The sequence below is a fragment of the Gammaproteobacteria bacterium genome, from assembly GCA_028817225.1.
GTDB lineage: Bacteria > Pseudomonadota > Gammaproteobacteria > Poriferisulfidales > Oxydemutatoraceae > Oxydemutator.
Map to the genome: position 1 here is coordinate 1 of JAPPQC010000045.1, position 57487 is coordinate 57487.

Annotated in this window: 51 protein-coding genes and 1 tRNA gene (1 of these 52 cut by a window edge); 38 read left to right on the plus strand and 14 right to left on the minus strand. The window is 64.8% G+C overall.

Features of this window, described 5'->3' with window-relative positions:
• Positions 1-128: 128 nt before the first annotated feature.
• The 5 genes from purE (at position 129) to OXU50_06180 (ending at position 10396) form a co-directional block, all read left to right on the plus strand.
• On the plus strand, positions 129-608 hold the full coding sequence (gene purE / locus OXU50_06160) for a 5-(carboxyamino)imidazole ribonucleotide mutase (GenBank protein MDD9869459.1): 480 nt from the start codon (positions 129-131) through the stop codon (positions 606-608).
• Positions 609-663: 55 nt separating this feature from the next.
• Positions 664-1665 (plus strand): aspartate carbamoyltransferase catalytic subunit, encoded by a 1002-nt coding sequence (locus tag OXU50_06165; protein ID MDD9869460.1) that lies wholly within the window; start codon positions 664-666, stop codon positions 1663-1665.
• Positions 1662-2948, plus strand: coding sequence for a dihydroorotase (locus tag OXU50_06170; GenBank protein MDD9869461.1), 1287 nt, complete (start codon positions 1662-1664; stop codon positions 2946-2948). The genes OXU50_06165 and OXU50_06170 overlap by 4 nt, the downstream gene beginning before the upstream one ends.
• Positions 2935-3807: a dihydroorotate dehydrogenase electron transfer subunit gene (locus tag OXU50_06175; GenBank protein ID MDD9869462.1), complete on the plus strand. Its 873-nt coding sequence runs from the start codon at positions 2935-2937 to the stop codon at positions 3805-3807. The genes OXU50_06170 and OXU50_06175 overlap by 14 nt, the downstream gene beginning before the upstream one ends.
• Before the next feature lie 145 nt (positions 3808-3952).
• Positions 3953-10396 carry a hypothetical protein gene (locus tag OXU50_06180; protein MDD9869463.1) on the plus strand — a complete coding sequence of 2148 codons (6444 nt, stop codon included), beginning with the start codon at positions 3953-3955 and terminating at the stop codon, positions 10394-10396.
• 13 nt (positions 10397-10409) lie between these two features.
• Here the strand turns inward: OXU50_06180 and pyrR are convergent, their stop codons facing one another.
• The 3 genes from pyrR to gshB all read right to left on the minus strand — a co-directional run bounded on the left by pyrR (position 10410) and on the right by gshB (position 12418).
• Positions 10410-10916, minus strand: a complete 507-nt coding sequence (pyrR, locus tag OXU50_06185) for a bifunctional pyr operon transcriptional regulator/uracil phosphoribosyltransferase PyrR (GenBank protein MDD9869464.1) — start codon at positions 10914-10916, stop codon at positions 10410-10412.
• Positions 10917-10992: 76 nt separating this feature from the next.
• Positions 10993-11436 carry a Holliday junction resolvase RuvX gene (gene ruvX, locus OXU50_06190; GenBank protein ID MDD9869465.1) on the minus strand — a complete coding sequence of 148 codons (444 nt, stop codon included), beginning with the start codon at positions 11434-11436 and terminating at the stop codon, positions 10993-10995.
• Positions 11426-12418 carry a glutathione synthase gene (gshB, locus tag OXU50_06195; protein MDD9869466.1) on the minus strand — a complete coding sequence of 331 codons (993 nt, stop codon included), beginning with the start codon at positions 12416-12418 and terminating at the stop codon, positions 11426-11428. Before gshB ends, ruvX begins: the two co-directional genes overlap by 11 nt.
• Positions 12419-12513: 95 nt before the next feature.
• Between gshB and lepA the strand changes: the two genes are divergently transcribed.
• The 4 genes from lepA (at position 12514) to OXU50_06215 (ending at position 17055) form a co-directional block, all read left to right on the plus strand.
• A complete protein-coding gene (gene lepA / locus OXU50_06200) occupies positions 12514-14304 on the plus strand; it encodes a translation elongation factor 4 (GenBank protein MDD9869467.1) in 1791 nt (596 codons plus the stop codon).
• A 77-nt stretch (positions 14305-14381) separates the two neighbouring features.
• Positions 14382-15392 (plus strand): MBL fold metallo-hydrolase, encoded by a 1011-nt coding sequence (locus OXU50_06205; GenBank protein ID MDD9869468.1) that lies wholly within the window; start codon positions 14382-14384, stop codon positions 15390-15392.
• On the plus strand, positions 15389-16216 hold the full coding sequence (folP, locus tag OXU50_06210; GenBank protein MDD9869469.1) for a dihydropteroate synthase: 828 nt from the start codon (positions 15389-15391) through the stop codon (positions 16214-16216). The genes OXU50_06205 and folP overlap by 4 nt, the downstream gene beginning before the upstream one ends.
• Complete coding sequence (locus tag OXU50_06215; protein ID MDD9869470.1) at positions 16213-17055, plus strand: PD-(D/E)XK nuclease family protein; 843 nt, start codon at positions 16213-16215, stop codon at positions 17053-17055. Before folP ends, OXU50_06215 begins: the two co-directional genes overlap by 4 nt.
• A gap of 1 nt (position 17056) precedes the next feature.
• Here OXU50_06215 and thiE read toward each other — a convergent pair whose 3' ends face one another.
• Positions 17057-17821 carry a thiamine phosphate synthase gene (gene thiE / locus OXU50_06220; protein MDD9869471.1) on the minus strand — a complete coding sequence of 255 codons (765 nt, stop codon included), beginning with the start codon at positions 17819-17821 and terminating at the stop codon, positions 17057-17059.
• The gene (locus OXU50_06225; GenBank protein ID MDD9869472.1) at positions 17821-18603 is read right to left on the minus strand and encodes a bifunctional hydroxymethylpyrimidine kinase/phosphomethylpyrimidine kinase; all 783 of its coding nucleotides are present in this window, start codon (positions 18601-18603) and stop codon (positions 17821-17823) included. Before OXU50_06225 ends, thiE begins: the two co-directional genes overlap by 1 nt.
• Positions 18604-18652: 49 nt before the next feature.
• Between OXU50_06225 and OXU50_06230 the strand changes: the two genes are divergently transcribed.
• The 3 genes from OXU50_06230 (at position 18653) to OXU50_06240 (ending at position 20934) form a co-directional block, all read left to right on the plus strand.
• Complete coding sequence (locus OXU50_06230; GenBank protein ID MDD9869473.1) at positions 18653-18823, plus strand: rubredoxin; 171 nt, start codon at positions 18653-18655, stop codon at positions 18821-18823.
• A gap of 6 nt (positions 18824-18829) precedes the next feature.
• A complete protein-coding gene (locus tag OXU50_06235) occupies positions 18830-19768 on the plus strand; it encodes a carbohydrate kinase family protein (GenBank protein ID MDD9869474.1) in 939 nt (312 codons plus the stop codon).
• A gap of 119 nt (positions 19769-19887) precedes the next feature.
• Positions 19888-20934: a hypothetical protein gene (locus OXU50_06240; protein MDD9869475.1), complete on the plus strand. Its 1047-nt coding sequence runs from the start codon at positions 19888-19890 to the stop codon at positions 20932-20934.
• 69 nt (positions 20935-21003) lie between these two features.
• Here the strand turns inward: OXU50_06240 and OXU50_06245 are convergent, their stop codons facing one another.
• The gene (locus tag OXU50_06245) at positions 21004-21690 is read right to left on the minus strand and encodes an HAD-IB family hydrolase (GenBank protein MDD9869476.1); all 687 of its coding nucleotides are present in this window, start codon (positions 21688-21690) and stop codon (positions 21004-21006) included.
• Between the two features lie 81 nt (positions 21691-21771).
• Between OXU50_06245 and OXU50_06250 the strand changes: the two genes are divergently transcribed.
• The 10 genes from OXU50_06250 to OXU50_06295 all read left to right on the plus strand — a co-directional run bounded on the left by OXU50_06250 (position 21772) and on the right by OXU50_06295 (position 31727).
• Entirely contained in the window at positions 21772-22767 is a 996-nt protein-coding gene (locus OXU50_06250) for a hypothetical protein (GenBank protein ID MDD9869477.1), read from the plus strand.
• On the plus strand, positions 22764-23297 hold the full coding sequence (locus tag OXU50_06255; GenBank protein MDD9869478.1) for a low molecular weight phosphotyrosine protein phosphatase: 534 nt from the start codon (positions 22764-22766) through the stop codon (positions 23295-23297). The genes OXU50_06250 and OXU50_06255 overlap by 4 nt, the downstream gene beginning before the upstream one ends.
• Positions 23294-24430 carry a histidinol-phosphate transaminase gene (gene hisC / locus OXU50_06260; protein ID MDD9869479.1) on the plus strand — a complete coding sequence of 379 codons (1137 nt, stop codon included), beginning with the start codon at positions 23294-23296 and terminating at the stop codon, positions 24428-24430. Before OXU50_06255 ends, hisC begins: the two co-directional genes overlap by 4 nt.
• Before the next feature lie 80 nt (positions 24431-24510).
• A complete protein-coding gene (locus OXU50_06265; GenBank protein ID MDD9869480.1) occupies positions 24511-25353 on the plus strand; it encodes a prephenate dehydrogenase/arogenate dehydrogenase family protein in 843 nt (280 codons plus the stop codon).
• Positions 25346-26650, plus strand: coding sequence for a 3-phosphoshikimate 1-carboxyvinyltransferase (aroA, locus tag OXU50_06270; GenBank protein ID MDD9869481.1), 1305 nt, complete (start codon positions 25346-25348; stop codon positions 26648-26650). Before OXU50_06265 ends, aroA begins: the two co-directional genes overlap by 8 nt.
• A complete protein-coding gene (gene cmk / locus OXU50_06275) occupies positions 26647-27330 on the plus strand; it encodes a (d)CMP kinase (GenBank protein ID MDD9869482.1) in 684 nt (227 codons plus the stop codon). The genes aroA and cmk overlap by 4 nt, the downstream gene beginning before the upstream one ends.
• Entirely contained in the window at positions 27331-29022 is a 1692-nt protein-coding gene (gene rpsA, locus OXU50_06280; GenBank protein MDD9869483.1) for a 30S ribosomal protein S1, read from the plus strand.
• Positions 29023-29044: 22 nt separating this feature from the next.
• Positions 29045-29881 (plus strand): HU family DNA-binding protein, encoded by an 837-nt coding sequence (locus OXU50_06285; GenBank protein ID MDD9869484.1) that lies wholly within the window; start codon positions 29045-29047, stop codon positions 29879-29881.
• A gap of 12 nt (positions 29882-29893) precedes the next feature.
• Positions 29894-31093 (plus strand): hypothetical protein, encoded by a 1200-nt coding sequence (locus OXU50_06290; GenBank protein ID MDD9869485.1) that lies wholly within the window; start codon positions 29894-29896, stop codon positions 31091-31093.
• 142 nt (positions 31094-31235) lie between these two features.
• Positions 31236-31727 carry a ComEA family DNA-binding protein gene (locus OXU50_06295; protein MDD9869486.1) on the plus strand — a complete coding sequence of 164 codons (492 nt, stop codon included), beginning with the start codon at positions 31236-31238 and terminating at the stop codon, positions 31725-31727.
• A 125-nt stretch (positions 31728-31852) separates the two neighbouring features.
• Here the strand turns inward: OXU50_06295 and cfa are convergent, their stop codons facing one another.
• Positions 31853-32968, minus strand: coding sequence for a cyclopropane fatty acyl phospholipid synthase (cfa, locus tag OXU50_06300; protein ID MDD9869487.1), 1116 nt, complete (start codon positions 32966-32968; stop codon positions 31853-31855).
• Between the two features lie 129 nt (positions 32969-33097).
• Here cfa and galU point away from each other — a divergent pair, with 129 nt between their 5' ends.
• Positions 33098-33985 (plus strand): UTP--glucose-1-phosphate uridylyltransferase GalU, encoded by an 888-nt coding sequence (galU, locus tag OXU50_06305; GenBank protein ID MDD9869488.1) that lies wholly within the window; start codon positions 33098-33100, stop codon positions 33983-33985.
• Positions 33986-33992: 7 nt separating this feature from the next.
• On the opposite strand, the gene dxs is transcribed toward galU, so the two are convergent.
• Genes dxs through OXU50_06320 form a run of 3 tightly spaced genes read right to left on the minus strand, consistent with a single transcriptional unit; the run spans position 33993 to position 37087 of the window.
• Positions 33993-35891, minus strand: coding sequence for a 1-deoxy-D-xylulose-5-phosphate synthase (gene dxs, locus OXU50_06310; GenBank protein MDD9869489.1), 1899 nt, complete (start codon positions 35889-35891; stop codon positions 33993-33995).
• A gap of 43 nt (positions 35892-35934) precedes the next feature.
• Positions 35935-36852 (minus strand): polyprenyl synthetase family protein, encoded by a 918-nt coding sequence (locus OXU50_06315; GenBank protein ID MDD9869490.1) that lies wholly within the window; start codon positions 36850-36852, stop codon positions 35935-35937.
• Entirely contained in the window at positions 36818-37087 is a 270-nt protein-coding gene (locus tag OXU50_06320) for an exodeoxyribonuclease VII small subunit (GenBank protein MDD9869491.1), read from the minus strand. Before OXU50_06320 ends, OXU50_06315 begins: the two co-directional genes overlap by 35 nt.
• Before the next feature lie 169 nt (positions 37088-37256).
• Here OXU50_06320 and OXU50_06325 point away from each other — a divergent pair, with 169 nt between their 5' ends.
• The 3 genes from OXU50_06325 to OXU50_06335 all read left to right on the plus strand — a co-directional run bounded on the left by OXU50_06325 (position 37257) and on the right by OXU50_06335 (position 39713).
• On the plus strand, positions 37257-37676 hold the full coding sequence (locus OXU50_06325; protein MDD9869492.1) for a rubrerythrin family protein: 420 nt from the start codon (positions 37257-37259) through the stop codon (positions 37674-37676).
• A 109-nt stretch (positions 37677-37785) separates the two neighbouring features.
• Complete coding sequence (locus OXU50_06330) at positions 37786-39126, plus strand: heterodisulfide reductase-related iron-sulfur binding cluster (protein ID MDD9869493.1); 1341 nt, start codon at positions 37786-37788, stop codon at positions 39124-39126.
• Entirely contained in the window at positions 39123-39713 is a 591-nt protein-coding gene (locus OXU50_06335) for a DUF3501 family protein (GenBank protein MDD9869494.1), read from the plus strand. Before OXU50_06330 ends, OXU50_06335 begins: the two co-directional genes overlap by 4 nt.
• A gap of 4 nt (positions 39714-39717) precedes the next feature.
• On the opposite strand, the gene OXU50_06340 is transcribed toward OXU50_06335, so the two are convergent.
• From OXU50_06340 to ccsA, 4 genes are all read right to left on the minus strand, one after another.
• Complete coding sequence (locus OXU50_06340; GenBank protein ID MDD9869495.1) at positions 39718-40584, minus strand: formate dehydrogenase accessory sulfurtransferase FdhD; 867 nt, start codon at positions 40582-40584, stop codon at positions 39718-39720.
• Entirely contained in the window at positions 40581-43172 is a 2592-nt protein-coding gene (locus OXU50_06345; protein ID MDD9869496.1) for an MMPL family transporter, read from the minus strand. Before OXU50_06345 ends, OXU50_06340 begins: the two co-directional genes overlap by 4 nt.
• Positions 43169-44497, minus strand: coding sequence for an HlyC/CorC family transporter (locus OXU50_06350; GenBank protein ID MDD9869497.1), 1329 nt, complete (start codon positions 44495-44497; stop codon positions 43169-43171). The genes OXU50_06345 and OXU50_06350 overlap by 4 nt, the downstream gene beginning before the upstream one ends.
• An 83-nt stretch (positions 44498-44580) precedes the next feature.
• The gene (gene ccsA / locus OXU50_06355; protein MDD9869498.1) at positions 44581-45420 is read right to left on the minus strand and encodes a cytochrome c biogenesis protein CcsA; all 840 of its coding nucleotides are present in this window, start codon (positions 45418-45420) and stop codon (positions 44581-44583) included.
• A 102-nt stretch (positions 45421-45522) separates the two neighbouring features.
• Between ccsA and ffh the strand changes: the two genes are divergently transcribed.
• The 12 genes from ffh to moaA all read left to right on the plus strand — a co-directional run.
• Positions 45523-46878, plus strand: a complete 1356-nt coding sequence (gene ffh / locus OXU50_06360; protein ID MDD9869499.1) for a signal recognition particle protein — start codon at positions 45523-45525, stop codon at positions 46876-46878.
• A gap of 50 nt (positions 46879-46928) precedes the next feature.
• Entirely contained in the window at positions 46929-48980 is a 2052-nt protein-coding gene (locus tag OXU50_06365; GenBank protein ID MDD9869500.1) for an AAA family ATPase, read from the plus strand.
• Positions 48973-50274 carry an McrC family protein gene (locus OXU50_06370; GenBank protein ID MDD9869501.1) on the plus strand — a complete coding sequence of 434 codons (1302 nt, stop codon included), beginning with the start codon at positions 48973-48975 and terminating at the stop codon, positions 50272-50274. Before OXU50_06365 ends, OXU50_06370 begins: the two co-directional genes overlap by 8 nt.
• Positions 50271-51359, plus strand: a complete 1089-nt coding sequence (locus tag OXU50_06375; GenBank protein ID MDD9869502.1) for a retropepsin-like aspartic protease — start codon at positions 50271-50273, stop codon at positions 51357-51359. The genes OXU50_06370 and OXU50_06375 overlap by 4 nt, the downstream gene beginning before the upstream one ends.
• A 218-nt stretch (positions 51360-51577) precedes the next feature.
• Entirely contained in the window at positions 51578-53455 is a 1878-nt protein-coding gene (locus tag OXU50_06380) for a DUF262 domain-containing protein (protein MDD9869503.1), read from the plus strand.
• Positions 53456-53500: 45 nt separating this feature from the next.
• Positions 53501-53725 (plus strand): DUF4926 domain-containing protein, encoded by a 225-nt coding sequence (locus OXU50_06385; GenBank protein ID MDD9869504.1) that lies wholly within the window; start codon positions 53501-53503, stop codon positions 53723-53725.
• A gap of 143 nt (positions 53726-53868) precedes the next feature.
• Positions 53869-54540, plus strand: coding sequence for a 30S ribosomal protein S16 (gene rpsP, locus OXU50_06390; protein ID MDD9869505.1), 672 nt, complete (start codon positions 53869-53871; stop codon positions 54538-54540).
• A 41-nt stretch (positions 54541-54581) separates the two neighbouring features.
• Complete coding sequence (rimM, locus tag OXU50_06395; GenBank protein MDD9869506.1) at positions 54582-55310, plus strand: ribosome maturation factor RimM; 729 nt, start codon at positions 54582-54584, stop codon at positions 55308-55310.
• 56 nt (positions 55311-55366) lie between these two features.
• Positions 55367-56155 carry a tRNA (guanosine(37)-N1)-methyltransferase TrmD gene (gene trmD, locus OXU50_06400; GenBank protein ID MDD9869507.1) on the plus strand — a complete coding sequence of 263 codons (789 nt, stop codon included), beginning with the start codon at positions 55367-55369 and terminating at the stop codon, positions 56153-56155.
• On the plus strand, positions 56148-56501 hold the full coding sequence (gene rplS / locus OXU50_06405; GenBank protein MDD9869508.1) for a 50S ribosomal protein L19: 354 nt from the start codon (positions 56148-56150) through the stop codon (positions 56499-56501). Before trmD ends, rplS begins: the two co-directional genes overlap by 8 nt.
• A gap of 52 nt (positions 56502-56553) precedes the next feature.
• A tRNA-Gly gene (locus OXU50_06410) sits at positions 56554-56627 on the plus strand.
• Between the two features lie 41 nt (positions 56628-56668).
• Positions 56669-57487, plus strand: partial view of a GTP 3',8-cyclase MoaA gene (moaA, locus tag OXU50_06415; protein ID MDD9869509.1) — the 5' portion only. Its footprint extends 192 nt past the window's final position; the window shows 819 of its 1011 coding nt (coding positions 1-819); its start codon is at positions 56669-56671; its stop codon lies off the right edge, out of view.

The window sequence follows — 57487 nt, forward strand, 5'->3', positions numbered from 1 at the left end:
CAGCGGCGCCTTCGGCCCGGTTGCGCTGGCGGCGTTGTCCGCGCTGCTGCTGCTGATGCTGGCGTATCTGCTGAAATCGCCCCACCGCGCGTCTGCGCGCCGTCGCCGCACCGCATAGAGCGGCGGCGATGTCCGTCGGCCTGATCATGGGCAGCGCCGGCGACTGGCCGGTGCTGAAACACGCCGCAGGCCAACTCCAACGCTTCTCCATTCCGTTTGAGAAAAAAGTCGTCTCGGCGCACCGCACGCCGGAGTGGATGTTTGACTACGCGCGCGGCGCCGAAGAGCGCGGCCTGCAATGCATCATCGCCGGCGCCGGCGGCGCCGCGCACTTGCCGGGCATGGTCGCGGCGCTGACGACCTTGCCGGTGCTCGGCGTGCCGGTGCCCGGACGCCACCTGTCGGGGCACGATTCACTGCTTTCCATTGTGCAGATGCCGCAGGGCGTGCCGGTGGCGACCTTCGCCGTCGGCGAGGCCGGCGCCGCCAACGCCGGCCTGTTCGCCTGCGCGCTGCTGGCGCTGCACTCCCCGCCGCTGCGCGAGGCGCTGAAGAAATTCCGCGAAGACCAGCGCCAATCGGTGCTGCAATCCGCACTGCCCGACTGAACGCCCGCCGCCGGCCTTGACGCGGCGCGCGGCGGCGTCTTACAATGGCGTTTTAGTGGCTACTCCTGTTCGACCGGACCCTCTTTCCCCTTCCCGCCTGCAACTCGACGAGCACGGGCGGCTGCGCCATTTTCTGTGCATCGCCGGCCTCGCCCGCGAACACCTTGTCGAGATACTTGACACCGCCGAATCCTTCGCCGGCGCCGGCGACCGCGCCGCCGGCAAGGTGCCGCTGCTGCGCGGCAAGACCGTCGTCAACCTGTTCTTTGAGGCCAGCACGCGCACGCGCTCGACCTTTGAACTGGCGGCCAAGCGCCTGTCGGCGGATGTGCTGAACCTGGACATGGACACCGCCGCGGTGCAGAAGGGCGAGTCGCTGATTGACACGCTTCGCAACATGCGCGCGATGGATGTGGACATGTTCATCGTCCGCCACGGCGACAGCGGCGCCGCGCAATTCATCGCCCGCAATGTCGGCGAGGGCGTCGCCGTCGTCAACGCCGGCGACGGCGGCCACGCCCACCCGACGCAGGCGATGCTGGACATGTTCACGATACGCCGCTGCGGCAAGGACTTTGCGGCGCTGCGCGTCGCCATCGTCGGCGACATCCGCCATTCGCGCGTGGCGCGCTCGCAAATCGCCGCGCTCAACCTGCTCGGCGCGCGCGACATCCGCCTGGCCGGCCCGCAAACGCTGATGCCGGCGGGCGTGGAGCAACTCGGCGCGCGCGTTTTCAGCCGCATTGAAGACGCGCTGGCGGGCGCCGATGTCGTCATCATCCTGCGCTTGCAGCGCGAGCGGATGCGCGGCGGCTTCCTGCCGAGCGAGGGCGAATACTACCGGCGCTACGGCCTCACCTCGGCGCGTCTCGCGCTGGCCGACGCCGGCGCCATCGTCATGCATCCGGGGCCGATCAACCGCGGCGTGGAAATCAGTTCGCTGGTCGCCGACGGCGCCCGCTCCGTCATCCTGCGCCAGGTCGCCTACGGCATCGCCGTGCGCATGGCCGTCATGTCGCTGACCGTCAGCGGCCAGATCGGCGGACGCCCGCGATGAACAAGACGAACCTGCTGATACGCGGCGCGCAGATATTGAACCCCGCCGACGGCGGCGCCGGGCGCGTCGGCGACATTGCCGTTGAAGACGGCATCATCCGCGCCGTCGGCGCCGCGCCGCCGGCGTTTGAGCCGCACCAGATTATTGAGGCCGGCGGCCTTGTCGCGGCGCCGGGCTTTGTGGACCTGGCCGTGTCATTGCGCGAGCCGGGCCTGGAATACAAGGGCACGGTGTTCTCGGAAACCCGCGCCGCCGCCGCCGCCGGCGTGACGACGCTGTGCTGCACGCCGTGCACGCGCCCGGCGGTGGACTCGCCCGCCACCGTTGAATTGATAGAGCAGCGCGCCGCCGCCGCCGGTTTCTGCCGCGTGCTGATAGTCGGCGCGCTGAGCCGCGGCCTCGCCGGCGACGAACTGAGCGAGATGGCGGCGCTGCAAGAGGCCGGCTGCATCGCGCTCGGCAACGACCTGAACCCGTTCGCCGACCTGCGCGTGCTGCGCCGCGCGATGGAATACGCGGCGGGGCTGGAAATGCCGCTGTTTCTGCACGCCTGTGACGGCGCGCTCGCCGCCGGCGGCTGCGCCCACGAAGGCGCGGTGGCGACGCGCCTGGGGCTGGCCGGCATTCCGGCGTCGGCGGAGATTGCGGCGCTCGGCCAGTGCCTTGCGCTGGCCGCCGAAACCGGCGCGCGCGTGCATTTTTGCCGGCTGTCGTGCGCGCGCTCGGTTGAATTGCTGGCCGACGCGCGCGCGCGCGGCCTGCCGGTGTCCGCCGATGTCGCCGCGCACCAGTTGTTCCTGACCGAAGACGACATCAGCGACTTCAATTCCGACTGCCGCGTGCTGCCGCCGCTGCGCGCCGGGGAAGACCGCGCGGCGCTGCGCGACGGGCTGCGAAGCGGCGTCATTGACGCGGTCTGCTCCGACCACCAGCCGCACGACATCAACGCCAAACTGGCGCCGTTCCCGTCCAGCGAGCCGGGGATTTCGGCGCTTGAGACGCTGCTGCCGCTGGTGCTCGCCCTCGCCGAAGACGGTTTCGGCCTTGCCGCCGCGCTGGCGCTGGTTACATCGCGTCCGGGCGCGCTGCTGCCGGGCGCCGCCGGCCAACTGCGCGAAGGCGCCGCCGCCGACCTCTGCCTGTTCAACCCCGCCGCCGAATGGCGGGCAACCCCCGAAACCCTGCACAGCAGCGGCAAAAACACCCCGTTCCTCGGCGCCACGCTGACAGGCCGCGTTCACCGCACGCTGTATCAGGGGCGCGTTGTCCATGAGCCGGAGTAGCATTTTTTCCGAGCGCGCGCATGTTGTCGGGCAGCAGGCGTTTGACGCCGGGCAATATGTGTTGAAACTTCATGCGCCGCGCTGCGCCGCCGCCGCCGCGCCCGGCCAGTTCATGCATTTGCGCTGCGCCGGTGATTTGCCGCTGCGCCGCCCGTATTCCATTCTGTCCGCCGACGCCGGCAGCGGCGAGGTGGAGATGCTGTACAAGATCGTCGGCGCGGGCAGCCGCCGTCTTGCGGCGTGTTGCGCCGGTGATGTGCTGGACAGTCTCGGGCCGATTGGCCGTGCGTTCGCGCCGTCGCCCGAACGCCCCAATCTGCTGCTGGTCGGCGGCGGCGTCGGCATTCCGCCGATTCTGTTCCTGGCGGCGCGCGCGCACGAAGACGCTGCGGCCAACTACACGCCGCGGGTGCTGATGGGTTCGGAGATTCCGTTTCCTTTTGATGTGACGGATTCGGCATTGCCGTTCGCAGGCGTCGGCGACGAGGCCCGCGCAACAATGGCCGCGCTTGAACAGCGCGGCATCGCCGCGCGTCTTGCCAGCGGGCGCGGCTTTGCGAATTGTTATCGCGGCCCTGTCGGCGACCTTGCGCGGCAATGGCTGGACGCGGCGCCGCCCGATGAACTGGCGGCGACGGCAATGTTCGCCTGCGGCCCGTTACCGATGCTGCAACACATCGCGCGCATCGCCGCGCACTTCAATCTGCCGTGCCAGGTCGCGCTGGAAGAGACCATGGCCTGCGGCGTCGGCGGCTGCGCCGGCTGCACCGTCGCCGTGCGCGACGACAACGGCGGCATCGCAATGAAACGGGTCTGCGTGGACGGCCCGGTCTTCAATGCCCACCGCGTCTTCGGCTGAAGCGCGCCCGGCACGCCCGGCACGGCGCAGGCGTCCGGCGGCGCAGGCCGCAAAGGGCTTGCAGGGGCTTGCAGGGGCTTGCGGAGGGGTTGTATAATACGCCCCGCGCAGAGGGGACAAGAAATCTGCCGGTGTCGAACAAACCATGATGACTGTACATGCTCAACACGCGCGCAAAAAGCGCCGCGCAACCGCCGCGCCGTTGTTCCTGCGCGCCGCCATGGTCGTGGCGCTGCTGGCGGCGCCGGCGTTTCATTCGCAGGTGTTCGGCCAGACAGCGGCGGCGGTCAGCGGCGGCGGCGACCAGCGGGTGGATGAGAACAGCGCGGTCACCCTCAACGGCATTGTCAGCGGCGGCGGCGTGTTGACCTACGAGTGGGCGCAGGTGGCCTCCGACGATGCCGGAGCCGCCCTGGTTGTCGGCGGCTTCGAACTGACCGGCTCCACCGGCACGCCGGCTGCGAACGGCGCCGCCATGGTGACCTTCAATGTGTCAACGGCCACCGACAGGCGCGGGAACGGCGTACGGGATCTGGCGAGCGACCGGTATTTCTTCCGCCTGACCGGCCGCTCCACGACATCCGGCGAGACCACCGTGGCCACCGACACCGTGGCGGTTACCGTGTATCCGCCGCGCGCCCTCTATGTGACGGGCGGTTACCCGAGCATTGACGCCCGTGAGGGAGATACATTTTCCGTGGTGCTGTACCGCAGGGACGGCGTGCACCCGGCCGCCGGCATCCGGCTTCCCTTTGGCGCGGGCGCCGGCCCCAGCCGGGGACCAGACTGCCTCGCGCCGAAAGAGGGCGGTTCGGCGCCTCAGGATTTTCGCTTTGCCGGCGGGCACAGTCAGCTTGACGGAGTCATTCAACCTGAAGATGACTCCATTACACGGAACTACGAGGTTGTGGACGACAACATTCCCGAAAATACAGAGTGCCTCGGTTTTGGCTTCGCTCTGCACAACAACGCGGATCGTAGCTCCTGCTGCGCCAACAACTGGATAGTGGAGAATGAAGAAGGCTTTATCCAGAACGCGAGAATAAACGACAACGACACGATCACGGTCGGCTGGCAGGAGACGGCGGTTACGGTGGGCGAAGGCGCCGGCACGGTAACGCTGACCGCCGTCATCACCGACCCCGCGGCGGGCGGCGCCATTGAGCGCGACAACTTCATGCTGCAATATGACACCGCCGACGGCAGCGCCGCCAGCCCCGGCGACTACACGGCGGTGGTGTCGGGCATGGTCGAGTTGGGCGCCGACAGGCGCAGCGTCGCCGTCACCGTGCCCATCATTGACGACAGCGTGATGCGTGAATTCGGCGAGACTTTCACTGTCCGGATCAGCACGGCGAGCGTCACGCCGATGTTGACGGCAATCGGCTCGGCAACGGTGACCGTAACGATAGACGACAACGACTTCCCGACGCCGGTGGTCGGCGTCACGCCCAACCGCGCCAATTTCAGCGAGGGCGACACCGACGCCGAATTCACCATCACGCTGACGGGCGGCGCCTTCAACTCGGCGGTGGCGGTGCATTTTCAGGTGACGGGCACCGCCATCACCACCGGCGATTACGACATCACGCTGCCGGCCGGCATCGGCGCGATGAACTCGATGGGCACGCTGACGCTGATGACCCACAGCACCGACACCGAGGCCAACCCCGTCAGCGACACGATCAGGCTGACCATCACCGACGACGACAACACCGTGCGTGAGGACGCCGAAACGCTGGAGATTGCGGTGTGGACGGACGGCAGCGAGGTCAGCAGGACTTCGGTTACCATCGCCGCCGACCCCGTCGCGGATCGTTTCCTGTCGTTCGGCGCGGCAACGGCGGACGGCGCGGAAGGCGCCGAGATGGTCATTCCGGTTGAACTGACCGGCCTTGCGCCGTCGGGGAGTGTGCGGGTGGCCATCACCGCCGCCGCCGGCGCCGGCGCCAACCCGGCGGAGACCGGCGACTACACGCTGCTGACGCCGACGCTGACTTTCAACGCCACCGGCACGCAGAATGTCCGCCTGCGGATTGAGCAGGACAATGTCAATGAAAGCACTGAAACCGTGCTGGTTTCGCTCGGCGCGATAGAGGCCGATGGCGGCGGCGGCGGCACGGTGTCGCGGTCGCCGGATTCGGTGACTGTGTCCATCGCGCGGAACGACGCGATCACTTATTCCATTGCGGCCACGCCGGATCCGGCGGTGGAAGACGGCGAAGTGCGGTTCACTCTCAGTTTGAGCGCCCCGTCGGAAGGCGATGTGAGCGTGGCGCTTGGCGCAAGCGGCGGCGGCATGCTGAACGGCCGGCCATCGCTGGTGTCGGCGGAGTTCAGCGGCGTTCCGGCCAGTGTAACGGTGCCTGCCGGCGCCTCCAGCACCGAGTTCAGGGTTAGCCTGGTGGATGACAGTCTGGTGGAGGCGGAAGAGTCCCTCGGGCTGCTCCCCGGCGACATCACCCGGACGGCGCAGGCGGGCATGGTGAGCGCGGCGGGCGGCGCCCCCATCATTCGCATCACCGACAACGACGACGCCTACTACACCATCGCGGCGGCTGAAAACACGGCGGTTGAGGGCGGCGACGCGCGATTCACCGTCAACCTGGTGCGGCAGTCGGACGGCGGCGTGGTAACGGCGCCGGGCGCTGTCGTCGTGCCGTGGACGGCGCAGGTGGGCGCGCAGGGCAACACCGGCGACGCCAACACGCAGGCGATGCCCGACCTCACCGGCGGCACCGGCGCGGCGGGCGCGGCCCTCAGCGGCGAGGTGACGATTGCGGCGGGCCAGAGCACGGCGACGATTACGCTGTCCATCAACAGCGACAGCCTGGAGGAAACCGCCGAGACACTGACGGTGACGCTGGGCGCCTCCCCGACGCTGACGGCGGAAACCGGCGTGGTTGCCAGAAGCCCCGACGACAACGCCGCGCAGGTAACGATACCGGAGAACACGGCGGCGTCGCGGGTGTTGTCGGTCGCCCGCGCGTCCGGCGCCATGCGCAGCGAGCCGCTGTATGAACAGGATGCGTCGCGCGACGACACCGGCGCCGACCTGTATGAATTGACGATGAGCATCCCCGGCGGCGGCACCTCAAGCGAGGCCGTGATGGTGGAGTGGCGCGTTGTCACGGGCGCGGCGACCGCAAACGCCAACCCGGCGGAGCCTGCGGAAGACTTTAATGTGGTCAGCGGCACGGCGACCTTCGCCGCCGGCGCCGCCGACGGCGCGACGGCGACCGTGGAGCTGCAACTGGCGGAAGACACGCTGAACGAGGGCGCGGAGCGGTTCTCCATTGAGTGGGAGTTGAACCCGGCCAACCCGGATGTGGCGTTGCCGCAGCGCACCAACGGCACCATCGCGCGCAGCACATCCGACACGATTGCGCTGTCTCTCAGGACGAGGATTCCCGCGAATACGGCATGCACCGTGGAATCCAGTGGCGGCTGCGCTTCGCTGACGATTGGCGGGCCTGCGGGAATTCTGGTTACCGACGACATCACGCTTTCCGTCACTTTTGACACAACCGGAGGCGTCGGCGGCGACAATTCCTGGAGCGTCGTGAATCCCTCCGATACGGTGGGCATGGCCGAGCAGACGGACGGCATGGTGACCGTGACCTCTTTCGGGGATGTTTATAACAGCGCCGGACAGACACTGCAATTTCAGGTTGGCCCGGTGGCTGACATGTTCAACGAGTCCACGCAGACCATTGTCGTCCGCTTCACCGGAGGCGAGAGCGCGGGCGATGTCAGCGTGGACGGCATTGGCGACATCAGTTTCATCCATGTTGACGACGACGCGACGACGGTGTCGGTCGGCGACGCGCCGGCGGCCAACGAGGGCGAGAATGCCATGTTCCCGGTGGAGTTCACCGGCGGCATTCCGACGCGCGATGTCGAGATTGACTGGGAAGTGGTGCACGGCACCACGGTGGATGCCGACTTTGTGTCGCTGACGGGCACCGAGAGAATCAGAATCGCCTTTCCGACCGGTCTGGCGGACGCGGTGACAACCGGCATTGTCCGCGTCGCGATTGCGAGGGATGACGATGACGAGGAAGACACCTTCACGCTGCGGCTGACCGGTGCGCGCGGCGCCGGCGGCAGCATCAGCGTGGCCGCCGCCACATCGGGGACGGCGGTGATCAACCGCCTTGATCTGGCGGCGCCGCGCTTCGCCGACCCGGATGAACAGCCCGGCTGGACCGGCGGCCAGCAGGTGCTGTGGGTGAAGATGAACGAGAACATCAAGGTGCTGGCGTCGCCGTCGGGGGCGACGGCTTCGACCGACGCGGCCAGCCTGACGACGCTGAACGCCGGCGACTTCACGGTAACCGAAAACTGCTGCGCGCCGGCGATGTCGGCGGCGGCGGGCATTGCGGTGAGCGCGGTTGCGGCGTTCCCGGACGCGACCAACCCGGCGTTGAGGCTGACGCTTGCGCGCGCGATCACGGGCGGCGCCGCCAATGTGATGGTTGACTACGCGCATTCCGGCGGCAACGCGATTTACGACACGGCGCTGGAGCGCGGCCTGTCGGGGCCGGGCGGGCGCAACATGACCACGGGCACCAGCGTGCTGCTGCCGGGTCTCAATGAGCACCTGACGGCCGACGCCGACGGCGACGGCATACCGGACGCGGTGGAGGCGAGAATCAGCGGCGACGCCGGCAACCCGTTTGTGGCGGTTACCGATGCGCAGCAGCCGGTGCTGGACATCAGGCGCACGGCTTCGCGCAACCCGGTGGCGTATTCCGGCATTCGCGCACACGGCGTGCGCGCGCACCTGGGCGTTTCGACGGTGGGCGTTTCGACGACGCGGACGGCGGCACAGACCATCACCGCATATTACAGCAGCGACACCTTCGGCTACGACGGCGCCTATGCGTGCGCCAGCGGCCAGTTTCCGGTGAATTACGCCGCGCCGCTGGCGGACGGCGGCTGCGCGGCGGTGGATTGGGGCGACATCCGTCCGGGCGTGAATCACACGATTGCATGGCTTGCGCGGTCGGCGGACGGTGTGTGGGCGGTGAGGACGAACACCGACAGCAACCTGCCGGAGATGGTCATCCAGCGGATACCGGAACTGAACATGGACGCGCAAAGCCGCTACACGACGGGCATGGTCGTGGTGAGCGCCTCGTTTGACAGCACGCCCAACGAGCCGCTGACGCTGGCACTGTCGAGAACGGAGCAAATCGAAACCGGAACGAGGGTGACGATGTTCACGGCGACCTGGAACAGCGGTGAGGACCTGACGCTGATGGTGACCGACACATCGGCGGTGTCGGCGGTGTGGGAGATTGCCGGATTGACGGCGGGTGTCGCAGGAGGCGGCGCATCGCTGCTGTATGTCCCGGCCGCGGACGCCGTCAACTTCCCGTCAGTCAGCCGGCACTCGCTGGGCCTGGTGCCGCGGACGCAGGTAACGCGCATCAACGCGCCGGTGCCGCCGATACTGGGCCGGTCGTGGCTGGTGTTTTCCAACAACCCCGGTGAAACGACCCATGTGCTGAGGGAAACCAATGTGCAAAGCCTGTATGTTGTGGTGGAAAACCTCGACGACATCGGCGCCGGAGTGTCGGTTGCGGTGACTCATGACGGCGCGCTGAGTTCGGCGGCGGCGGCCGGGACGCAGAGATTCCTGGACAGTTTGAATGCCTACGAGATTATCCTCACTGTGGGCGGCAATCTTTTGCCGACGACGAACACGGCGGTGATTCAGGTGGCGGTAACGGGCGGCTTCGGCGGCGTTACGACGGCGACCTACCGCTTCCCGATAACGGCGCCGACCGCGCCGCTGGCGGCGACGGCTGCGAGAGGCAATGACGAGGACAACGACGGGATCATTGACGCGATAGACGCCTTTGACGACAGCGACCACCTGCCGGTGGTGGTGGACGAGACGGCGGGCGCGAGTGCGTGGCACCACATCCGCCCGGCGCTGCCGCTGCACGACCTGCGCCTTGGCGAGATGACATTCCGTCGGCTGGCGATGGCGACGGCGAACGACCAGGTGGACGACTACGCCGAATACTCTGCGTCGGAGACGCCGCCGAGCACCAGCAACCTGGCGGTGGTGTATGACTTTGAAATCGGCGGCGTGGATTACGCCGATGTGACATCGGACAGCCGCACCGGCGGCGCGGCGGGCGTGATTATTCCGCTGCCGCGCGACCTGTATGACAGCGGCGCGAGCCTGGTGAAATACCCGTCGGATGTGGCGTTCAGCGTGGAAGGCGACAACGACTACGGCTTTGCGCAACTGCAAGAGGACGGCGCGTGCCCGGACGACACGATGACGGCGGGCAGCCCGTACCGCGAAGGCGAGACGCTGCGGCGCGCCAAGCGCGGCGGTGACGCCTGCCTGGTGGTGTATATCGTGGACGGCGGCCCGAACGACGAGGACGGCGCGGCCAACGGCATCATCAAGGACCCGCTCGGCGTTCGCGCCGGCAATGCCGCCGCCGGCAGCGGCAGCCGCAGCCACAGCGGCGCCTTCGGCCCGGTTGCGCTGGCGGCGTTGTCCGCGCTGCTGCTGCTGCTGGCGCTGAAATCGCCGCGCCGCGCGCGCCGCCGCACCGCATAGAGCCGCCGCCCCGTCAGGGCTTCGGCGACAGCGTTTCCACCCGCAGCGGGTCGGGGCCGCGCAGTTTGATCTGGCGGCCAGGTTCGGGCGTGACGGCGGCGCCGCAGACATCGGCGCAGACCGGCATTTCGCGGCCACCGCGGTCTATCAGCACCGCGAGCACGACGGCGGCGGCGCGGCCATAGTCAAACAGTTCGTTCAGCGCGGCGCAGACGGTGCGCCCGGTGTGCAGCACATCGTCCACGAGAATGACATGCCGGTCGGTCAGGTCGGTGTGAATCGCCGACGGCCTGACCCGCGGATACAGCCCGATGCGGCTGAAATCGTCGCGGTAGAAGTTGATGTCGAGCGTGCTGAGCCGCTCGCGCGCGCCGAGCAGGCGGTGCAGGCGTTCGGCGACCCAGACGCCGCCGGTGTGCACGCCGGCGATGACCGGGTCGTCCAGGCCGCGCTCGGCTATCAGCGCCCGCAAATCGCGCGCCATTTGTTCTATCAACGCTTCCGGTTGTATGTCGTTCATCGGTTGTTGTCCTCATGCACACCGGCGGCGGCGCTGCCGTTGCCGGGGTTGTCTGCGTTCATCACGGTTGTCTTCCTTATAATACGCCGTCCGCCGGCTCCATCCGCGACAGCCACCCCTCCAATATCAGCGCGGCGGCGGTTTTGTCAATCTCTTCCTTGCGGATTCGGGCGCCGCCGGCGCTGCGGCGCTGTTTCAGCAGGCGGTAGGCGTCGTTTGATGTCCACGCCTCGTCCGCCGTCTCCACCGGCCCGTTGAAACGGCGGCGCAGGCCCGACACAAAGCGGTTCAGCGCGTGCAGCAGTTCCGGCGGCGAGGTGTCGCCCGGTTTGCCGACGACGACGCGGCACGGCAGCCAGGTTTGCAGCAGCGCCTCAATGCGGCGCCATTCGGGGCTGCCCTTCCTGCACGCCAGCGTCGTCAGCGGCTGCACGATGCGCGTGTGCACATCACCGACGGCGACGCCGATGCGCGCAAGCCCGTAGTCAAAGCCCAGCACCTTGTCGCTGTCACTTGCCATGGTTCTTTCTTGCCGCCTCCACCTTGCCCTCAATCGCTTCAATCACCTGCCCGGTGATGTCCAGGCCGGTGGCGCGTTCCAGTTCGCGCGCGCAGGTCGGGCTGGTTACATTGATTTCGGTCAGGCGCCCGCCGATGACATCCAGGCCGACGAACAGCAGTTGCAGTTCGTTCAGGCGCGGCGCGATGCGTTCGCACAGCCGCACATCGCCCGGCTCCAGTTCCGCCACCTCGGCGCTGCCGCCGGCGGCGATGTTGGCGCGCAGTTCGCCCGCCGCCGGCACGCGCCGGATCGTCTTCGGCACCGGGCGCCCGCCGATGACGAGGATGCGCTTGTCGCCGTCGCGGTACTGCGGTATCAGCGCTTGCAGCATCACCGTGCGCGTGGAGTCGCGCGTCATCGTCTCCAGCAGCGTCGAGGCGTTGACATCGTCGCTGCGAACGCGAAACACCGACGCGCCGCCCATGTTGTCGAGCGGCTTGACGACGGTGTCGCGGTGGCGCTCGACAAACGCGGCGAGGCGGCGCGCGTCGCGACTCACCAGCGTTTCCGGGAAGGCGCCGGGAAACTCCTGCGCGAGGATTTTCTCGTTGACGGTGCAGATGCCGCGCGGGCGGTTGACGACGACGACGCCGGCGCGCGCCGCGTGCTCGAGTATCTGGCAGGTGTAGAAGTATTCCATGTCAAGCGGCGGGTCTTTTCGCATCAGCACCGCGTCGAGCGACGCCAGTTCCATGTCGCGCGCGGCGCCGGTGAATTCGTGCCAGCGTTCGTTGTCGAGCGACACGCGCACTTCGCGCGCGCGCGCGCAGGCGTTGCCGTTGTGCAGAAACAGGCCGCGCTGCTCAACATAAAACAGCCGCCAGTTGCGCCGCTGCGCCGCCTCCATCAGCCCCAATGTGGTGTCCTTGGCGGGGTGGATGCCGCCGATGTCGTCCATGACGACGCCGAGCGCGCGCGCGCCGCCTGTGTTGTCCGTCATGCCGTTCAATCCCGCCGTTGTGTGCCGCCTTTTGTGCCGTTCTGCGGGCCGGAGGTTACACCGGGCCGCCTGTGCGATTATAATCGTCTTTTGACATGAACCACATCCGCAATTTTTCCATCATCGCGCACATTGACCACGGCAAATCCACCCTCGCCGACCGCTTCATCCAGTTGTGCGGCAGTCTCAGCGAGCGCAAAATGGAGCACCAGGTGCTTGACTCAATGGACATCGAGCGCGAACGCGGCATCACCATCAAGGCGCAGGCGGTGTCGCTGCACTACCGCGCCGGCGACGGCGGCGCCTACCAGTTGAACCTGATTGATACGCCCGGCCATGTGGACTTCGGCTACGAGGTGTCGCGCTCGCTGTCGGCGTGCGAGGGCGCGCTGCTGGTCGTGGACGCGACGCAGGGCGTTGAGGCGCAGAGCATCGCCAACTGCTACGCCGCCATCGGCCAGGGCCTGGAGGTGCTGCCGGTGCTGAACAAGATGGACCTGGCGGTGGCCGACGCCGAGCGCGCCGCGCGCGAAATCGGCGACCTCATCGGCCTGGAAGCCGGCGGCGCCAGCCGCGTCAGCGCCAAGACCGGCGACGGCGTAGCCGAACTGCTGGAACGCATCGTGCGCGAGATTCCGCCGCCGCGCGGCGACCCGGACAAGCCGCTGAAGGCGCTGGTGATTGACTCGTGGTTTGACCCGTATCTTGGCGTGGTCGCGCTGGTGCGCGTGATGGACGGGAAACTGGCGCCGCGCCGCCGCATCATGGCGATGGCGAGCGGCGCCGTGCACCAGGTGGAGGCCGTCGGCGTGTTCACGCCGGAGCGCGTCGAGAAGGCGGCGCTTGAGGCCGGCGAGGTCGGCTTTGTGACCGCCGGCATCAAGGACACCGGCGCGGCGCGCGTCGGCGACACGCTGACCGACGCCGGCGCGCCGGCGGCGCAGCCGCTGCCCGGCTTTGAGAAGATACAGCCGCGCGTGTTCGCCGGCCTCTACCCGGCGGACTCCGACGACTACAAGGACTTGCGCGACGCCCTGGATAAACTGGGCCTGAACGACGCCGCGCTGCACTGCGAGCCGGAGACTTCGCAGGCGCTCGGCTTCGGTTTCCGCTGCGGTTTTCTCGGCCTGCTGCACATGGAAGTCGTGCAGGAACGCCTGGAGCGCGAATACGGGCGCGACCTGGTGACGACGGCGCCGACGGTGACCTACCGCGTCCGTCTCACCGACGGCGGCGTCGCCGAGGTGCACAACCCCGACATGCTGCCGCCGCCCAACCGCATCGCCCATATTGAAGAGCCGGTCATCGGCGCGACGATACTGGCGCCGAAGGAATACATCGGCGCCGTCATCGGCCTGTGCATGGAAAAGCGCGGCGAGCAGAAGTCCATCCACTACACCGGCGCGCAGGCGGCGCTGGAATTCCGCCTGCCGCTGAACGAGATAGTCTTTGACTTCTTCGATCGCCTGAAGTCGCTGACGCGCGGCTATGCGTCGTTTGACTACCAGTTGGCGGGCTTCCGCGAGGCGCCGCTGGTGCGCCTTGACATCCTGATCAACGGCGAGCGCGTGGACGCGCTTTCAATGATTGTGCACAAGGACAACGCGGCGCCGCTGGGGCGCGCGCTGGTCAACAAGATGCGCGACTTGATACCGCGCCAGATGTTTGACATCGCGATTCAGGCCGCCGTCGGCTCGCGCATCATCGCGCGCTCGACGACGAAGGCGCTGCGAAAGAATGTGACGGCCAAGTGCTACGGCGGCGATGTGACGCGCAAGCGCAAACTGCTCGAGAAACAAAAGGCCGGCAAAAAACGCATGAAACGCATCGGCAAGGTCGCGCTGCCGCAAGAGGCTTTTCTGGCGATTCTGAAGGTGGAGAGGTGAGTGTGCGGTGTGCAGGGGCTGGCGGTGGCGCCGATGTTGCCGAAGGTGCGGCGGTGAGTGCGCGGCGCGTGCGGGCTGTGTCGCGGACGCTATTGGCGCTGCTGTTGTGCGCGGCGTGCGCGCGCGCCGCCGCCGATGTGATGGTGGTTACGCTGCTCGGCACCGGCACGCCGCGCCCGGAGGTGTCGCGTTTCGGCCAGGCGGTGCTGGTTGAAGCCGGCAATGACAAACTGCTGTTTGACGCCGGGCGCGGCGTCGCCCAGCGCGTGATGGAACTGGGGCTGGATTTCAGCGACCTGCACACGGTGTTCATCACGCACCTGCATTATGACCACATCATCGGCCTGCCCGACCTGCTGCTGTCGGGCTGGATTTACGGGCGCGCGCAGCCGCTGGAGGTGCGCGGCCCGGCGGGCATCGCCGCGCACCTGCGCCATCTGGAGCAGGCCTACAAGCGCGACATTGAACTGCGCCTGTCGTACACGAAACTGCCGCCCGCCGGCGCCGCTTTCCGCGCCGCCGAAATCATCGTCGGCGCGGACGGCGGCGAGGGCGGCGGCAAGGGCGACGGCGCGGGCGGTGGCGAGGGCGGTGGCGAGGGCGACGGCAAGGGCGGTGGCGCGGACGGCGGCGCAGTGTGGCGGCGCGGCGACCTGAAGGTGACGGCGTTCACCGTCAATCACGGCGTCGTGAAGCCGTCGTTCGGCTACCGCGTGGATTACCGCGGGCGCTCGGTGGTCATCTCCGGCGACACCGGTTATTCGCGGCAACTGGTCGCGCATGCGCGCGGCGCCGACCTGCTGGTGCATGAAATCGCCGCCGCCTCCGACGCGCTGCAACGCGCCAACCCGCGGCTTGTGCGCGTGCTGGACTATCACTCAACGCCGGAGGAAGTGGCGCGCGTCGTGCGCGAAACCAAACCGCGCATGACGGCGCTGGTGCACCCGCTGGTCTTCGGCGTTTCCGAAGACGACATCCTGGCGCGCATCGGCGGCGAACCGGGCAAAGTCGTCTTCGGCGAAGACCGGATGGCGTTTGATATCGGCGACCGCCTGCGCGTGTACGCGCGCCCCGGAGCGTCGCCATGAAGCGCGGCAATGGCGCGCCGCGGCTGATGGGCATATTGAACCTGACGCCGGACAGTTTCTCGGACGGGGGCCTGTACAACGACACCGGCAAGGCGCGCCGCCGCGCCGCGCAGATGCTGGAAGAGGGCGCCGACATCATTGACATCGGCGGCGAATCCACGCGCCCCGGCGCCGCGCGCGTTGCCGCCGCCGAGCAGAAGGCGCGGGTGCTGGACGCCGTCGCCGCGGTTTGCGAACGCAGCCCGCGCCCGCTGGTCAGCATTGACACGACGCTGGCGGAAGTCGCCGAGGCCGCGCTGGATGCCGGCGCCGGCATGATCAACGATGTGTCGGCGGGGCGCGAAGACCCGGAAATTCTTGAACTGGCGGCGGCGCGGCGCGTGCCGATTTGCCTGATGCACATGCAGAACGGCCCGCAGACGATGCAGGATAACCCGCGCTACGATGATGTTGTCGCCGAAGTCGGCGCGTTTCTGGCCGCGCGCGCCGAACACGCAATCGCGCGCGGCGTCGGGCGCGACAACATTCTGCTGGACCCGGGCATCGGTTTCGGCAAGACGACGGCGCACAACCTTGCGCTGATCAACAACCTGCAAACCTTCACCGGCCTCGGCTTTCCGGTGCTGCTGGGCGCCAGCCGCAAGCGCTTCATGGGCCAGTTCTGCCGCGCCACCGACGCCGCCGCGCGCGTCGCCGCCGGCGTCGCGGTCACAGTGCTTGGCGCGCAGGCCGGCATCGCCGTTTTCCGCGTGCACGATGTGTGGCAGCACCGCCAGGCGCTCGACCTGATGAACGCACTGGCAAACCGGGCCGCGCCGCAATGAAAGTGCTGTCGGTTGCCGACCGCTTTGACAGCGTGGCCGAGGAGCGCGTGATTACGATTTCGCGGGTCAAGGACGCCTCGTGCCTGCACCGCTATTTCAAGAATTATGTGGAACGCCCGAAGGACGAGGCGGCGTTTGTCAGCATTGAGACCGCCGTCGGCAGTTTCTTTCATTCGTGCGCCGAGGACTGGCTGAAGGAAATCGCCGCGCGCGGCGGCGTCATCGGCGACGACGACCGGATGGATGTCGCCGGCCTGCTTCGCAAGTTCCGGTTGTCGTTCCAGTGGCAGGGGCGGCTGCGCGAGCCGTACCGGATTGTGCGCCGCGGCGCCGTGTTTGACGACTTTGTCACGCGCCTCGAGCGCATCGCCGCCAACTTCAACGAGTTTGTGTCGCAGCGTCTCGCCGGCAGCGAGGTGGCGGCGGTGGAGGGCGCGCTGCAAATCAGCACCGACGAGATGCTGATACGCGGGCGCTACGACCTGGTGTCGCGCGACGCCGGCGGGCGGCTGATGCTGTGGGACTGGAAGAGCGGGCGCATGCCGAAACCCGAATACCACGACGACTTCCTGAACCAGAAGGTGCAACTGGGCATTTACGCAATCTGGATGCGTTACCGCTACGACACGCCCGATGTGGAAGGCGCCGCGGTTTTCCTGCGCGACCGCCCGCAATGCCTGTCGGAAACCTTCACGCCCGACATTGAACGCATGGTGCTCGATTACCTCGCCGACAACCGCCGCCGCCTGAACCGCCTGAACCAATGGCCCCCGTCCCCCGGCCCGCTGTGCGACTGGTGCGGCTGGAAACCAATGTGCCCGGCCTTTAAAGGCGATTGATTTATTGGCCGGGCCGCGCCGCGAGGCAGGCGGCGACGGCGGCGCGCGGGTCGGCGGCGGCCAGCACGCCGGACGCCGCCGCAATCAGTTGCACACCGCATTCCCACACCGCGCGCGCGTTGTCCGGGCCGATGCCGCCGATTGCACAAACCGGCAGCGCGCAACCCTGCACGCATTTTCTCAGCGTATCAAGCGAGATGCGCGCGGCCTGCGGCTTCGTCGGCGACGCAAACACCGAGCCGAACGCGACATAATCGGCGCCGTCGTCCCGCGCCCGCGCCGCGCGCGCCGCCGAGTCGTAGCATGACACGCCGACAATGGCGCCGCCGCCCAGTCGCCGCCGCGCCGCCGCCACGCTGCCGTCGCCGTCGCCAAGATGCACGCCGTCGGCGCCGAGTTCGGCGGCGAGGGCAATGTCATCATTGACAATCAACGGCACACCAAACCGGCGGCAAACGGCTTGCAAAGACGCCGCCTGCCGCCGCCGCACATCACCGCCGCCGCGCACATCGCGGCTACTACGCGCACCGCCGCCGCGCGCATCAATGCGGCTATTACGCGCACCGTCGCCACCGCGCACATCGCCGCCGCTGCCGCGCGCATTACTGCCGCTATCGCCGCGTCCATGCTTGCAGCGATACTGCACCAGCACAACACCGGCCTCAAGCAACGGCGCAATCACATCACCGCCGCCACCCGCCGGCAACAACCCCGCATCGGCAATCAGATAAACCCCCGACGGCACTTTGGACACGGCGTTCGGCATCACGCTTCAGACCGCTGCGGCGCCGGATTGCCGTGCTGCGGAATGGGCGCGCGCAGCAAACAGCGGTAAGTGTAATCGTGCGCGCGCCGCGCCGCCTCCGCGACGGACGCGCCGCGCGCCAGTTCAACGGCGAGCGCGCTTGACAGCGTGCAGCCGCTGCCGTGATAGCGGTGCGGCAGGCGTTGGCAGGTGATGTCGCACGGCGGCGCGCCGTTGCGGTAGAGGCGGTGGCGCAGTTGCCCGTTGCTTTCGGATTCGCCGGTAATCAGCACCGCGCCACATCCGCTTTCAAGGATTTTTGCGGCCATCGCCGCGGCGTCGCCAACAACCGCCGCCAGCCGCGCCGCCTCGTCCAGGTTCGGTGTTGCGACTGTCGCAAGCGGCAACAGCCGTGCAACGATCCGCGCCGTCGTCGCATCGTCGCAGAACAGGTAACCGCCGCCGGCGGCCAGCACCGGATCCAGCACGACGGGCGTGTTTGGCAGCGCCGCCAGCGCGTCGGCGACGGCGTCAACGACGGGCGCCGACGGCGTCAGGCCGATTTTGACGGCGGCAATGGGTTCATTCGCCGCCAGTTCGCCAATCCGGCGGCGCACGGCGTCGGCGTCGGCGGGCGCGCACGACTGCGCGTTAACGCTGTCCTGCCGCGTGCGGCAGGTGATGACGGCCAGCGCACGCGCGCCGAGGGCGGCGGCGGTTTCGGCGTCGGCGCGGGCGCCGGCGCCGCCGCCGGGGTCGAGGCCGGAGACGGCGAGTATCGTCAACTTTGCGCGGCTGTTCATCGTCTTCGCGCTATAATAGCAAGGCGGGCGCCCGCCGCCCGCGGCACCGATGGAATACAGAAAATACATGTGCGTTGTTTGCGGCCATCTCTACGACGAGGAAAAGGGCGAGCCGGAAGACGGCATCGCGCCCGGCACGCGCTGGGAGGACATTCCGTGGAACTGGGTCTGCCCGGAATGCGGCGCCGCCAAGTCCGACTTTGAGTTGGTCGAGGACTGAACGGCGATGTCGGTTCTGGTCTGCGGCTCGGTCGCGTTCGACAACATCATGGTCTTTGAGGACCGCTTTCGCAACCACATCCTGCCCGACCGCCTGCACATCCTGAACATCTCCTTCCTGGTGCCGAAGATGCGCCAGCAATTCGGCGGCTGCGCCGGCAACATCGCCTACAGCCTGTCGCTGCTCGGTTGCGACGCGCACCCGATGGCCACCGTCGGCAGGGACTTCGGCGAATACGCCGCGTGGATGGACAAGCACGGCGTCAGCCGCCGCCACCTGCTGGCGGTGGAGGATGAATTCACCGCGCGCGCCTTCATCATCACCGACCTTGATGACAACCAGATTACCGCCTTCCACCCGGGCGCGATGAACGAATGCCACCGCAACCGCGTGCCGGCGGGCGACGGCATCCGCCTCGGCCTGATCTCGCCGGAAGGGCGCGACGGCATGATTCAGCACGCGCGCCAGTTTTCCGACGCCGGCATTCCGTTTCTGTTTGATCCGGGGCAGGGCACGGCGATGTTCACGGCGGAGGAACTGAACGACTTCATCGAGCGCGCCGACTACCTCGCGTGCAACGATTACGAGGCGCGCATCATCACCGAGCGCACCGGCTGGACGACGGCGCAACTGGCGTCGCGGGTGCGCGCGCTGGTCGTCACGCGCGGCGGCGACGGCTCCAGCATCCACGCCGGCGGCAAGGTGCATGAAATTCCGGTGGCACGCCCCGAGGCCGTCAAGGACCCGACCGGCTGCGGCGACGCCTACCGCGCCGGCCTGATTCACGGCCTCGTCAACGACATGGACTGGGAAACCACGGGCCGCGTCGCATCGCTGATGGGCGCCGTCAAGGTGGAATGCTCCGGCGGCCAGGGCCACCGCTTCTCAAAGGACGAACTGGAAACGCGCTTTCAGGAAAACTTCAACTACCGCACGGGGCTGTAACCGGCGGTTTGGCACGGCGGGCTTGTGCAGCCGCAAACCGGGCAACGCTTTGGCGCTCGCGCACGGCGGCGTTGTGCAGTGATGAAAACCCCCGGCGTTTGCATGCAGCGGAGTTGCCAATGACAGCCGCGAGCGACAGCGCCGATGAGACCGCCCCGGCCTTCCATTTTGACCCGCAAACGCTGAACCCGGCGAACCGCGGCGACGGCGTCAGCGCGATGCTGCGCGTGCGCGACGGCGCCGAATTCCTGCAAGCCGGGCTGGAGTCGTGCCTCGATATCTTTGACGAAGTCGTCGCCGTCCATCACCAGTGCAGCGACGCCACGCCGCAAATCCTGCACGACCTGGCCAAACGCCACCCCGACCGGCTGAAGGTGTATGAATACCCGCACGAAGTGGTGCCGCCGAACACCGCGCAGCACGCCGCAGAGGGCGCCGACTCGCTGCACACCATCGCCGCGCTGTGCAACTACGCGCTGTCGAAGACGACGCGGCGCGTTGTCATCAAGCACGACGCCGACCACATTTACATCCGCCCCAATCTGGCGCGGGCCGTCGCCGCCGTGCGCCGCCGCTGCGACGGTTTTGTGCCCGCCGCCGGCGTCAATCTGGCGCGCGCTCCGGACGGCGCGTTCGGCGTGTCATTGCACGACCCGCTGTGCGGCGCCGGCGGCGACTACGGGTTTTTTCCGGTGTCGGAGGACACCCGGTTTGTCCACAACGACCGTCATGAAACCGCGCGTTACGGGCCTGTCTCGCGCTCGCTGCCCGCCGCCGGCACTTTGTTCTGGCACATGAAACAACTGCAGAAACACTGCGGGCTGCGTGAATACCGCTGGCGCCACGAAAACAACCTGGCCGAACTGCACCGCCGGGCCGCGGCCATCAGGGACGGCATGGAAGTGCTGCCGCTTGACGGGTTCATTGACCGCTTCGGCGGCGCCAACGGCCTGCTGGCCGCGCGCACGGGCCACCCGCTGTTCCGCAACCGCCTGACGAGGCCGCTCGCATGGCACGGCGTGCGCCTGTTGAACCGCGCCGGAGTTGTCAGGAATCTGCCGCTGTATTTGTCGCTGTCGTACACGCTGGAGCGCGACCTGCGCGGCGCATCATTGCCGCAAGCGGCGGCGTCCGGCGGGCACAACAATCCGCCGGCAACCCGCTGATTGTCCGCCGGGGTGTTCTTTCCGCGACAGCGTTGGCCGGCGGCAGCCCGCACAACCGCCGTCAACCCGCTAACTTTCCGCCGGGATTTCCCCGCCGGCGTCCCCCTTCAACGACAGCGTAGGCCAGCCGCGCTGCGCCGCGAGTTGCAGCAGCGCATCGTCGCCGTGGACGACGACCGGCCTGTCGGCCCACTCAAGCATCGGCAGGTCGTTGATGGAATCGCTGTAAAACCAGGTTTGCCGGTGGCCGGGCCGGTGTCGTTCAAGCCAGCGTTGCAGGCACGCCAGTTTGCCTTCGCGAAAGCACGGCACGCCCTCGATCTCGCCGCTGAAACGCGCGCCGCTGATGGCCGGGCGCGTCGCGATGATGTCGTCGGCGCCGAGCATCCGCGCGATCGGCTCGGTGATGAACAGGTTGGTCGCGGTGACAATCAGCGCGAGGTCGCCGCGCTTTTTGTGCTTTTCAATCAGCGCGCGCGCGCGCGGCGCGACGATGGGCCGGATGCGCTCATCTATAAAACGGCGGCGCCATTCCAGCAATGTGCTCAGGTCGTTGTCGGCCAGCGGTTTCAGCGCAAAGCGCAGGTATTCGCGGATGTCGAGCCGCCCGGCCTGATAGTCGCGGTAGAACGCCAGGTTGCGCTCTTCAAAGCGCGCGCGCTCGACGGCGCCGATGTCGCACAGAAACCGCCCCCACAGGTAGTCGCTGTCGCCTTCCAGCAGCGTGTGGTCAAGATCAAACAGTGCAAGTTCCATCGGCTTCCATCGGGGGCGGCGGCGCGCGGCGGCGCGGGCGAAACAGGACGGCATTATACCGGCGGTATATAATTCCGGGGCATGGCCGTCCCCCCCTTCCATTTTGACCCGCAAACGCTGGACCCGGCGAACCGCGGCGACGGCGTCAGCGCGATGCTGCGGGTGCGCGACGGCGCCGACTTCCTGCAGGCCGGGCTGGAGTCGTGCCTCGATATCTTTGACGAGGTGGTCGCCGTCCATCACCAGTGCAGCGACGCCACGCCGCAAATCCTGCACGACCTGGCCAAACGCCACCCCGACCGGCTGAAGGTGTATGAATACCCGCACGAAGTGGTGCCGCCGAACACCGCGCAGCACGCCGCAGAGGGCGCCGACTCGCTGCACACCATCGCCGCGCTGTGCAACTACGCGCTGTCGAAGACGACGCGGCGCGTTGCCATCAAGCACGACGCCGACCACATTTACATCCGCCCCAATCTGGCGCGGGCGGTCGCCGCCGCGCGCCGCCGCTGCGACCGCTTCATAATCGCCGCCGGCGTCAATCTGGCGCGCTCGCCGGACGGCGCGTTCGGCGTGTCGCTGCACGACCCGTTTTGCGGCGCGCACGGCGACCACGGATTTTTCCCGGTGTCGAAGGACACTTATTTTTACCACAGCGGCGTCATTGAACGCTTCAACCACAGCCCCCTGCCGAGGTTTCACCACCACGCCGGCATCCTGTTCTGGCACATGAAACTGCTGCAGAAGCACTACGGGGTGCGCGAATACCTCTACCGCTACAGGAACAACCTGGCCGGGCTGCACCGCGCGGTCGCCGGCATTGAAAGCGACCTGGCAGTGGCGCCGCTTGCCGGGTTCATTGACCGCTTCGGCGGCGCCAACGGCCTGCTCGCCGAGCGGCATGTGGACTATCCGCTGTTTCGCAACCGCTGCACGAGGCCGCTCGCGTGGCATGCCGCCCGCCTGCTCAGCCGCGCCGGGGTTGTCAAGTGTCTGCCCAGGCTTCTCGCGGTGTCTTGCGCGCTGGAACGGGATTTGCGCGGCGTGGCGCCGCCGCAGGTGGCCGGCGTCCGGTGAGCCAGTCGGTTTTGTTTGTGTGTTCGCTGAATGTCTGCCGCTCGGTGGCGGCGCACGGCGTGTTTCGTTACATTCTGCGCGAGACCGGCCTGGACGCGGTCGCCGATTCGGCGGGCGTGTCGGCGGGCGGCGGCGCGCCGCCCGAAACGCTGGTGCGGCGCGCCGCCGAACTGCGCGGCTACGACCTGTCCGGCATTCGCTCCAAACCGCTGGCGGCGGCGTCGCCCGGCGACTGCGATTACCTGGTGGCGATGGATTCGTCGCAGTTGCCGGCGCTGCGCGGCTGCTGCGCGAACGGCGCCGTCGTCCGCCTGCTGATGGATTACTCCGACTACTTCAACGAAACCGAAGTCGCCGTGCCGCCGCCGCACGAGGGCGTGGAAGGCTGCCTGCGAATGTTCGACCGCATTGAGGACGCCTGCCTCGGCCTGTGGCGCGCGCTGAATGAACGCGGCGATAAATACAGCGGTGAACACGAGGACGGGCGTGGCGGCGGGCGCGGCAATGAACCCGGCGGAGCGCACCGATGAACGACATCGCATTTGACCCGCTGGATTACTGCCGTCCGGGGCTTGCGGGGCTTGCGCCGTATGAGCCGGGCAAGCCGCCCGGCGCGCTGGAGCGCGAACTCGGCGTGCGCGACGCCGTTAAACTGGCGTCGAACGAGAACCTGCGCGGGCCGTCGCCGCAGGCGCTGGCGGCGTTGCGGCGCGCGCTGGCCGATGTGCATTTCTATCCCGACGGCGGCGGCCACCAACTGAAGGAGTTGCTGGCCGCGCGCCACGGCGTCGCGCCCGGCCAGATTACGCTCGGCAACGGCTCGAACGAACTGCTTGAACTCACCGCGCGCTGTTTCCTCGGCCCCGGCGCCGCCGCCGTCTATTCGCGCCACGCCTTTGCGGTGTATGCGCTGGTGACGCAGGCGTCGGGCGCCGACGCGCGCGTGGCGGCGCCGCTGCCGGCGTCGGACGCGATGCCGTGCGGCAACGACCTTGAGGCGATGCTTGAACAGGTCAACGACGCCACCGCCGTGGTCTTCATCGCCAACCCGAACAACCCGACCGGCACCTGGGCGGGGGAGGCCGCGCTGCGCGGTTTTCTGCGGCGGTTGCCGCGCCGCGTCGTCGCCGTCGTGGACCAGGCCTACGCCGAATACGCGGCGGGCGCCGACTGCCCCGACGCCGCCGCCTGGCTTGGCGAGTTTCCGAACCTGATCGTTACGCGGACTTTCTCGAAGGTTTTCGCGCTCGCCGGCCTGCGTATCGGTTACGCGCTGTCGTCGCCGGCGATGGCGGAGTTGCTGAACCGGCTGCGCCAGCCGTTCAATGTCAACGGCCCGGCGCAATGCGCGGCGGCGGCGGCGCTCGGCGACCGCCGCCATCTGGACGACAGCGTCCGCGCCAACGCCGCCGGCCTTGCGCGGCTGCGCGACGGCCTGTCGCGGCTCGGCGTCGCGTGCCTGCCGTCGGCGGCGAATTTCCTGTGCTTTGAGGTCGGCGACGACGCGCGGCGCGTGTACGACGAACTGCTTGCGCGCGGCGTCATCGTGCGCCCGCTGGCGAACTACAAACTGCCGCGCCACCTGCGGGTGACGGTCGGCCTGCCCGAACACAACGAGCGTTTTCTTGATGCTTTCACCGCCGTCGCCGGCGCCGGGGGCTGACATGGCGCGCACATTGGGCATTGTCGGCGGCGTCCCGACCGGCGCTTCGCTCACCGCCGCCGCCGCCGCCGGAGGCTGACATGGCGCATACAGTGGGCATTGTCGGCACCGGCCTGATTGGCGCCTCGCTGGCGCTGGCGCTGAAACGCCGCGACCCGGCGCCGCATGTCGCCGGTTTTGACACCGACGCGGCGCGCGCCGTGCGCGCGCTTGAACTCGGCGCGCTGGACGCCTGCGCCGACTCGCCGTCGCAACTCGGCGCCGACATCACCGTGCTGGCGGCGCCGGTCGGCGCGATGCGCGGCGCGCTGGCGGCGCTGTCGCCGCCGGACGGCGCGATCATCACCGATGTCGGCAGCGTCAAGGCCGCCGTGATGCGCGACGCGCGCGACGCGCTCGGCGGCGCGTCGGCGTGTTTCGTGCCGGGACACCCGGTCGCCGGCGCCGAGAACAGCGGCCCGGAAGCGGCGTCGGCGACGCTGTTTGACAACTGCCGCGTCGTGCTGACGCCCGGCGCCGCCGCCGACCGCGACGCCGTCGCCGCCGTCGCGGCGATGTGGCGCGCCGCCGGCGCCGCCGAAGTCGTCGAGATGGACGCCGCCGCGCACGACCGCGTGTTCGCCTGCGCCAGCCACCTGCCGCACGCCGTCGCCTACGCGCTGATGGACGGCCTGCTGGCGCGCGCCGACGCCGATGCGGTCTTTGACTGCGCGGCGGGCGGCCTGCGCGACTTCACGCGCGTCGCCGCCAGCGACCCGGTGATGTGGCGCGACATCTTTCTCGCCAACGCCGACGGCGTCGTTGAGGCGCTGGACGATTTCAGCGCCGCCGCCGGACGCCTGCGCGACTTGATAGCGCGCGGCGACGGCGACGCGCTGCAAAAACTGCTTGAAGAAGTCGCGGCGCGGCGGCGCGATGGCTGAAGCCGCGTCCATCTGCTCGTCGCCGGTGCGCTCGCTGCGCGGCGAGTTGCGCGTGCCGGGCGACAAATCCATTTCGCACCGCGCGCTGATGCTGGCCGCCGTCGCGCGCGGCGACAGCGAGATCGTCAACTTTCTGGAAAGCGCCGACTGCCTGGCGACATTGGCCGCGCTGCGCGCACTCGGCGCCGACATCAAACGCACCGGCGAGGGCCGCGTCGCCGTGCGCGGCGGCGGCCTGCGCGCGTGCGCGCAGCCGCTTGACCTCGGCAATTCGGGGACGGCGATGCGGCTGCTGGCCGGGCTGCTGGCGGGGCAGGGCGTGGCGGGCGAACTGCGCGGCGACGAGTCGCTGAGCCGCCGACCGATGCGGCGCATTGTTGAACCGCTGCGCGCGATGGGCGCCGACATCAGCGCCGCGCCCGGCGGCACGCCGCCGCTTCGCATCCACGCCGCCGGGCCGCTGCGCGGCATTCGCCGCGAGTTGCCGGTGGCGAGCGCGCAGGTCAAGTCGTGCCTGCTGCTGGCCGCGCTCGGCGCCGACGGCGCGACGACCGTCACCGAGCCGTCGCCGAGCCGCGACCACACCGAGCGCATGCTGCCGCTGTTCGGATGCCCGGTGTCGCGCGGCGGCGGCGCGGTCTCGGTGGAGGGCGGCGCTCGCCTGCGCGGCGCCCGCATTGAGGCGCCGGCGGACATCTCGTCGGCGGCGTTTTTCATCGTCGCCGCGAGCATCGCCGCCGACGCCGACCTCACGCTGACCGGCGTCGGCGTCAACCCGACGCGCACCGGCGTCATTGACATTCTGCGGCGGATGGGCGCCGACATTGAAATCAGCGGCGAACACACACTCGGCAACGAACCGGCGGCGGATGTGCGCGTGCGTTCGGCGCGTTTGCGCGGCGTTGAGATCGGGCCGCAATGGGTGGCGCGCGCGATTGACGAATGGCCGGTCTTGTTCATCGCCGCCGCCTGCGCCGACGGCGTGACCCGCGTTCGCGGCGCCGCCGAACTGCGCGCCAAGGAAAGCGACCGCATTGCGGCGATGGCGCGCGGCCTGCGCGCCTGCGGCATCGCCGTTGAGACTTTTGACGACGGGCTTGCGGTGGAGGGCGGGCGTCTGCGCGGCGCCGATGTGGAAGCCTTCGGCGACCACCGCATCGCGATGGCGTTCGCCGTCGCCGGCGCTGCCGCCGACGGCGATGTGCGAATCGCCGGTTGCGCCAACATCGCCACCTCGTTTCCCGGTTTCGCCGCCGCCGCGGCGCAGGCCGGGCTGAACCTGGACACGGCGCGGTGACGGACAGTCCGGTCATCGCGCTCGACGGCGGCGGCGGCGTCGGCAAGAGCACGCTCGGCTGCCGCCTGGCCGAACGCTTCGGGTTTCATCTTCTGGTCAGCGGCGCGTTCTACCGGCTGGTCGGCCTCGGCCTGCGCCAACGCGGCATCGCCTTCACCGACGCCGCCGCCATCGAGGCGTTCGTGGCCGGGCTGGAGGTGCGTTTCAGCGCCGCTGAAGATGGCGCCGGCGTGGAATGCAACGGGCGGCGCGTGGACGCCGACATCGCCGGCGAGGACGCCGCCGCCGCGGCCTCGCTGGCGGCCCGCTCGGCGCCGGTGCGGGCGGCGCTGCTGGCGTCGCAGCGCGCTTTCCGGCGCCCGCCGGGGCTGGTCGCCGATGGCCGCGACATGGGCACCGTGGTGTTCCCCGACGCCGCGCTCAAGGTGTTTCTGACGGCAAGCGTCGAAGAACGCGCCCGCAGGCGCCATAAGCAGTTGAGAGAACGCGGATTTAGTGTTACCCTTGAGGCCCTGACCCGGGAACTGGAGGAGCGCGACCGGCGCGACGCCAGCCGGGCCATCGCCCCGTTGCGGGCGGCGGATGATGCCGTTGTCCTCGACACAACCCGCCAGTCGGTCGCCGAGACGCTTCTGGCAATCGCCGCGCTGGCGGCGGAAAGAAACATGAAGGCACAATAAATGGACGAAAATTTTCAGGATCTCCTGAATCAGAACAAAAAATCGGAGCGCCTGAAGCCCGGCACGCTGCTGGAGGGCGAGGTCGTCGAGATACGCGACGGCGCGGTCGTCGTCAACGCCGGGCTGAAGTCCGAGGGCGTGATTCCGATCGAGCAATTCACCGACAAGAACGGCGACCTTGAGGTCAGCGAGGGCGACATCGTCGAGGTGGCGCTGGACAGCCTTGAGGACGGCCTCGGCGAGACGCTGCTGTCGCGCGAACGCGCGCGCAACATCCGCACCTGGACGCGCCTTGAAGAGGCCTGCGAGAGCGGCGAAATCGTCAAGGGCTTTCTGCTGAACAAGGTCAAGGGCGGTTTCATCGTTGACCTCGACGGCATCAGCGCGTTTCTGCCCGGCTCGCTGGTGGACATGCGCCCGATGCGCGACCTCACCTACCTGGAAGGCAAGGAACTGGAATTCAAGATCATCAAACTGGACCGCAACCGCAGCAATGTCGTCGTCTCGCGGCGCGCCGTCCTGGAATCCGAACACGGCGCCGGCGCCGACGAGATGAAGAACCTGACCGAGGGCATGGTCGTCAAGGGCATCGTCAAGAACCTGACCGACTACGGCGCCTTCCTCGGTTTCGGCAGTTTCGACGGCCTGCTGCACATCACCGACATGGCGTGGAAGCGCGTTCACCACCCGTCCGAGGTGCTGGCGGTCGGCGACGAGATTGAGGTCAAGATACTTCGCTACGACAAGGAGAAAAACCGCATTTCGCTGGGCCTGAAACAGATGACGGAAGACCCGTGGACGCAGTTGATGCGGCGCTGCCCGCCGAAGTCGCGCGTCTTCGGCAAGGTGACGAGCATCACCGACTACGGCTGTTTCATCGAGATTGAGGAGGGCGTCGAGGGGCTGGCGCACATCTCCGAACTGGACTGGACCAACAAGAACATCAGCCCGTCGAAGGTCGTCAGCGTCGGCCAGCAGGTCGAGGCGATGGTGATTGATGTGGACGAGGAAAAGCGGCGCGTGTCGCTGAGCCTGAAGAAGTGCAAGGACAACCCGTGGAACGAATTCTCGTCCAACCAGCGCAAGGGCGACCGGCTGAAGGGCGTGGTGCGCTCAATCAACGATTTCGGGATTTTCGTCGGCTTCACCGATTACGGCATTGACGGGCTGGTGCACATCACCGACATCTCGGTCACCGAGCCGCCCGACGAGGCGATACGCCGCTACAAGAAGGGCCAGGAGGTGGAAGTCGTGGTGCTTTCGGTGGACCCGGGGCGCGAGCGCATTTCGCTCGGCATGAAGCAGTTGAACGACAGTTTCCTGCAGGACTACCTGGGCAAGCATCCGAAGAATTCCGCCGTCACCGGCTCGGTGGTGACGGTCACCGACAAGTCGGTCATCGTCAACCTCGCCGACAATGTGCACGGCGTCATTCCGGTTTCCGAACTGTCGCCCGACGGCGCGCCGAAGGCCGGCGATCCGGTCGAGGCCAAGTTGACCGGCCACGACAGGAAGAACTGCGTGCTGTCGCTGTCGGTCAGGGCGAAGGAGAAAGAGGAACAGGCCGTCAAGGTCAGGCAATACACCGCGGCGGAGAAACCGGCGGGCACCTCGCTCGGCGACCTTTTCCGCGAGAAACTGAGGCGAATCAAGGTCGGCGGCAGGAAGGGCGCCGACGACAAATCCGGCTGAATCCGGCTGTGCGGAGGGCGTCATGGCGGACGACAAGGAATTTGAGTGCATTACCTGCTCGCAACTGGTCTCGCGGATGGCGTCGAAGCAGATGCAAATGAGCCGCGCCGATGTCAAGATGGCGGTGCGCGTCACGCTGGATTACATGAGCGATGTGCTGAGCCGCGGGCAGCGCATCGAGGTGCGGGGGTTCGGCAGTTTCTCGGTGCGTTTCAGAAAGCCGCGGATGACGCGCAACCCGAAGACGCGCAGGACCGTTTTCATCACCGGCAGGAGTCTGCCCTGTTTCAAGTCGAGCACGCTGCTGCTTGACCGCGTCAACAAGAGACCGAGGGGCTACACGCTGCTCGACCCCGGTTATCCGGAGGAACACCGCGCCCCCGCCGGCGCCGAGATTGTGCCGGCGATTGAAGACATGCCGCATGAGGCCCCTGCACAGACGGAGGCCGCTGAAAACAGGCCGGGCGGAACGGACGCGCAAACGGGCTTCGGCGCGCAAGCGGACGCCGGCGCACAACACAACGCCGGTGCACGCGCGGACGCCGGTGCACAAGCCGACACTGGCGCGCAAGCAGGTATCGGTACACAAGCGAACACCGGCGCGCAAGGGAACGCTGGCGCACACGCGGACACCGACGCGCAAGCAGGCGCCGGAGCACAAGCAGGCGCCGAATCACAAGCGAACACCGGCACGCAAGGGAACACCGGCGCGCAAGCGGACACCGGCGCGCAAGCGGACGCCGGCACAGCGCCCGGCGCGCCCGCCGCGCTGAACGCCGGGGCGGACGCCGCGCGCGGCGGCAGGGACGAGGGCCGCGACGACGCCGCGCCGCCGGAGCGCGATTCGGGCGCGGTCTGAGCGCATACGGCGATGGACGCGGCGGTTTTCGAGTGGCTGTGGTTTCTGCTGCCGGTCGCGGCTTTCAGCGGCTGGTATGTCGGCACGCGCTCGTCGGCGCCGCGCCCCGACCACCCGGTGGCGCCGGAGTACATCCAGGGGTTGAATTACCTGCTCGACCAGCAGACCGGCAAGGCCATCGAGATATTCATCAAGTTCTTCGAGGTCAACCCGACGACGGTCGAGACCCACATCATCCTCGGCAACCTGTTTCGCCAGAAGGGCGAACTTGAGAAGGCGATACGCATCCACCACAACATCGTGTCGCGCGCGCGCATCGGCGAGGACCACAAGGCGGTCGCGCTGCTGGAACTGGGGCGCGACTACTTCAACGCCGGGCTGCTCGATAGCGCCGAGAAGATTTTCAGGGAACTGGTCTCGGTCGAGACGCGCCCGACCGTCGTCAAGGGCTACCGCCACCTGCTGACGCTGTACGAGATTGAAAAGTCGTGGGACGACGCGATTCACTGCGCCGAATGGCTGAAGCGCACCGGCGCCGCCGACTGCGACACCCGCATCGCGCACTACCATTGCGAACTCGCCGAGAAGGCGCTGGACCGGCGCGACTACAAACTGACGACGCACCACCTCTCGCGCTCGGCGAAACACGACAAGACGCTGGTGCGGGCGCCGATTATCCGCGGCGACGCCGAGACCTCGCGCGACAACCACCGCGCCGCGCTGCGCCATTATTCCAATGTGCTGGTCGCGCACCCCGAATACGCGAGCGCGCTGCTGCCGAAAATCCGCGAGTGTTTTGTGCCGTACGACCCGTCCGAGTTCGCCGACTACATCCGCGCGCTGGACTTGCAGGTGATGACCGTCTCCTATGTCGCCACCTGCACGCACGCGCTGCTGCAGGCGCAGCGCACCGACGAGGCCGGGCATTTTCTGCTGGGCCTGGTCGAGGCCGAGCGCGCGCCGTTGCCGGTGCTGAAAATTTTTCTCGAGGAGAAGATCAGAAACAGCGGCCTCGCCGAGGACGACCTCGTCAAACAGGTGATACGCGGCCTCAGCCACAACGAAGAGGCCGGCCATCTCTATGAGTGCGAGGGCTGCGGCTTCGAGACCTACCACATCTACTGGCAATGCCCCAGTTGCCACGCCTGGGGAACCGCCAAGCCGCTCGACATCATCGAAAGCCTGTCGCCGTCAAAGGTCGCCTCCGACTGACTGCGGGCGCGTCGCGTCCGCCGGTACGCCGTTCGTCGGCCAAAAACTACCGTTTATCCGCCTGCGCTGCCGCCGCCCGCCGCGGCGCGCTATTTTGGCGCCTCCTTGAACGTTGAACCAAAGGAGGTAAAACATGCGTTTAATGAAAGCAAGTCTGGCGGCTGCCGCCGCGTTGTTGTGCACCTGCGCTTTTGCGGAGGTCAATATCAACACGGCGGACCACCGGCAATTGACCGAGCAGTTGAGAAACATCGGCCCCGGCAAGGCGGCGGCGATCATCGAGTATCGCGAGCGCAACGGCCATTTCACCGATGTCGGACAACTGGTTGAGGTCAACGGCATCGGCGACGCCACGCTCGAGATGAACCGCCACCTGCTGACAGTCGGCGGCGACGGCGGCGACGGCGGTGATGGCAGTGTTGGCGGCGTCAGCATCGGCGGCAGTGTTGGCGGCGGCAGCGTCGGCGGCAACGCCGATGGCGGCAGTGCCGGCAGTGGTGCCGATGGCGGCGGCGTCAGCGGCAACGCCGATGGCGGCGATGGCGGCGACGACGACGGCGGACAGGCGATGCCGTCCGCTTCGCCGCAGGCGGCATCGGCGGCGCGGCAGCGCCTTCCCGACACCGGTCACTGACCGGCGCCAAACGGGGGCGGGGCGTTCGCGTCCCGCCCTTTTTATGTACGCGCCTTTGCGCCTTTGCGCGTTCGTCGGCGCGCTGTCGGCGCAGTGCCGGCGCGCCCGTCAGCGCTGCGCCTTTGTCAGCGCGGTGCGTGGTAGCAGCCGGCGACGCCGTTCGGCGACAGCACCATCTGCCACAACTGATTGCTGCGCGAGCGGAACGAACCGGCGCAGCTCAGCAGGTAGTATGCCCACATCCGGCAAAAGCGCTCGTCGGCGGCCTGTTCAATGCGCCGCCGGTTCTCGTTGAAATTGCGGTGCCAGGCCATCAGCGTCTTGTCGTAGTCGGCGCCGAAGTTCTGCACATCCTCGATGATGAAGCGGCCCTCGCACGCGCGGCTGATTTGCGCGAGCGACGGCAGCATTGAATTCGCGAAGATGTAGCGCTCGATCCACGGGTCGGTTTTGGTCAGCGAGTACGACGAGCCGATGGTGTGCAGCAGGAACAGGCCGTCCTTTTTCAGCACGCGGCGCACGGCGTCGAGGTAGGTGCGGTAGTTCTTGTGGCCGACATGCTCGAACATGCCGATGGAATAGACGCGGTCGTATTCGCCGCCGAGGCCGCGGTAATCCTGCAGGCGGATTTCCACCGGCAGGCCGCGGCAGACGGCGCGCGCGTATTCGGACTGGCGCTGCGACACCGTGATGCCGGCGACCGACACGCCGTAGTGCTCGGCGGCGAAACGCGCCGCGCCGCCCCAGCCGCAGCCGATGTCTAGCACCTTCATGCCCGGCTTCAGCCCGAGTTTGTCGAAGGTCAGCCGCAGTTTGGCCTGCTGCGCGTCGTCCAGGCCGGACGCCTCCTTCCAGTAGCCGCAACTGTAGTTCATGCGCGCGTCGAGCATGTTCTCGAACAACTGCGTGCTGAGGTCGTAATGCCGCTCGCCGACATGGAAGGCGCGCCCGGCCTTTTGCAGGTTCAGCAGCAGCGACTGCACCAGGTCGAGGACATCCACCGCCGACACGGTTCTGCGGTCAAGCCCCGCCGTCAGCAGCCGCGTGAACAACTGGTCGATGCGCTCGCAGTCCCACCAGCCGTCCATGTAGGCCTCGCCGAGGCCGAGCGAGCCTCTCAGCAGCACGCGCCGATAGACGGCGGGGTTGTGGACGCGGATGTCCCACGGATTCGCGCCGTTGATCCCGATGCCGGCCTGGGCCAGCAGCGCGCCGTATTTTTGCTGGAGTCGTTTGTTCATGCCCCGTGTTGATGTGCCGCGTTGATGTGCCGCGGGCGGTTCAATGCTACCATAGGCGCCCGCGTTGGCCGCCGCGCGCCGCCGCCGCGCGGTTTATCACGCCATATCCCCTTTGCAGATGAGTTATCCATGAGTCCGGACAAAAACAAATTGCGAAAAGCCGTGTTTCCGGTGGCCGGCTTCGGCACCCGCTTTCTGCCGGTGACGAAGGCCAGCCCGAAGGAAATGCTGCCGATTGTGGACAAGCCGCTGATTCAGTACGCGGTGGAAGAGGCGGTGGAAGCCGGCATTGAGGTGCTGATCTTCGTCAACAACAAGAGCAAGCGCGCGATCGAGGATTACTTTGACGACGCGCGCGAGTTGTCCGACCACCTCGCCCGCAGGAACCGGCCCGCGCTGCTGAAGAAAATCACCGACATCGTGCCCGCCGGCGTGTCGTGCGTCAACCTGCGCCAGACCGACGCCAACGGCCTCGGCGACGCCGTGCTGTGCGCCGAGGCGGTGGTGCACGACGAGCCGTTCGCGGTGCTGCTGGCCGACGACCTGGTGCAAACCGACGGCGCCGGCTGTCTGAAACAGATGGCCGAGGCGTGGCGCAGCGGCGGCGGCACGATGCTGGCGCTGGAGGAGGTCGCGGCGGAGGCGGTCAGCCGCTACGGCGTCATCGGCGGCGCGCGCGGCGGCGACGGCCTGTGGCAGGTCGGGCAACTGATTGAGAAGCCGCCGCCCGGCGAGGCGCCGAGCCGGATGGCGGTCATCGGGCGTTACATCCTGCAACCCGGCATTTTCGACCACCTGAGAAACACGCGCCCCGGCGTCGGAGGCGAACTGCAACTGACCGACGCGATTGCGCGGCAAATCGGCTCGCAGCCGGTGCGCGGCCTTAACTACGAAGGGCGGCGCTACGACTGCGGCAGCAAACTGGGCTATCTGCGCGCCAATGTCGAGTACGCGCTGAAACACCCCGACATCGCCGCCGAATTCCGCGATTATCTGAAAAACCTCAAACTGCCGTAGCGGGCAATCACGCCGTGCGCCCCGTCATGCGCCCGACAAAGGCGCGGATGTCGCGCTCGATGCCGTCGGCGTCAAGGCGCGCTTCATGCAGTTGCTCTTCGCGCGAGGCGTGATCCTGGAAAGTGTCCGGCAGCCCGAGGTTCAGCACCGGCGCCGCCGCGCCGGCGGCGGCCAGGCATTCATTGACGGCGCCGCCGGCGCCGCCGGCGACGACATTGTCCTCGACCGTCGCCAGCCAGTCGTGCGCGGCGGCCATCTCGCGCAGCAGCGCCTCATCAAGCGGTTTGACAAAGCGCATGTCCACGACGCTTGCGTCCAGTTTCTCCGCCGCCTCGAGCGCGGCGGCGACGGGGCTGCCGAAACCCAGAATCGCGCCGCCGCGCCCGCGCCGCAGCACCGCCGCCTTGCCGACCTCGATGGCGTCCAGGTCGGCGCCGGGGTCGGCGCCCGGCCCTTGTCCGCGCGGGTAGCGCACCGCCGCCGGCGCGTCAAGCGAGAACGCGGTGGACAGCATCTTGCGCGTCATCCGCTCGTCCATCGGCGTCATGACGACGGCGCCGGGAATGCAGCGCAGGAAACTCAAATCAAAACTGCCGGCGTGCGTCTGGCCGTCCGCTCCGACGACGCCGGCGCGGTCTATCGCGAACACCACCGGCAGTTTTTGCAGCGCGATGTCGTGGATGAACTGGTCGTAGCCGCGCTGCAGGAAAGTGGAGTAGATGGCCACGACCGGTTTCAGCCCAGCGCAGGCCATGCCCGCCGCCAGCGTCAGCGCGTGCTGCTCGGCGATGCCGACATCGAAATAACGCTTCGGGAAACGCCGCTCAAATTCTACCAGCCCGGAACCCTCGCGCATCGCCGGCGTGATGGCGACAAGGCGCGGGTCGCGCGCGGCCATGTCGCAAACCCAGCGGCTGAAAACGGCGGTGTAGGTGGCGGGCGCGGACGCCGGCGGCGCGCGCTTGACGACGCCCGCCGCCGGGTCAAACGCCGGCACCGCGTGGTAGCCGACCGGGTCCTGCTCGGCGGGCGCGTAGCCCTTGCCCTTGCGGGTGATGACATGCAGCAGCCGCGGACGGCTCATTTTTTTCAGGTTGCCGAGCGTTTTCACCAGTTGCGAGACATTGTGGCCGTCCACCGGGCCGTAGTAATGCACATTCAGTTCCTCAAACATCGTGCCCGGCACAATCATGCCCTTGATGTGCTCCTTGGTGCGCCGCGCCAGTTCGCTGACCGGCGGCAGCGGCTCCAGCAGCCGCCTGCCGCCGGCGATGACCTGGGTGTAGGCCGGGCTTGACAGGATGCGCGTCAGGTAATTGCTCATCGCGCCGACATTCGGCGAGATGGACATTTCATTGTCGTTCAGCACGATGAGGACATCATATTGGGCGTCGCCGAGGTGGTTCAGCGCCTCGTAGGCCATGCCGGCGGTCATGCCGCCGTCGCCGATGACGGCGGCCACCTTGCGCCGCTCGCCGAGCAGATCAAAGCCCGCCGCCATGCCGGCGGCGGCGCCGATGGAGGTGCTGGAATGGCCGACGCCGTAACTGTCGTAGTCGCTCTCGCCGCGCTTCGGGAACGGCGCGAGGCCGCCGCGCCTGCGGATGCTTTCAATCTCGCGCTTGCGCCCGGTCAGTATCTTGTGCGGGTAGCACTGGTGGCCGACATCCCACACCAGCACATCGCGCGGCGTGTCGAACACATAGTGCAGCGCGACCGTCAGTTCAACCGCGCCGAGGCCGGCGGCGAAGTGGCCGCCGCAGCGCGCCACCGACTCAATCAGAAACGCGCGCAGTTCGTCGCACAGGCGCGGCAGGTCCGACGCCGGCAATTGCCGCAGGTCGTGCGGCCATTCAATGGCGTCCAGCAGACGCCGCTGCGCCGCGCCGCTTGCCGTGTCGTTCACCGCGCCCTCGCCGCGCCGCCCGCCGCGCCGCCCGCCGCGCCGCTCAAAGGCCCCATCCGGCGATGCAGCGCGTGATGCCGCGCAGCATCGCGCAGCCGCCGCCGGCGTCCGCAAGTTGTTGCAGGCACCTTGCGCCGAGTTGTTCCAGTTCCCGCCGCGCCCGTTCGGGGCCGAGCAGCGAGACATAGGTCGGCTTGTCGTGGCGGCGGTCGGAGCCGTGCGGCTTGCCGAGCGCCGCCGTCGCGCTCTCGACATCGAGAATGTCGTCGCGTATCTGAAAGCACAGGCCGATGTCGGCGGCCCACGCGCGCAGGCCGGTCTGCACCGCGTCCGGCGCGCCGCCGGCGCAGGCCAGCGTCATCGTCACGCACGCCGACATCAGCGTGCCGGTTTTCAGCCGGTGAATGTGTTCAAGGTGGGCGATGTCCGGCTGCGAGCCGGCGGCGCGGATGTCGAGCGCCTGGCCGCAGGCCATGCCCGACAGGCCGGAGGTCGCCGCCAGTATCTGCATTGTCTCGACTTTCTGCGCGGCGTCGAGGTGCGCGTCGCAGGCCAGGCGCTCAAACGCCAGCGCCTGCATCGCGTCGCCGGCCAGTATCGCCAGCGCCTCGCCGAAAACCTTGTGGCACGCCGGTTTGCCGCGCCGCAGGTCGTCGTCGTCCATGGCCGGCAGGTCGTCGTGTATCAGCGAATAGCAGTGAATCAACTCGACCGCGCAGGCGATGCCGTCCACGCGGCGGAAGTCCAGGCCCGCCGCCTGCGCGGCGGCGTAGATGATGGCCGGGCGGATACGCTTGCCCTCGCCGGCGCCGGCGTAGAGGACGGCCTTCGCCAGTTCGCCGTCGCGGTGTTTTTCAAGTTGGCGTTCAATGTCGCCGCCGACGCGGCCCGCGCATTCGGCGACAAACGCCTCGACCGCGCGCGCGTCAGCCTCCGCCGTCTTCGTCCCCGTCTTCGTCATCGTCTTCCAGTATTTCGCGCGCCTCTTTTTTTGTCAGCACCTTGACGCGCTGCTCGGCGCGCGCCAGCGCATCGCGGCAGTCCTTCGCCAGCGCGACGCCGCGCTCGAACTGCTCCAGCGCCTGCTCAAGCGTCAAATCGCCGCCCTCGAGACGGGCGACAATCTCCTCCAGTTGCCCGATGGCCTTCTCGAAATCGGGCGCGCTTTTTTTCGCGCGGTTTTTTGTTTGTGCCATTTGTCTGTCCTTACGGGAAAAATTTGGGGAAAATCCTATTGTTTCCATCAAAATTACTCATCAATCGGGGTATTGTAGTCTGCCCGGAAAAGCATATTATTAGTATATCGGAACGGCGCGCAACCGGCGCCGTTTGACATCACATTCGCAGCTATAAGGAGGATAAAGAATGGCACTGAAAGGAAGCGAAACGGAGAAAAACCTGAAGGCCGCTTTCGCCGGTGAATCGCAGGCCAACCGCAGGTACCTGTACTTCGCCGCCAAGGCCGATGTAGAGGGCTACAACGATGTGTCGGCGGTGTTCCGCTCGACCGCGGAAGGCGAGACCGGCCACGCCCACGGGCACCTTGAGTATCTTGAGGAGTGCGGCGACCCGGCCACCGACTTGCCGATTGGCGGCACTTCCGACAACCTGAAGGCGGCCATCGCCGGCGAGACCCACGAATACACCGACATGTATCCCGGCATGGCCAAAACGGCCCGCGACGAAGGTTTTGAGGAAGTGGCCGACTGGTTCGAGACGCTCGCCAAGGCCGAGCGTTCGCACGCCAACCGCTTTCAGAAAGCCCTCGACTCGCTCGACGGCTGATTTGCCCGGCAGCCCGGGCTTCGGCTGAATCTTTCCGGGGACGCGGCGCTCCCGTTCGCCGCGTCTTTCGGAGCACCCCGCCACACCCTCCCGCAACACCCCGCAATCCATGTCTCCCCCGCCGCGCCAGGAAGGCAGCCTTGACGCGCCGATGCGCCACCCGGTGGACTGGCGCGACCCGGCGTATTACGACGAGCAGGCGCTGAACCGCGAACTCGAGCGGGTTTTCGACATCTGCCACGGCTGCCGCCGCTGCGTCAACCTGTGCGGCGCGTTTCCGACGCTGTTTGACCTGGTGGACGAGTCGGAGACGATGGAAGTGGACGGCGTCGCCGCGGAGGATTATGTCAAGGTCGTGGACCACTGTTATCTGTGCGACCTGTGCTTCATGACCAAATGCCCCTATGTGCCGCCGCACGAGTGGAATGTGGATTTTCCGCACCTGATGCTGCGCGCCAAGGCGGTCAAGTTCAGGAACGGGCGCACGCCGCGCCGCGACCGGATGATGACCTCGACCGACGCGCTCGGCAAACTGGCATCCATTCCGGTCGTCCACCGCGCCGTCAACGCCGCGGTGGACAGCAAGGCGGTTCGCAAGCGCCTTGACAAGACGCTCGGCATCTCGGCGCAGGCGCGGCTGCCGCACTACCAGCCGCGCCCGCTGCACAAGCGCCTTGCGCGGCGCGAGGCGCCGGTGACCGGGCCGGCGCCCGCCGCCGGCGGCGCCGGCAAGGTCGCGCTGTTCGTCACCTGCTACGACAACTACAACGAGCCGGGGCCGGTCGAGGACCTGATCGCGGTGTTCGGGCACAACGGCATCGCCTGCGAGGTCGTGCAGTCCACGCGCTGCTGCGGCATGCCGAAACTCGAGTTGGGCGACCTGGAAGCGGTGCGCGAGATGAAAGAGGCCAACGCGCCGCTGCTGGCCGGATACGCCGCGCGCGGCTTCGACATCATCGCGGCGGTGCCTTCGTGCCTGCTGATGTTTCGCCAGGAACTGCCGCTGCTGTTCGCCGGCGACGCCGATGTCGAGGCGCTGTCCGGGCGTTTGTTCGACCCCTGCGAATACCTGTGGCTGCGCCACAAGGGCGGCGCGCTGAACCTTGAATTCCGCAACCGGCTGGGCGATGTGCTGCACCACGCCGCCTGCCACCAGCGCGTGCAGAACATCGGCCCGAAAACCCGCGACCTGCTGTCGCTGGTGCCCGGCACCACCGTCGAGAGCGTCGAGCGTTGTTCCGGGCACGACGGCGTCTATGCGATGCGCTCGGAATCACGCCGCATGTCGGTCAAGATCGCCAAGCCGGTGATGCACAAACTCAACGCGCGCAAGCCCGATTATTTCACCAGCGACTGCATGCTGGCCGGGCACCACATCGCCGACCTCGCCGACGGCGAAATGCGCGCGCGCCATCCGCTGAGCCTGCTGCGCCTGGCCTACGGAATCTGAGCGTGAAGAAACTGCAACGCGGCGATCTCTACAGTCTGGAGGACTACGCGCTCAAGCGCGACGAGTTTCGCGCGCGCGTGATGGCGCACAAGAAAGACCGCGTCGTCGCCGTCGGCGACCATGTAACGCTGTACTTCGAGGACTACCTGACGATGCGTTACCAGGTGCAGGAGATGCTGCGGGTAGAGAAAATCTTCGAGGCGCGCGAAATCGAGGAGGAAATCGCCTCCTACAACCCGCTGATTCCCGACGGCGGCAACTGGAAGGCGACGATGATGATCGAATACCCCGACCCGCGACACCGCGCCGCGCGCCTGCGCGAACTGGTCGGCATTGACGCCGCAACCTGGGTGCGTGTCGGCGAACACCCGAAGGTGCACGCAATCTCCAACGAAGACCTCGAGCGCACGACGCCGGACAAGACATCGGCGGTGCACTTCCTGCGTTTTGAACTGTCGCCGGAGATGGCCGCCGCCGCCGCCGCCGGCGGCGCCATCGAGGCCGGCGTCACCCACGACAACTACACGGCGTCGGCGACGCTCAGCGACGCGCAGCGCCGCTCGCTGCTGGCCGACCTGGATATCTGACGCTTCAGTCCACCTGCGGCTTCGGCTTCGGCGGCGCCGGCGGCGGCTTCGGCGGCTTCGCGTCGTAGATGACCTTGTCGGCGCCGTGGTAGGCGAGAAATGACCGCCCCTTGGCGCGCGCCAGCATTGTGATGTTCAGGTCGCGCGCGAATTCCAGCCCGGCGTTCGTGATGCCGGAGCGCGACAGCAGCGTCGGGATGCCCATCGTCGCGGTTTTCATGACAATCTCGGAAGTCAGCCGCCCGGTTGTGTAGAAGATCTTGTCGGCGCCGTCGAGGCCCTCAAGCCACATCATGCCGGCGACGGCGTCGGCGGCGTTGTGGCGCCCGACATCCTCGACGAACATCAGAATCTCGCTGCCCCGGCACAGCGCGCAGCCGTGCACCGCGCCGGCGCGTTTGTAAATCTCGTTGTGGCGCGCAATCTCGCGCAGCAGTTCGTAGATGACGGCCTGGCGCACCTCGGCGTCGGGCAGCCGCCGGTCGTAGAGTTTGTCCAGCGTGCAACTGAAAATCGTGCCCTGGCCGCAGCCGCTGGTGACGGTGCGCTTCGCCAGTTTTTCCTCCCAGTCGCTGACGGCGCAGCCGGGGCGCAGGCGGATGTCGGCGGTTTCGCGCTCCCAGTCCACGCGCACCGACTCAATCGCGGCGATGTCTTCAATCAGGCGCTGGTTGCGAAGGTAGCCGATGGCGAGTTCTTCCGGGTAGGTGCCGAGCGTCATCAGCGTAACCAGTTCGCGCCCGTCCACGATCAGCGTCAGCGGCGATTCGCCGGCGATGTGCACCGCGCGCGCGTCGCCGAACTGGTCGCGCGCCTCTACTTCCCAGGTCGGCGACAGCCGCTCGCGCGTCATTTGCGGGCGCTGCGTCATCGCCGCGCCTCCGGCGCGCCCGGCGCGCCCAGCGGCTTGAACAGAATCAGCAGCGACGGCAGCAGCGTCAGCGACGCCGTCAGCGCCGCCAGCATCGCCAGCCCGATGAGCAGGCCGAAGTAGATGGTCGGGATGAAGTTTGAAAGCGCCAGAATCGAGAAGCCGAAGATGATGGTGACCGAGGTGTAGTACACGGCCTTGCCGATGCTGCCGTGGCAGCGTTCAATGGCGGCGAAGTAGTCGCGGTCTTTCGGAAACTCGCGCTTGAAGCGGATGATGTAGTGGATGGTGTTGTCCACGGCGATGCCGACGCTGATGGCGGCGATGGTGATGGTCATCATGTCGAGCGGTATGCCGCGGTAGCCCATGAAGCCGAGCACCAGCGCCGCCGCCAGCAGGTTCGGGAAAATCGCGATGGCCGCCAGCAGCCACGAGCGGAACAGCACCGTGAACATCGCCAGGATGGCCAGAAACACCGTGCCGATGGTGAGTATCTGCGACTCGTAGAGGCTTTGCAGCATGTTGTTGTAGAGCACCAGCATTCCGGTCAGGCGGAAGCGTTCGGCGTCGTAGCCGAGGTCTTCAATGCCGGACTGTATCTTGTTCAGGAAATCGGCGCGGCTCAGGTCCTTGTTTGAATCAATGATGCGCGCGTTGAAGCGCACCTCGTTGCCGTCGGCGGAGATGTACGGCGTGTAGAGGATGTTCTTGACATCGCCGGGCAGCAGTTTGCCGATGAGCGCGGTCTCGAAGTCGTCCAGCGGCTGCCCGTCTTTCAGCATTTCGGCGAGCCTTGCCAGCGTCGCCAGCGACATGACCTTGCCGGTCTCGGCCTGGGCGTCGAGGTAGTCGTGGATTTTTTGTATCTCGCCGAGTTTGCGCGGGTTCAGCCAGTAGTTCTGCGGCGGCTGTTCGGCGTCGTCTTCAAGGTAGTCGTCGAGCGCGAAGTCGTCGTCGGCGTTGTTGTCCGCGCTGTCGCCGGTGTCTGCCGTCGGCGCCGCTACCGGCGCCGACGGCGTGCCGGCGTCGGCTTTCAGCACGATGTCGAGCGGCGTCGTGCCGCCTAACTTGCGGTCTATCAGCAACATGCCGCGGTGGATTTCGGTGTCGTCGCGGAAGTAGTCAATGAAGCGGTTTTCAACCTCCAGTTGGCCGATGCCGAACGCGCTCGCCAGCGCCGCCGCAAGGCCGACGACGGCGATGGCGCGGTGGCGGCGCCTTGTCAGCCGCGCCAGCGCGCCCGTCAGCCGCGTTGTGAAGTCGTTCTCGGCGCGGCTCTCGCCCTTTTTCAGCACCATCAGAAAACTCGGGAACAGCGTGAAGATCAGGAAGAACGCGAAGACGATGCCGAGCGTCATCAGCCAGCCGAAATCAATGACCGGGCGGATGCCGCTCGCCAGCAGCGACACGAAGGCGACGATGGTCGTCAGCGAGGTGTAGATGCACGGGCGGAACATGAAGCGCACGGTCTCTTTCAGCAACTGGCGCGGCTCTTCGGCGGGGCGCGCCGCCTGCAATTCGCGGAAGCGCACCGTCAGGTGGATGGTCATGGACATCGCGATGATCAGTATCAGCGCGACGAAGTTCGACGAGATGACCGTTACGCGCCAGTCGAGCAGGCCGAGCAGGCCGACCATCGCCAGCGCCGACAGCAGGCAGCACATCATCGGCAGCGCCACCCAGCGCGGGCTGCGGAAGATGACCGTCAGCATCAGCACCAGAAACGCGGCGACCGCGGCGCCGAACACGACGAGGTCGTTCTCTATCATCGCGATCATGTCGGCGATGATCATCGGCACGCCGCCGAGCGACAGTTCGGCGCGCTCGCGGTGGTGGTCCATGACGCCGCGCACTGCGGCGATGGTCGCGCGCCGCTGTTGCACCTGTTCGGCCTGGCGCGCCCGGAACAGGCGCGATGTCTCGTCGAGTTGGCGCGCCTGTTCGGCGTCCAGCCCGCGCTGTTGTTTCAGCAGGCGCAGGCGCTCGCGTTCGGCCAGCAGGTTTTCAAGCGTGTCGTCCGTTTCCAGGTAGGCCAGCATCATCGTCGTGCCGCCGTCGTCGCTGAGCAGCAGGTTGCGGTAAAGCGGGCTGTGTTGGAATTCGCGCCGCGCCATCTCCGTATCTACTCCGGGCGTTCGCAGCGTGCGCTTTTCCTTCGACAGGTCGGACAGGCTGATGCGCGGGCTGTCGAGCAGCGGCACATCCAGCAGCGACAGCACCTGGCGGATGCCGGGCAGCGCCGCGAGGTCGTTTTGCAGCGCGTCCAGTCGCGCCAGCGCCTGCGGCGCGAACAGGTCGCCGCCCGGCGTGACGGTGACGGCGACGAAATCGTCGGAACCGTAGCGGCGCACCAGCGAACGGTAATAGCGAAGGTCGTCGTCGTTCTCAAGCAGCAGCGAGTCGGCGGAGGCGTCGAGCCGGAAATCCCCGGCCTGGCTTGCGAGCGCCGCGACCAGCGCGAACAGCGCGGCCAGCACGACGCCGGGCCGCCCCAGCACCGCCGCCTCGTAGCATTGCCAGACGCGGCCCTTGATGCGGTCTGCGATGCGCCCTGTGATGCGCCCTTGCTCCTTGGCGGGGTTTGTCACGCCGTCTCCCCGGCGCCGTTGGCGCCATTGCCGTTGCCATTGCCGCCGTCGCCGTCGCCGTCGCGCCCGGCGAGGCGCGGCAGTATGCGGACAATCTTGACGGCGTTGCGGTGCGTTTTCAGCACCTCAAACGGGTGCCCCTCGATCAGTATGCAGGTGGCCGACTCCGGAATCATCTCCAGTTTCTCAAGCACCAGGCCGTTGACGGTCTTGGGGCCGTCCTCGTCCAGTTTCCAGCCCGTCAACTGGTTCAGTTCGCGGATGTGGCAACTGCCGTCCACGATGACGCTGCCGTCTTCCTGGCGCGCGATTTCCAGGTCGTAGGTGCCCGGGTCGCTGGTGAATTCGCCGACGATTTCCTCCAGCAGGTCTTCCATTGTGACCAGCCCCTGGATTTCGCCGTATTCGTCCACAATCAGCCCGCTGCGGCGCTTGTGCTTCTTGAAGTCGCGCAGCGCCTCCATCAGCGGCACATTCTTCGAGATGAAATGCGGCTCGCGCGCGGCCTTTTCCAGCGCCTCGATGGTCAGCCCCTCGGCGGCGTCGCCTTGCAGCATTTTTCTGACATGCACAAAGCCGACGACATGATCAATGCTGCCGCGGTACAGCGGCACGCGCGTGTAGGCGGTGTTGGCGAGGCCGTCCTCGATGTCGCCGATCTCGTCGTCGAGGTCAATGCCGATGATTTCGTGGCGCGGGATCATGATGTCTTCCACCGTTTTTTTCTCGAGGTCGAGGATGCCGACCAGCATGTCCTGGTATTCCTCCGAGATGACATTCCGCGAGATGGCCAGCGCCGCGCGCAGTTCCTCGCGCGTCAGCGACTGCGTCGGGCCACGCGCCTGGCCGCCGCCGAACGGCTTCAGCAGCGCGCCGGTGATCAGCGCGCCGAGGCGCACCAGCGGATACAGCGGCACGCGCAGCACCGCATACACGGCGCTTGCCGGCAGCGCCAGCCGCTGCGGCCACAGCGCGGCGAAAGTCTTGGGCGTGAGTTCGGCGAAGATCAGCAGCGCCAGCGTCAGCGCCGCCGTCGCCACGGCGATGCCGAGGTCGCCGTAGATGCGGTAGCCGATGTAGGCCGTCAACTGCGCGATGAGAATGTTGGCGAGGTTGTTGCCGAGCAGAATCAGCGAGATCAACTGGTCGGGCTTTTCCAGCAGTTTGAGGACGCGCGCGGCGCCGCGGTGGCCTTCGCGCGCCAGATGCTCGAGGCGGTAGCGGTTGACCGTCATCAGCGCGGTTTCCGAACCCGAGAAGAACGCCGACAGCGCGAACAGCAGTCCGAGAACGATAAAAAGCGCGTATAGAGGAATGTCTTCCATGGCGTGCGGGCGGTGAAGCGTTGTGCAGCGTGCGGTGTGCGGTGTTGCAGTGTTGAACAGAGGGGGCGGCGGTGCGCGTGCGGTCAGACCCGGTGCAGGATCAGTTCCAGCACCATCTTGCTGCCGAAATAGGCGAGCGCCAGCAGCACGACGCCGGTCAGCACCAGTCTCAGCATGGTGCGTCCGCGCCAGCCGAGCAGTTTTCTGCCGACCAGCAGCACGCTGAAGAACAGCCACGCCGCCGCCGACAGCACCGTCTTGTGCACCAGGTGCTGCGCCATCAGGTCGTCGTGGTAAAGCCAGCCGCTGGCGAGGCTCAGCGTCAGCAGCGCGACGCCGATGCCGAGCAGATGGAACAGGAAAGTCTCCATCTTGTCGAGCGGCGGCAGGTTGGCGAGCAGCGCCGGCGAGCCGTGCACCTTGAGGCGCCGGTCTTGCAGGTAAATGGCGACGGCCTGGATGCCGGCGAGGCTGAGAAAGGCGTAGGCCAGAAACGACAGCAGAATGTGCGCCTGAATGCCGGGGACGGCGGCGCCGGCGACGAGAATGCGGCTGGGGTCGGCGTGGCTGAACAGGATGACGACGGCGGCCAGCGGCAGCACGACCAGGCCGAGCAGTTCAAGCGGCAGCCGCAGGCAACTGACGAGCAGCGTCAGCGACAACAGCAGCGCCGCCAGCGACGCGGCCTGGAAGAAGGCGAGGTTGAGGCCGTCGCCGGTCATCACCACCGGCGCCAGCCCGGCGGCGTGGCACGCCAGCGCCGCCAGCCACGGCAGCGCCACTTTTGCGCGCGGCCCGGCGCCGCGGTGTTCGGCGCCGCGCCCGGTTTGTTTCCACAGCAGCAGCGCCGTCAGCAGGTACAGAAAGACCGCCAGCAGGTTGAGCGTCAGGCCCATTGAATTGGTCGCGCGTTCATCGCTCACGCGATTATAGCAAAAGCCGCCCGGCGTTCGCCCGGTGTTCGCCTGGCCCGCCGATGCTTGCCGGCGCCCGCCGGCGCCCGCCCGTGTGCTATTCTGCGCGCCATGTTTGAACGCATCACAGGCCGCCTTGCCGCGGTCGCCGGGCGCCTGCGCGGCGAGGTGCGCCTGACCGAAGGCAACATCGCCGACACGCTGCGCGAGGTGCGCGCGGCGCTGATTGAAGCCGATGTCGCGCTGCCCGTCGTCGGCGATTTTGTCGAGGCCGTGCGGGGGCGCGCGGTCGGCACCGAGGTTGCGAAAAGCCTGACGCCGGGGCAGGCGCTGATTCAACTGGTGGCGGAGGAACTGACGGCGCTGATGGGCGGGCAGTGCGCGACGCTGGCGCTGGACGCGCAGCCGCCGGCGGTGGTGCTGCTGGCCGGCTTGCAGGGCGCCGGCAAGACGACGACCGCGGCCAAACTCGCGCAACATCTGCAAGCGCGGAAGAAGTCGGTGGCGCTGGTCGGCTGCGATGTGCGGCGCCCGGCGGCCATCGAGCAACTCGCGCAACTGGCCGCGCAGTGCGGCGCCGCCTGCTACCCGACGCAGGCCGATGAGCCGCCGGTGGTGTCGGCGCGCGCCGCGCTGGAACGCGCGCGGCTTGAGTACAAGGATGTGCTGATAGTGGACACCGCCGGGCGTTTGCACATTGACGAGGCGATGATGGATGAAGTCCGCGAACTGCACGACGCGGTGTCGCCGGTTGAGGTGCTGTTTGTCGTGGACAGCATGACCGGGCAGGACGCGGTGAACTCGGCGCGCGCGTTCGGCGAGGCGCTGCCGCTGACCGGCGTCATCCTGACCAAGGCCGACGGCGACGCGCGCGGCGGCGCCGCGCTGTCGGTGCGCGCGGTGACCGGCAAGCCGATCAAGATGATCGGCGTCGGCGAGAAACTGGATCAACTGGAGGCGTTTTACCCGGAACGCATCGCGTCGCGCATCCTCGGCATGGGCGAGGTGGAGAGTTTGATTGAGCAGGTGGGGCGCGGCGACGGCGAACGCAAGGCGCGCAAACTGCTGAAGAAGGTGAAAAAGCGCAAGGGGTTTGATTTGTACGATGTGCGCGACCAGTTGCGCCAGATGCAGGACATGGGCGGCATCGCCGGCCTGCTCGACAAACTCCCCGCCGCCATGGCCGGCAAGGCCGCCGCCAACCCGCTGGCCGGCGAACAACAGGTGCGGACAATGCTGGCGGTGATTGATTCAATGACACCGCTGGAACGCCGCCGGCCCGAGTTGATGAACGGCTCGCGCAAAAAGCGCGTCGCCGCCGGGTCGGGGACGCATATTCAGGATGTCAACCGCGTGCTGAAACAACACAAGACGATGCAGAAGGCGATGAAGAAATTCTCGCGCGGCGGGGTGGAGAAGATGATGCGCGGGATGGGCGGAATGGGGGGCGGGCCGTTTTCGGGGTGAGGTGGCCTGTAAGCCGCCTTATAATCTGAAATTCAACTTTGGAGGAAGTTATGGAAGAGAAAGAAATGTTTACTTGGGTTCCTTTTTATGAGGAATTTGCGGGTATTCTTCTTGAGTATCGTGATAGTCAGGGAGAGCTTATAAGATTTTTGGAGGAATTAAGGAGTGAAGGACTCAAAATCACTCCCTTGCAGGATAGAAACAGTGAGGGAAAGAAGAATTTGCTCACAGAAATAGATCCCTTCACATTCTATGGTGTTTTTAACCGTCGCATAAAATGGCCGGCTCGAATTGCTATTATGGAAGCCATTAAAGAAGGATTTGAGGTTAAGGCTGATGTGCCGACTGATTGTACAAGTATTCCGATTTTGCACACTATGAAATCCTGGTTTTTTCCCTTTGCCCCAAAGAAGGAAAAAGACCATGTTGAAAAACTGTGGCGTTTGTACGAGTTGGCATTGGGAAAAGATCCGCTAAATGACGACAAATTTGCGGATGCCTTTAATGAAGCCATCAGCTTGCGGCAGGTCAGGTTTAATCTCACGATGGGTTTATTCTGGATTCGACCGCATGTTTTCCTGAATCTTGACGGACCTGTCCGTAGATACTTGAAGCATCTATATCCCGGTATCCCCTGGAAGAGCCTTTGGGGAAGGTTTAATTTCGAAAAATATAAAGAGACTTGCGACCAAGTTCGGGAAAATGGTCGGCGTCCTTTTTATGAAATATCTCATGAGGCATTTTGTTATGTCAAAGAGCAAAAGAAAGCGAAAGCTTCAGTAAATCCTGTCATTGGTTCACCGGAATCTGATGAAGGGAAGGCTATAGATATTCCCCTTAACACTATTCTTTATGGGCCACCGGGAACAGGAAAGACCTACCGCACCATAAATGAGGCTGTAGAAATCCTTGACCGCGACTTTTATTCTGAAAACAAGGAAGACAGACAAGAAATCCAGGATCGCTTTGAAGAACTGAAAGAAGTGGAACATCGTGTGGACTTCGTCACTTTTCATCAGAGCTTCAGTTATGAGGAATTCATCGAAGGGCTGAAAGCGGTGACTGAAGACGGAAAGGTTTTTTACAAAGTAGAGGACGGCCTGTTCAAGAAACTGTGCGCGCGTGCCCAAGGCGGCAGGCGCGGACTTTCTTTTGAGCAATATATTGAGAAGTTGAAAGAGGAATGCTCGGAAAATGCTGTCGAGATGAAAACAGTCAGAGGCAATCCTATTCAAGTGACTTATCGGGGCGGGGTAACCTTCCGTGTTTCGCCGGGAAGGCAAACAGAAGAGCCTGGAGCTGACTATCCGGTGTCAATTGACAGTATTGTCAAGACATATTTGGGTGCCGATTTCAGAGAGTTTCACAACCCGTCCTACATCCGGGCGGTTATCAATTACATTGAAGAGAAATACAAGCCTACGGAGTTGCCTGGTGAGGAGTCGGAACCTTACCTTCTGATTATTGACGAAATTAATCGGGGTAATATTTCAGCCATTTTTGGTGAATTGATTACCTTGTTAGAACCGTCAAAGCGCGCCGATGCCGACGATGAGCTGAGTGTTGTTCTTCCTTATTCCCAAGAGTACTTTAGTATTCCCGCCAACCTCTACATTGTCGGAACGATGAACACCGCCGACCGCTCTATTGCACTGCTGGATACCGCCTTGCGGCGTCGCTTCCGGTTTGTGGAGATGATGCCGAACTATGAACTTCTGAAAGATGTGAAGGTGGGGGATATTGAAATACCCCTGTTGCTCGAAACTATAAACCAGCGTATAGAAGTCTTGTACGACCGAGACCACCAGATAGGGCACACTTACTTCCTGCCTCTCAGAAAAGAGCCGACCTTGGAGAAACTGGCGGATATTTTCCGCCATTCCATTCTGCCGCTTCTGCAGGAGTACTTTTACGATAATTGGGAGAAAATTAATCTGGTGCTTAACAACAACGGGTTTGTTGCTGCGGAAGACTCTCCCAAGATGCCGTCCAATGACTTGATTGACCCTGACAAGAAAATCTGGCGCATTGCCGGAGAGAGTGTTTTCAGGGATGCTGAAAAATACAAGTCAATTTATGACAAGCAAAATACCGATGGATAAACAGAAAACAATTTTTCTGCGCGAGTTTGAAACGCTTGGTTATGACTCACGGGCAGACAGGCAAGTCTCCAAAGATGACTTTGAAGAAATCAGAAATTTTGTCCTGTCAAAGCCGGTAGGGGGTCAATCCGTTCTGAAACTGGAACACCAGAGATTGAAGGCAAGAAACTTCGTCGGCATTCTCCAGACTCGTCGCGGCACCACAATCGAGATTCTGCCCAAGATTGATTTGGCCGGTGCTGACAGCATTGAGAAAGAAAAAACAATCTTTCTGAAAATGCTCCAGGTATGGCGAGACGGCCCATGCAAAAACATGGGTGATGCCGATATACGGACAATGAAAAACTTTCCCTTGCTGGAAGTTTTCATCCAGATGTTTCTTGCAGACTTGCTGGAACTCACGCGCCGGGGACTTGCGCGCAGTTACAGCAGGGTGGAAAACAATCTCCGCGTGCTGAAAGGAAAACTCATCTTCTCCAAACACATAAAGCACAACCTGATACACCGCGAGCGTTTCTATGTGCAGTATGAGGAATTTTCCGCCAACCGCCCGGTGAACCGCCTGCTAAAGTCCACCGTGCTGCTCTTGCAGCGCCTGAGCCGGAGCGTAAAAAACCAGACACTGGCACACCAGGCACGTTTTTATTTCGAGGATATCCCCGAATCAAAAAACATCGCAGTTGACCTGACCCGCGCCAAAGTGGACCGCACAATGCCTCTTTACACCCGTCTGTTTCCGTGGGTAAAACTGTTTCTGGAGAACAGCGCTCCCGCCGCATACCAGGGCCAAAGTCCGGCTTTTGCCCTGCTGTTCCCGATGGAGAGAATCTTTGAGGATTATGTCGCCCACCGTTTGCGGCGGGAAATGGACGGCTGGAGAATCAACACTCAAGAGAAAATCCTGTATCTGATCAAAGAAAACCCTGAAGGCAGGCGCGAATTCCAAATGCGCCCCGACATCGTCGCAAGAAAGCGTGACAAAACCAAAATCCTGGTGATGGACACCAAGTGGAAACGCCTGAACAAAAACAGCCGCCACCACAACATCAGCCAAAGCGACCTCTATCAGTTATACGCCTATGGAAAGAAATACAAAAAGAAATACGCAGTCAGCCAGACCCCCGTCACACTTTACCTGCTGTATCCCCGCAACGAGAACTTCAGGGAGAAAATGTCCTTCTGCTATGAGAACAATCTGTATCTGCACGTTTATCCCGTCCGCCTGGACAGCGAGTCTCAATTCAAAGGCGACCAGTTCCCTGAATGCAAAACCGGGATTGGGAAACAAGAATGAAATACCCGGTTGCCATCTCTATTCTGGCCGTGTTTGTCGGCGGTTGTGCCGCCACCACCGGCATTACATACCGAACAGACCCGCCCGGCGCGGTTATCTCATACAAAGACGGGGGCGATGAAATTGGCGTGACACCTGTACGGCTGCTGTATGAACGGCACCCCGATTATGCCGAGAATGATTGCTTGAGAGTCAAGGGGATAACCGCCCGATGGGTTGACGGAACGGTCACTTCTTCCCCCGATGTGCTGCGAGTGTGCGGCGATTCGGGTGAATACGAATATAAGTTGTCAAAGCCGAAGGGGATATTCTCGTTCTTCTCCGAATCAAAACTGGTTCCCGTCGGCGAGCAGTTGACGACCGAACCCGAAGGCTGCCTGCTGTATCTGGATTCAGTCGGCATTTCGCCCGGGCAGATGACTGTGAACTTTTATGCCCACAACGACCACATTTTCTTTCCGGGGGAATTCTCTGTAAATGTCGCCTATGCAAATGACAATTCGGAGGTGCATTTGTCGGGAATAAGCAGGGCGCAGGAATATTTTGTGGTGGGGAAATTAAACTTCAGCGTCGCTGTTGACTCCGATGTCTCCCTGCTTACGCTGAAAACAACCTGCGATGGTTCCGCACACACAGCCGAAATTCCGCTTGATACAAAGAATATCCGGGACAAGATTGCCGCCGGCGTGGGCGCAGGCCGCAATAAGGTCAAAATGTTCAAATCCGGCGGAGTTTATGAAATACCCGTTGTGCTTAACGGCGTGCTCGCCATACCTTTTATTATTGACAGCGGCGCTTCGGATGTCGTCATATCGTCTGATGTTGCGCTCACTTTGTTCAGAACCGGAACCATCAGGGAATCCGACTATATGTCTGGGGCCGTTTACAGACTGGCGGACGGAACGGAGATGAAAAGTGGCAGGTTTCGCCTGCAATCCGTACGGATTGGAAACAAGACCATAAGGGGGGTGACTTGCGCCATCACTGATTCGCTCAAAGCCCCCATGCTGCTGGGGCAGGGCGTACTGGAACGCCTCGGAAAATATACCGTTGATTACAAAAGCGGTGTGTTGATTTTTGAGTAGGGGGGAATTTCAGCATAGTCCGTATGAAGCAGTAGCCCTTGAGGAAGGTGAAAAAGCACAAGGGTTTTATTTGTACGATGCTCTCGACTGGTGGTGCTGGATATGGGGCATGGGCGGCATGGGGGTGGGTCACTTTCTGGGTGACCACAAAGCTTTATTGGGGGCATGATAAAATTTTTTCTCCGCAATCATGGTGAACCAAATGGAGGCGCCAAATCATGGATACATTAGAAAATAAAATAGATGCTGAAGCTCTCACTGTTGAGAGAGTATTGTCGAGAAAATATGTCATCGACTATTTCCAAAGGGAATATCGGTGGGAACACAAGCATATGGATCAACTCATTGGCGATTTAGAGTCAGCCTTTTTCAGCAATTATTCTGAAGATCATGATTTAGAAGATGTTGATAAGTACAACGGTTACTATTTGGGACCGGTTATTCTCAGCAACAAAGGAACGAAATCGTCAATAATCGACGGCCAACAGCGCTTAACCTCGCTGACTCTCTTACTGATTTATCTTAATAACTTGATAGAGGAGGAGGGATATAACTCGGACGACATTCCCGACACACTGCCTAGCCTAATCCGCAAAAAGCATCTTGGTAAATACACTTTCAATATAGATGTCCGTGAAAGAACTAAATGTATAGAAGCCTTGTATAAGGATGGCCGGTATTCGATGGAAGATGACGATGATGAGTCAACCCAGAATATATTGGCAAGATATGAAAGTATTGGCGATATGCTTTCCGATAAATTGAGGGGGAAAAATATTTTTCCGTTCTTTGTTAATTGGCTGATTCATAAGGTTGTCTTCGTGGTTATTGAAGCACACTCGGTGGATAATGCCTACACAATATTTGAAACCATGAATGACCGAGGTTTGAACCTCACTGCCAGCGAGATGCTGAAAGGGTACATACTGTCACACATAAAAGAAAGTGAAATCAGAACCGGCATCAATGATGTCTGGAAAGAGCAAATAAATTGCCTGCGCAGCTACAGCAAGGATGAGGATTTGAAGTTTTTCCAGGCGTGGTTGAGGGCAAAATACGCTGTGACCATTCGAACTGGTGGGGAAGGCGCGGTTAATGAAGACTTTGAAAAAATCAGCGCACGCTTTCATACATGGGTCAAGGATTGTGGCGCGGAAAAAATCAACCTCCGTAAATCAGGAGACTTTGCTTCGTTTGTGAGACCAAAATTTGTAAACTATTCTACAATTTACAGAAAAATTTATGATGCAAAGAGAGAGCTTACCGAAGGTCTTGAGCATTTACATTACACCCATGCGTGGGGGATTGCCAGCTCACTGGCGGACCCGCTCTTTCTGGCCCCTATTACTGAAGGTGACATACCAGATGAAAAGTTGGTTAAGCGGAAACTTAATATAGTTGCCAGGTACATAGAAACTTTTTGTGTTTATCGAGGCGCAAACCGCCGGAACTTTTCACTAAGTTCTATTCGGTATACTCTGTCCAGGCTGGTTATAGATATTAGAGATAAATCTATTGAGGAGTTGGGGCAGATTTTGAAAGACAGGTTGAGCGAGACCAAAGAAGACCTGCATGGGCTTTTGAAGTTAAGGCTGCATGGGCAGAACAAGAAGTTTATAAAATTTTTTCTCAGCAGATTAACTCAGCATATTGAGCAAGAATCAAACAAGCCCTCGACTTTTGCTCAATATTTCTTTGCTCAAGGAAAGAGCAGGTATGAGATTGAACATATCTGGGCCGACAAAGTGGAACATCATAGGGATGAATTCGATCAGAATGAAGAGTTTAAGAAAAAGCGTAATATGCTTGGTGGTTTGCTTTTGCTTCCTGCCTCTACTAATGCAGCTCATGGCGCAGACCTCTATGAGAAGAAAGTCAAGTATTATCTGAAAGAAAATTTATTGGCACAATCGCTGCACGAGGATTGTTATAGCAGAGAGCCTGATTTTCTGAGGTATAAGGAAAAATCCGGGCTTTCTTTTAAACCTCATTCTGAATTTAAATCAAGCGATATGAAAGAACGGCAACAGCTTTATTACGAAATAGCCAAAGAAATCTGGTCTTTGGATTTTTTTGATGCCGATGAGGTCAGTTAAATAGGCATAATCAAAAGCGATAACAGCGGAGAGCCAGGAAAACCGATGATGAAAGAACTGGATGTCGTAAGGCTTACCACTGACGCTTACGAAAAAGACGGCCTGAAGCGCGGTGAACAAGGCACCATTGTTCTTGTTTATTCCAGAACTGATGAGCAAGCCTACGAGGTGGAATTTCCCCGCTGGGAAGACAACTGGCCCATCAAGGTTAAAACAGTTACAGCCGATGAAATAGAGGTGGTGCACAAGTGGAAAAAGAACAATGAATAAAGGTGATGCTCCAGATTTACAAAGCCAGAAACCGATATATGCCAAAGCAGGCATACCATCAGGCGCGGCGGCAAATGACGAACCAGCCCGGCAGCCCCGGCACTCCCCGGGCAGCCTTTGACCCCCGCCCAAAATAGGGTAAAATGCCCCCCTCAACCAAACCTGCAACCCAAACCCAAGAAAATCCAATGGTAGTAATTCGCCTGGCAAGAGGCGGGGCCAAGAAGAGGCCCTTTTATAACATCGTCGTGACCGACTCGCGCCGGCGGCGCGACAGCGGCTATATTGAGCGCATCGGTTATTTCAATCCGCGCGCGCTGACCAGTGAAACGCGCTTTGAGATTGACAGCGAGCGGCTCGATTACTGGCGCGGGCAGGGCGTGAAACTGTCCGACCGCGTGACTTCGCTGGTCAAGTCCGGCGGCGCCCGCAAGCCGAAACCTGCGAAACCGGCAAAAGCGGCGCCGGCCAAATCAGAAACACCGGCAGCATCGGCAGAGCCTGACAAGGCCGCCGCACCGGAAGCGTCCGCCGCGCCGGAAGATTCGGCCACGCAAGAGGCGTCATCGGAAGACTCGGCCAAACAAGAGGCATCCTCCAAACCGGAAGCGTCCGCAAAATCGGAAGAATCGGCCAAACCGGAAGCATCCGCAAAATCGGAAGACCCGGCCAAACAAGAGGCGTCCGCCACAAAGGAAGCGTCCGCAAAACCGGAAGACTCAGCCAAACAAGAGTCATCCGCCAAACCGGAAGCATCTGCGGAAACCCCGACACCGGAACCCCCCAAAACTCCGGACTCCCCCAAACCCTCTTAACCCCCCACCGGCGCGCCCGCTGGCGCGCCGTGCAAACCCGCATGGCACAGAACGGAAAGTCCGGCAACGCCGCCACTGACACCGCCATTGCCGCCACCACCGACGCCACCACCGGCGCCGCCGCTGATGCCACCACTGACACCGCCATTGCCGCCACCACCGACGCCACCGCCGCCGCTGATGCCACCACTGACATCGCCATTGCCGCCACCACCGACACCGCCGGCAATGCCACCGACGCCACCACCCCCACCACCGACACCCCCAACATCCTCCCCATCGGCACCATATCCGGCGTATTCGGCTGCGACGGCTGGATACGCATACACTCCCACACCGAACCCATGCAAGACATCGCGCGTTACCCCCGCTGGCTCATCGGCGGCAACCCGTGGAAGCAATACGAAGTTACCGAAGTGCGCGCGCACGGCAACGGCCTCGTCGCCAAACTCGCGGGCATTGAAGACCGCACACAGGCGCTCGCCCTGATGCACCTTGATATTGCCATCACCAAAGAGCAGTTGCCGCCACTCGCGCCCGGCGAATATTACTGGTTTCAACTCACCGGCCTGCAAGTCGTCAACCTGCGCGGCGAGGTGCTGGGCGCCGTGTCGCGCCTGATTGCCACCGGCGCCAATGATGTGCTTGAAGTGTCCGCCGCCGGCGCCACCTGCCTGATTCCGTATATTGATGATGTCGTCAAGCGGGTGGACACGCGCGGCGGCACAATCCAGGTGGACTGGCGCAAGGAATGGTGCGATGCGAACTGACACCGCAACCATGTTCCCGCAGGCAACCGCCGCGCTCGCCGCCAGGGAATGGTGCGATGCGAATTGACATCGTAACGGTGTTTCCGCAGATGATCGCCGCGCTCGCCAGCGGCGGCGTCGTCGCGCGCGCCATTGAACGCGGTCTGCTGACGCTGGAGGCATGGAACCCGCGAGACCACGCCGACAACGCCTACGGCGCGGTGGACGACCGCCCCTACGGCGGCGGCCCCGGCATGGTGATGATGGCCGCGCCGCTTGCGAAGGCGCTGCACGCGGCGCGCGCCCGCCAGTCCGGGCGCTTTCGCGTCATCCACCTGACGCCGCGCGGCGGGCGCCTGACGCAGGCCGAGGTCAACCGCCTGGCCGGCCTCGACGGCCTGGTGCTGCTGGCCGGGCGCTACGAGGGCGTGGACGAGCGCCTGGTGGAACTGGAGGTGGACGAGGAATGGTCGCTCGGCGACTATGTCATCAGCGGCGGCGAACTGGCCGCGATGGTGCTGGCCGACGCGGTGATGCGCCAGCGCCCCGGCGTGCTCGGGCACGGCGAATCGGCGCGCCAGGATTCCTTCATGACTGGACTTCTGGATTGTCCGCATTATACTCGTCCGTCGGAATACTGCGGCGCGCGGGTGCCGGAGGTGCTGCTCGGCGGCAACCACGAAGCCATCCGCCGCTGGCGCCTGAAACAATCGCTGGTCAGAACCTTCGAGAAAAGGCCGGATTTGTTCCGGGCGCGCCGCCTGAACGATGAGGAAAAGAAAATGATCGCCGAACATCTCGACGAAAAGCAGTCCCGCAAACCCGAAGCGCGGCCCGCGCAACCCGCGGACAAAGACAATGCCTGAACTGCTGCGAGAAATAGAAGCCGGCATGATGAACGCCGAAATCCCGGACTTTGCGCCGGGCGACACCGTCGTCGTGCAGGTCAAGGTGCGCGAGGGCAGCCGCGAGCGCGTGCAGGCGTTTGAGGGCGTCGTCATCGCCCGGCGCAACCGCGGGCTGAACTCGTCGTTCACCGTGCGCAAGATATCCAACGGCGAGGGCGTCGAGCGCGTGTTCCAGACTTACAGCCCGCTGATAGACGGCATCCGCGTCAAGCGCCGCGGCAAGGTGCGCCGCGCCAAGTTGTATTACCTGCGCGGGCGCACCGGCAAGGCCGCGCGCGTCAGGGAAAAACTGCGGAAAAATTAGCCGCCGCTTGCGGCTCATGCGCTCCGGGCGGCTCTCCGAGCGCGCCTTCCGGGCGGGCGTAGTATAGTGGTATTACCCCAGCTTCCCAAGCTGGTGAGGAGGGTTCGATTCCCTTCGCCCGCTCCACGCCGCCGCAATCCGCCGCAGTCCTTATAATAGGGGGTGTGATGAACGCACCGCACGACCAACTGGGCAGAACAATGCGCGACCTGCGCATCTCGGTAACCGACCGCTGCAACTTCCGCTGCACCTACTGCATGCCGAAGGAGGTGTTCAACGCCGACTACCGTTTCATGGCGCGCGCCGAACTGCTGTCGTTCGAGGAAATCGCGCGCGTCGTGTCGCTGTTCGCCGGCCTCGGCGTGCGCAAAGTCCGCCTCACCGGCGGCGAGCCGCTGATACGCCACCATCTTGAGGTGCTGATAGACAAGATCGCGGCCCTCGGCGTCGCCGACATCAGCCTGACGACCAACGGCGCGCTGCTCACCGCCGACAAGGCGCGCGCGCTGAAAGACGCCGGGCTGCGGCGCCTGACGGTCAGCCTCGACGCGCTCGACAACGAAGTGTTCTCGCGCCTGAACGGCGTCGCGTTTCCGGTGGACCGCGTGCTGCGCGGCATAGACAACGCGCGCGCCGCCGGTTTCGCGCCGGTCAAGGTCAACATGGTCGTTCGCAAGGGCGTCAACGACGCCCAGGTGCTGCCGATGGCGCGCCACTTCCGCAACAGCGGCTGCATTTTGCGCTTTATCGAATACATGGATGTCGGCCACAGCAACGCCTGGAAGATGGATGATGTGGCGCCGACCGCGCAACTGATAAAGGCCGTCCACCGCGAATTCCCGATTGAACCGGCAGACCCCAACTACCGCGGCGAAGTCGCCCGCCGCTGGCGCTACCGCGACGGCGCCGGCGAAATCGGCTTCATCTCGTCGGTAACCCAACCCTTCTGCGGCGACTGCACCCGCATCAGAATGTCCGCCGACGGG

What these genes read in the sequence shown, in the direction of transcription:
- OXU50_06235 (MDD9869474.1), top strand. Translation starts at nt 18,830, where the DNA reads ATGTCGGTTCTGGTCTGCGGCTCGGTCGCGTTCGACAACATCATGGTC.
- folP (MDD9869469.1), top strand. Translation starts at nt 15,389, where the DNA reads ATGAAGCGCGGCAATGGCGCGCCGCGGCTGATGGGCATATTGAACCTG.
- OXU50_06250 (MDD9869477.1), top strand. Translation starts at nt 21,772, where the DNA reads ATGGCCGTCCCCCCCTTCCATTTTGACCCGCAAACGCTGGACCCGGCG.
- rimM (MDD9869506.1), top strand. Translation starts at nt 54,582, where the DNA reads ATGGCACAGAACGGAAAGTCCGGCAACGCCGCCACTGACACCGCCATT.
- OXU50_06380 (MDD9869503.1), top strand. Translation starts at nt 51,578, where the DNA reads ATGGATACATTAGAAAATAAAATAGATGCTGAAGCTCTCACTGTTGAG.
- OXU50_06225 (MDD9869472.1), bottom strand. Translation starts at nt 18,603, where the DNA reads ATGAACAGCCGCGCAAAGTTGACGATACTCGCCGTCTCCGGCCTCGAC.
- OXU50_06375 (MDD9869502.1), top strand. Translation starts at nt 50,271, where the DNA reads ATGAAATACCCGGTTGCCATCTCTATTCTGGCCGTGTTTGTCGGCGGT.
- OXU50_06285 (MDD9869484.1), top strand. Translation starts at nt 29,045, where the DNA reads ATGGCGGACGACAAGGAATTTGAGTGCATTACCTGCTCGCAACTGGTC.
- thiE (MDD9869471.1), bottom strand. Translation starts at nt 17,821, where the DNA reads ATGCCGAACGCCGTGTCCAAAGTGCCGTCGGGGGTTTATCTGATTGCC.
- ffh (MDD9869499.1), top strand. Translation starts at nt 45,523, where the DNA reads ATGTTTGAACGCATCACAGGCCGCCTTGCCGCGGTCGCCGGGCGCCTG.
- rplS (MDD9869508.1), top strand. Translation starts at nt 56,148, where the DNA reads ATGCCTGAACTGCTGCGAGAAATAGAAGCCGGCATGATGAACGCCGAA.
- purE (MDD9869459.1), top strand. Translation starts at nt 129, where the DNA reads ATGTCCGTCGGCCTGATCATGGGCAGCGCCGGCGACTGGCCGGTGCTG.
- rpsP (MDD9869505.1), top strand. Translation starts at nt 53,869, where the DNA reads ATGCCCCCCTCAACCAAACCTGCAACCCAAACCCAAGAAAATCCAATG.
- OXU50_06320 (MDD9869491.1), bottom strand. Translation starts at nt 37,087, where the DNA reads ATGGCACAAACAAAAAACCGCGCGAAAAAAAGCGCGCCCGATTTCGAG.
- OXU50_06350 (MDD9869497.1), bottom strand. Translation starts at nt 44,497, where the DNA reads ATGGAAGACATTCCTCTATACGCGCTTTTTATCGTTCTCGGACTGCTG.
- OXU50_06175 (MDD9869462.1), top strand. Translation starts at nt 2,935, where the DNA reads ATGAGCCGGAGTAGCATTTTTTCCGAGCGCGCGCATGTTGTCGGGCAG.
- galU (MDD9869488.1), top strand. Translation starts at nt 33,098, where the DNA reads ATGAGTCCGGACAAAAACAAATTGCGAAAAGCCGTGTTTCCGGTGGCC.
- aroA (MDD9869481.1), top strand. Translation starts at nt 25,346, where the DNA reads ATGGCTGAAGCCGCGTCCATCTGCTCGTCGCCGGTGCGCTCGCTGCGC.
- OXU50_06230 (MDD9869473.1), top strand. Translation starts at nt 18,653, where the DNA reads ATGGAATACAGAAAATACATGTGCGTTGTTTGCGGCCATCTCTACGAC.
- OXU50_06240 (MDD9869475.1), top strand. Translation starts at nt 19,888, where the DNA reads ATGACAGCCGCGAGCGACAGCGCCGATGAGACCGCCCCGGCCTTCCAT.
- pyrR (MDD9869464.1), bottom strand. Translation starts at nt 10,916, where the DNA reads ATGAACGACATACAACCGGAAGCGTTGATAGAACAAATGGCGCGCGAT.
- OXU50_06180 (MDD9869463.1), top strand. Translation starts at nt 3,953, where the DNA reads ATGATGACTGTACATGCTCAACACGCGCGCAAAAAGCGCCGCGCAACC.
- lepA (MDD9869467.1), top strand. Translation starts at nt 12,514, where the DNA reads ATGAACCACATCCGCAATTTTTCCATCATCGCGCACATTGACCACGGC.
- gshB (MDD9869466.1), bottom strand. Translation starts at nt 12,418, where the DNA reads ATGACGGACAACACAGGCGGCGCGCGCGCGCTCGGCGTCGTCATGGAC.
- OXU50_06170 (MDD9869461.1), top strand. Translation starts at nt 1,662, where the DNA reads ATGAACAAGACGAACCTGCTGATACGCGGCGCGCAGATATTGAACCCC.
- OXU50_06315 (MDD9869490.1), bottom strand. Translation starts at nt 36,852, where the DNA reads ATGACGAAGACGGGGACGAAGACGGCGGAGGCTGACGCGCGCGCGGTC.
- OXU50_06330 (MDD9869493.1), top strand. Translation starts at nt 37,786, where the DNA reads ATGTCTCCCCCGCCGCGCCAGGAAGGCAGCCTTGACGCGCCGATGCGC.
- OXU50_06385 (MDD9869504.1), top strand. Translation starts at nt 53,501, where the DNA reads ATGATGAAAGAACTGGATGTCGTAAGGCTTACCACTGACGCTTACGAA.
- rpsA (MDD9869483.1), top strand. Translation starts at nt 27,331, where the DNA reads ATGGACGAAAATTTTCAGGATCTCCTGAATCAGAACAAAAAATCGGAG.
- OXU50_06325 (MDD9869492.1), top strand. Translation starts at nt 37,257, where the DNA reads ATGGCACTGAAAGGAAGCGAAACGGAGAAAAACCTGAAGGCCGCTTTC.
- ruvX (MDD9869465.1), bottom strand. Translation starts at nt 11,436, where the DNA reads ATGGCAAGTGACAGCGACAAGGTGCTGGGCTTTGACTACGGGCTTGCG.
- OXU50_06245 (MDD9869476.1), bottom strand. Translation starts at nt 21,690, where the DNA reads ATGGAACTTGCACTGTTTGATCTTGACCACACGCTGCTGGAAGGCGAC.
- OXU50_06370 (MDD9869501.1), top strand. Translation starts at nt 48,973, where the DNA reads ATGGATAAACAGAAAACAATTTTTCTGCGCGAGTTTGAAACGCTTGGT.
- OXU50_06365 (MDD9869500.1), top strand. Translation starts at nt 46,929, where the DNA reads ATGGAAGAGAAAGAAATGTTTACTTGGGTTCCTTTTTATGAGGAATTT.
- OXU50_06295 (MDD9869486.1), top strand. Translation starts at nt 31,236, where the DNA reads ATGAAAGCAAGTCTGGCGGCTGCCGCCGCGTTGTTGTGCACCTGCGCT.
- hisC (MDD9869479.1), top strand. Translation starts at nt 23,294, where the DNA reads ATGAACGACATCGCATTTGACCCGCTGGATTACTGCCGTCCGGGGCTT.
- OXU50_06265 (MDD9869480.1), top strand. Translation starts at nt 24,511, where the DNA reads ATGGCGCATACAGTGGGCATTGTCGGCACCGGCCTGATTGGCGCCTCG.
- trmD (MDD9869507.1), top strand. Translation starts at nt 55,367, where the DNA reads ATGCGAATTGACATCGTAACGGTGTTTCCGCAGATGATCGCCGCGCTC.
- OXU50_06340 (MDD9869495.1), bottom strand. Translation starts at nt 40,584, where the DNA reads ATGACGCAGCGCCCGCAAATGACGCGCGAGCGGCTGTCGCCGACCTGG.
- OXU50_06215 (MDD9869470.1), top strand. Translation starts at nt 16,213, where the DNA reads ATGAAAGTGCTGTCGGTTGCCGACCGCTTTGACAGCGTGGCCGAGGAG.
- cfa (MDD9869487.1), bottom strand. Translation starts at nt 32,968, where the DNA reads ATGAACAAACGACTCCAGCAAAAATACGGCGCGCTGCTGGCCCAGGCC.
- OXU50_06290 (MDD9869485.1), top strand. Translation starts at nt 29,894, where the DNA reads ATGGACGCGGCGGTTTTCGAGTGGCTGTGGTTTCTGCTGCCGGTCGCG.